Source organism: Aliiglaciecola sp. 3_MG-2023, from assembly GCF_030548205.1.
GTDB lineage: Bacteria > Pseudomonadota > Gammaproteobacteria > Enterobacterales > Alteromonadaceae > Aliiglaciecola.
Window position 1 is genome coordinate 173,015 of the sequence record NZ_JAUORV010000002.1, and the last position, 57,671, is coordinate 230,685.

The window sequence follows — 57,671 nt, forward strand, 5'->3', positions numbered from 1 at the left end:
AAAGACATATTAGGTCCTCCCCAATCACGAACCTCATCAAGACTTTTAAACCAGTCGCAAAGGTTGGCGACATCCCTTTCAGTTGCCGCGACTAAGCTTAACGGTAAAGTGTTCTTATCCATTTTTCTTCATTGATAAACGCCCAACTCCAATCTTTCCATTTTTCATCTAACCCAGCATCTATAACATCTTCAACGGGCAACCCATTTATTTTCAATTGTTTAACTTGCGCAGAAGTTTGTTTAATCATATCCACAAACTCTTGCAACTGCGCCTTATTGCCTAATGGACCGTGCCCTGGAATAATTTTAGTGTCGTCATTAATCATGCTAATAAGCTTCTCAACACCCGCAATATATCCCTTCACTGAGCCGCCGCTATCAATATCGATATAGGGAAAAAGACCATTAAAAAATAGGTCTCCGGTGTGCAAAATATTGGCTTTTTCAAACATAACCACACTATCGCCATCGGTGTGGGCATTGGATAAATGCATCACTTTGAGCGTGTCACCGTTAAAATGAAAGGTAACACCTTGGGAATAAGTGACGACTGGCAATTCAGAATGTTTATGTTCTTCTTTGTCTAGAAGTCTTATACGCACATTATCGTGAGCAAAAATGGTGGCATCTTTCACTTCTTTCATATACGCATTAGAACCAGTGTGATCCCCATGATAGTGAGTATTGATAACATATCTTAATTTGTCTTTAAGAATGGAATCTAGGGCTGCTGAGATTTTCTCTGCCATGGGCTCGTATTGGTCATCTATAATAAGCAGTCCGTCATCGCCTGCTGATACGCCAATATTTCCCCCCATCCCCGTAAGCATATAAACAGAACCGCCCAAATTTTCAGATTTCATGGTAACGTCCTCAGGACTATTTTGAGCATAGCCAGAGGTAGTGAAAAATCCAGTTAAGAGAAACATCAATAAAAGAACGTGTTTACGCATTTTTCTATCCTTTTTGTTTAGTCAGTTTTGAATATTAAGATACCAAGTTTTCGTTAGTATTTAACGACAATTGAACCCAATTTGCTTAGAAGTTTAGACTTCATGGATGTTAAACTAGTACTTTCTCAATTTGCTAATGACATAATTACTTAGAGTGGCGCTAGAATGAATAAATTGCAAAATAAGTTAACCTTTTTATCTATTGTTTTAGGTTTATTAGGAGCTTTGTATGTCAACTTTTATGTTCCAGCCACTTGGGTCGAATCAAGAATTCAATACCAAACCTACCAAACCGAGCAAGGGCAATGGGCGTACGTAAAGCAAGGTAGTGAACAAATTATTAACGCGGTTACCCCTTACGAGCAATCACCACTGGCACAACATAAACTAGATTTACTTACCACAGAGCCAGAGATGAAAGAACAGTGGGTGGTGATCTCGGAAGTGGGTCAAAACCCTATTTTACTTAGAGCATATTATCACTTTAAAGTGTGGTCTTTATTACCAGCATTCATTGCAATTGCCTTGTGTTTAATAAGTCGAGAACCTTTACTCGCCTTGTTTAGCGGAATAGTAGTAGGGGCATTTATGCTAGGTAAGTTTGATATAAGCCAAGACGTGTTGATACCGAATATGGCTACCACAGACGCTGCGTCCATCCTAATATTGTATTTATGGTTGCTGGGCGGTCTGATGGGAATTTGGTCCAAAACCGGGGCGGCTCAAGCATTTGCAGAAATGATGAGCCAGCGTTTTGTGACAGGTCCGCGCTCAGCGAAGCTAGTTACCTGGATGTTAGGAGTGTTATTTTTCCAAGGCGGCACCATGAGCACCGTATTAGTGGGTACAACCGTCAAACCCATGGCCGACAAAGCCAATGTAAGCCATGAAGAACTGAGTTACGTAGTTGACTCAACCGCTTCGCCTATCGCTGCGGTACTCGCTTTTAATGCTTGGCCAGCTTATATTCAGGCTTTCATATTTGTACCTGGCGTCGCCTTTTTAGCCACGGAAAGCGACCGAATTTCGTTCTTCTTTTCCAGTATCCCATTCAGTTTCTATGGTATTTTTGCGGTAATTGGTACCCTCCTTCTTAGTTTAGAGTTTACTGTATTCTCTGGAAAGCCAATTCGTAAAGCCATTTCTAGAGCTCGATTAACAGGCCAGCTAGATGCCCCTGACGCCTCCCCCATTAGTGCCAAAGAGCTGCAAGAAACGAGTGTTCCTGAAGGGTATAGCTCTCACTGGATAGAATTTGTTTTTCCGTTAATCAGCCTAATCGGAATTGCCGTGGTGACATTCATAATAACGGGGACGCCTCAGATTCATTGGGCATTTGGTGGAGCGCTATTAATCGCAGTGCTGATTGCCATAGTCAAAGGTATGCAAATTCGAGAAATGCTCAATGGCCTAGGCATAGGGTGGAAAGGGGTAGTTGTCGCTTCGGTCATTTTGATGTTGGCGATAACCATAGGCACTATCAGTAAACAACTTGGTGGCGGAATATATTTAGTGGACTTATTAGGCGAACAAATGCCTTTCTGGATCCTGCCGGTGGTTCTACAATTACTCACTATGCTCATTGCTTTTTCCACAGGAACCAGTTGGGGAACCTTTGCCATTGCTTTTCCCTTAGCCATGCCTTTGGTTTGGGACATTTCTCAAAATGAAATGTTAGCTAATCCGGAAGTGTTCATGATGATTTGCTTTGCTGCAGTGCTCAATGGCAGTGTCTATGGCGACCAATGTTCACCAATATCTGATACCACCATTCTTAGTTCGATGACAACGGGATGTGATTTAATGGATCATGTAAAAACGCAAATAGTGCCAGCCACATTCGCCGCCACAATCGCAGCGGTTTTATGGACGTTATGCGCACTGTTTATGAGTTAATCCTAGGCACCCAATCCAGTCTAAAGGTTGGGTGCGCTTCCATCGACTCACTTTACTCTTCCAAGAATCTAAAGCGCGGAACGGATTGTCCATCAATCACCACCTCTTCGGTAAACATCTTTAACGGCCTCACCCACAAGCCACCTTCACCATACAGAGGACGATATACTACTAATTCGGATTCATCTTCAGAATGTTTCGCCACTCCAATCACGTTGTAATCATTACCCTTATAATGACGATACTTTCCTGTTTTTAGCATACTTATCCTTCTTCGGTTAATTGAGATGTGCTTGCCGCTTTGATTCGCCAAACTTGCCACGACAGCAAAATTATCTGACAGCAAATAATAATAAAGCTAGTTAACATAAGTCCTTGCCAGCCCAATGCGAAAAGCAATGCTCCCGCCCCTAACGAAGCAAGTCCTTGGGCACTAAATACCGCAAATTCATTGACACTCTGAACTTGGAATTTTTGGTTAGCTGTATGCGATTGTGGCAACAATACTGTCCCACCTAAAAACAAGAAGTTCCAACCGATACCCAGTAAAATTAATGCGCTCCAATAATTGATCAAATGGCTATCGATGGAACCTGCGATGATAGTCAACAAATAGATGAACAAACCGGCCCAAATCACTCGATATACGCCAAGCTTAGCAATTAATACCCCACTAAATATTGATGGTAAATACATGGCTAATATATGACTTTGGATCACCCACTTCGCCTGCTCTAAACTATGATGGGTATTCACATGCATGTGCACAGGTGTGGCCGTCATAATAAAGCTCATTAACGCATAACCCACAACAGATGCAGAAACAGCGATGATAAATGAGGGTTTGCATAACACGTCGCTAATATCCACTTTTTGCCGTTGCGCCTTAGGGATAGGTTTGTGGGTCTCGGTAAATAAACAGAACAATCCAAAACAGAGCAAACAAAGCACGCCCATTAATACAAATGATCCAACATAAGCGATGGGCAAGAGTTGATTGCCGAAGGTAGCCAGTTCCGGACCTATGATGGCTGCAGCTAAGCCCCCAAGTAACACAGTTGATGCGGCTTTAGGCGCGAGTTCAAGAGCCACAGACTCCATGGCCGCAAAACGAATTTGCTGGAATCCGGAAATTGCGACCCCGAGTAAAAATGTAGCCAATAAAAACAGCTTGAAATGCGCAATGTAAATACTTAATGCAGCGAGCAAGCAAGCGAAACAGGCAAGCAGAGCAACAGTCAAGAAAACCAATTTACGACCCAGTTTGCCCATAGCTCGAGTAACGGGTAACACCCCAGCAGCGGTTCCAATAATCATCATAGCCACAGGCAGAGTGGCAAGTCCTTGGGAAGGAGCGAGCTTAGTGCCAACAAGGCCACCAACCATAATCATCATCGCCCCGGCACTCATGGCAAAGGCGAGTATTAAGGTCAAAATCCAGACATTACGAGGCAGGGAAAACAAGGAGGCAATTACCCAATAAAATAAAATAAGCTATTCAAAATAACATAGCTTGGCAAAAAACGGTTAAACAAAATTACTAAACAACTCTCCAACGAGATTTATTGGAGCACATTATCAAAAGGCAAATCCATTTGCTGAAATTTACTTTTTGCCGGTAACCCCACATGTAAGCCCACTAAACGAATACCCCGCTCTGTTTTGCGATCAAATGCTTCATCAAGTAACTCAACAAAGTAATTTTTATCCAGTTCAGCACACCTATGCTCTACGGTGGTTTGCTGAAAATCACTAAATTTCAGTTTCACACCCTGGGTTTGGATTTTGCAATCGCTTCTGGCGGATTCTAATCGTTCTTGCAGTTTTGGATAGAGAGTTTCCAATACTTGTAAACACTGTTCTTTGGTTTGAATATCTTCATGTAAGGTGCGCTCAACGCCAACAGACTTGCGCTCCCTAGAAAGGCTTAAGTCGCGATCATCGATACCATTGCTACGCTTCCAAATTATCGGGCCAAATTTGCCAAAACCCTTAATGAGTTGCTCTATGGGATAAGTGCGAACATCATTACAGGTATATAATCCTAAATTGTGTAACTTCTGCACTGTGACTTTGCCTACCCCGGGGATTTTCCCAAGTGGCAAGGTTTTAACAAAGTCATCAAGTGTCTCAGGAGTGATCACACAAATGCCATTGGGTTTGTTTTCATCGCTCGCAATTTTGGCTACAAACTTGACAGGCGCAACGCCAGCAGAGGCAGTTAGCCCTGTTTCATTTTCAATAGCGGCACGAATATCTTGTGCAATTAAAGTCGCACTGCCGGAGAATAGAGTTGAGTCAGATACATCTAAATAAGCTTCATCCAAAGACAGAGGTTCAATTTTGTCGGTATATCGTTGGAAAATAGCGCGTATCTGTTTTGATATTTTAGCATAAAGCTCCATTCGTCCCGGCACCATAACGAGATTAGGACAAAGTTTGAGGGCGTGAGCAGTGGCCATCGCCGAACGTATGCCAAATTTTCGCGCGGGATAATTACATGTGGAAATGACGCCACGCTTATCGGAACGGCCGCCGATAGCGATAGGAACATTTTTCAGCGCAGGATTGTCACGCATCTCTACCGCCGCATAAAAGCAATCCATATCGATATGAATAATTTTGCGCATTTTCTCGACCAAAACCAAAAACTGTTTTTTTATACAGTATTGGTAATTTCAGGTCAAGCTATTTGAAAGCAGGAAGCCCTGGGAGTAGTGATTTCATCTGAGCATAAATAGGTTTAGCAATTTTCTTAAAACCCGATTCAGTCGGATGAATTTCATTTAACCAATCGGTTTTATTACCCGGTCGCAAAATTCCCTGAGTATCCACAACCAGTAATTTATTTAAATGTTCAGGTCTACTGGCCAAAGCCTGAAGCCGGGTCTTGAGGGTCCCTAGAAGAATTTCAACTATAGGTAGATGTAGATCTAACGGGATGTTTTTTTCGATTAAATAAGGATAAATCCATGGTTTGGTTTTTATTAACCCCCAAAAAAATTCAGCGCCATCTTTACTCGGTTTAGCAATATCGTAAGTATGCGTGATAATAGTTGCATCGGGATTATATTCATCTCGCAAATCAATGAGTTGATCAAACGCTAATATGATTGCATCCATTTTACGATTAAAACGTTCCGCGTGAATACACTCTTGAGCAGTGAAGCCTTCTTGGTATTGATTTAATATCATAGGCATATCACGTTTACCGACAATATCATTCCCGCCTCCAGAGAAAAGAATCAGTTTCACGTACTTAGCAGTTTGCTCCATCACTGAGGCTAAATCGGCCTTCTGCTGACCAGACATCATATTAACCGCCTCGTCACCATTACTAGCCAACCGCAGCAAATTCACTTTATCCGTCCTAGAAACCACATTTTCAATGTGATGTATAACGTTTATATCACCACCAAATGCGACCCACTTCTTGGGATAGGCAAACCAGGAATCACCTTCGGTAATAATACCGATTCTATCAGGGTGCTTTTTACAGATATGTAAAAAGTCGGTACGTAGACTTGTAACACCGGTATGGGCAGCGATGCGGCGACGGCGTTCAATAGGAGTTTCATTTGGCATTTTTCTTTCCCTGCTTACCTTTTTATTAAGTGTAGTAAAGGTAATTTATTTTGCAGCAGTTTATGAAAAACTTTCGATCGCTAGTGTAATATTCAGCAAAAGCAGTTAAATAAGGGGGCAAATCAGTGGAAGGAACAAGGTTGCAAAAACAGTACAACCTTGTTGGCTTAAATCGGCAATAGAGACTATAGAATTTGGTTTTCTTTCCACTCAGCAAGTTTTTTCTGGCGCAGCTCTTCTTTTTCTAAACGTGCTTTTTTACGGTCGCAAGGCTCTGGACAGTCACAGGCTTTGGAAATACCTAAAGCACCTAATCCGCCACAACTACCAGCAATCGTTTTTTGTTGAAATATGTAACCTACAGCCATGGCTAGTACCACAACAAGAAAAAACACAAAGGCTAAAATAAACGTACTCACAATGTATCCTAGTTATTTCAATTTAATTTACTGCTCATTTGCAGCGTGAATATACTCGTCGAACTTACCTGTAGTATACGCTTTAAAGTCGCCATTTTCTCGTGTAATTAGCATCACATCTAAATTATGCTGTTCAGCAACTCGTAGCGCTTCTTCTTTACCTAACACATTTAGCGCCGTTGCCAGACCATCCGCAGTCATCGAAGAAGGATGCACCACTGTTACGGCAACTAAGTTATGTTGAATAGGGTAACCGGTTCGCGGATCAATTAAATGGGAGTAACGCATGCCATCTTGTTCGAAGTAATTACGATAATCTCCTGAACTGGCCACCGCATTATTACCAATAGTTAAAATAGTTTGCACAGCGCGCTCATTGTTAACTGGCTTTTCTACTGCTATGCGCCAGCCTTGGCCATTACTTTTTACCCCAGCTACGCGCATCTCACCGCCAATCTCCACAAGATAGTTACTATAGCCATAAGACTCCAATAACTCAGCAACTGCATCAACGCCATAGCCTTTTGCAATGGTTGATAAATCCACGTACAAGTCTGGTTGTAGTTTGATCAAACTATTACCTTGAATGACCAGCTTATTTAAGCCAACTTTGCTTTTAACCGTATCAATGGTTTGTTGAGAGGGAATCTTATCCGGTCTCGCTTCCGGCCCAAAGCCCCATAAATTGACCAATGGGCCTACGGTAACATCCAGCACCCCAAAACTCACCTCACCGAGCCGCTTCGCTTCCTTAACTACCTTGACGGTTGCTGGTGACAGCTCAAAAGGTTCAGACGTTAGTTGCTGATTGAAACGCGATAATTCAGAATTTGGATCGTAGGTAGACATCAACTTATTAATATCCACCAGTAAATTATCGATTTTTTGTTGTAACTCCTCTGGTGCCATCCGGCTTGCAGATAACACTTTCACGTTATAACTGGTGCCCATAGTAGCTCCAGACAAATGAATCTCTCCGGAGTTTTCAGGTGACTTCCAAACAAGGAATACGACCGCTACAACACACAACAGTAGACCAAGGGATTTTAATTTATTCATTTAAAACGCCATTTACATATTTTGATAGGTCATAAAAAAAAGGGGCATATCAATGCCCCTCTCTACAAATTTCCATTTAAAAATTAGCCACCGAAGTCATCTAACATGATGTTTTCGTCTTCAACGCCTAATTCTTTAAGCATATTGATGACCGCTGCATTCATCATAGGAGGACCACACATGTAGAACTCACAATCTTCAGGTGCAGGGTGATCTTTTAGGTAATTTTCAAGCAATACATTATGGATAAACCCGGTATCACCTTCCCAATTATCTTCTGGTTGTGGATCTGATAATGCTACGTGCCACTTAAAGTTTTCATTTTCTTTTTGTAGCATATCAAAATCTTCTACGTAGAACATTTCACGTAGTGAACGAGCACCATACCAGAAAGTAATTTTACGATCGGTTTTAAGACGGCGTAATTGGTCGAAAATGTGAGAACGCATAGGCGCCATTCCAGCTCCACCACCCACAAATACCATTTCAGCCTGAGTGTCTTTCGCGAAGAACTCACCAAATGGACCAGAAATAGTGGCTTTATCGCCTTCTTTCAAACTCCAAATGTACGAAGACATCTTACCTGCAGGTAAGCTTAGGTTGTTAGGTGGAGGCGTCGCGATACGCACATTCAACATAATGATCCCTTCTTCTTCAGGATAATTAGCCATTGAATAAGCACGGATAGTCTCTTCATCAACTTTAGACTCAATATCGAAGAAACCAAAACGTTCCCAGTCAGGCTTATACTCGTCAGGAATGTCGTAATCTTTATATTTAACATGGTGAGGTGGAGCTTCAATTTGAATATAACCACCGGCACGGAAAGGTACACTTTCACCATCTGGCACTGCTAACTTAAGTTCTTTGATGAAAGTTGCTTTGTTATCGTTAGAAATAACTTCACAATCCCATTTCTTAATACCAAAGACTTCTTCTGGCAATTCAATATCCATGTCTTGCTTAATCGCAACCTGACAAGATAGACGGCAACCTTCTTTCGCTTCGCGCTTACTTATATGATCAAGTTCAGTAGGCAGAATTTCACCACCGCCCGATTTGATGTCAACCCGGCACTGACCACAAGAGCCACCGCCACCACAGGCAGACGATACAAAAATACCTGAATCAGCCAAAGCGCCTAATAGTTTTCCGCCAGGTGAAGCCGTAATGGCTTTATCTGGGTCACCATTAATTGTAATAGTCACGTCGCCTGATGGAACAAGCTTAGACTTTGCGAACATGATGATAAGTACGAGTGCCAAAACAATGGCAATAAACATACCTACACCAAGGTAAATTTCATTTGGATTCATTTACAAATACTCCTTAGTGTCTTCGCTTAAAGGGCTACGCCAGTGAACGACTGGAAACCTAATGCCATAAGACCTGCAATCATAAACACAGAGCCTAATCCACGTATGCCTTCAGGCATATCAGCATATTTTAATTTTTCACGTACCGCTGCCAGTAGGGTAATAGCTATTGCCCAACCTGCACCACTACCAATACCGTAAACCACACTTTCAGTGAAGTTGTATTCACGTTGCACGGCGAAAGCTACACCACCAAAGATGGCACAGTTAACGGTAATTAACGGTAAAAAGATACCTAGCGCGTTGTATAACGCTGGGAAAAACTTATCCAAACTCATTTCTAGAATCTGAACTAATGCTGCAATAACACCGATAAAGGTTAAGAAGTTTAAGAAGCTCAAATCTGCATCAGGAAAACCTGCCCAAGCAAGTGCGCCAGGAGCAAGAATATTCACGTAAATAACTTGGTTAACGGGTACCGAAATACCGAGTACAACGATTACCGCAACACCAAGTCCCATAGCAGTTTTAACTTTTTTAGATACCGCTAAGAAAGTACACATACCTAAGAACAGGGACAATGCCATGTTTTCAATGAAGACAGACTTAACAAAAAGACTTAAATAATGTTCCATGTCTTACTCCTTAGGTTCGACTTGTTCAGGACGAATAGTTCGGATAAACCAAATCAAGCCACCAATCAAAATGAATGAACTGAAAGGTAAAATCAACAAACCGTTACCCTGATACCAACCATCGTTTTGAACCAATGGTAAAATCTCAAATCCGAGAATTGTACCGAAACCAAATAGTTCTTTAATGGTGCCAATAACGATGAGGACAAAAGAGTAACCCAAACCATTGCCGATACCGTCAAGGAAACTCATAAAAGGTGGACTCTTCATGGCATAAGCCTCTGCCCGACCCATTACGATACAGTTGGTAATAATCAAACCAACGAATACGGATAACTCTTTAGCTATGTCGTATGCGACCGCTTTTAGAATTTGGTCAACAACAATTACCAAAGAGGCAATGATCGTCATTTGAATAATAATACGTACGCTTGAAGGGATCTGCTTACGAATTAGAGAGATAAATAAGTTAGAAAACGCCGTTACAGAAGTTAGAGCTAATGCCATAACCAACGCGGTTTCTAATTTAGTTGTAATCGCAAGTGCAGAACAAACACCTAACACTTGCAATGCGATGGGGTTGTTGTCCAGAATGGGTCCGAACAGCACCTTTTTCATTTCTTTAGTTTCAGCCATTGTGCTTCGCCCTATGATTTCCAAGTCTGATTTTTAAGGTAAGGTCCAAAACCATTCTCACCCAACCAATATGTCAATGTATTCTGCACACCATTACTGGTTAAAGTTGCACCTGATAGTGCATCAACCGCATAATCGTTATTCGACCCTGCGTTCTTCTTAACCTGAATTGCTACATCACCATCTTTAAACAATTTCTTGCCATCCCATTTCGCTTTCCAGCTCGGGTTTTGCACTTCACCGCCAAGTCCAGGGGTTTCTTTTTGCTGATAATAAACCAACTCACGAACGGTATTACCATCAGCATCAATTGCTAGGAAACCGTACATCAAATCCCATAATCCTGAACCGTGAACAGGTAAAACGATACGAGAGACTTCATTGCCTTCATTTTTGATCAGGTAAACACTTGCAACACTCGAGCGACGTTGAAAACCAACGTTGCTGTTCTCGACCTTAACGCTGTACTTGTCTTCTTTAGCCGCTTTATACATATCGAAGTCTTCTTCAACTTCTACATACTCACCGGTTTCTAAATCAACAAAACGTTCGGTTACGAACTTGTTAAAGGTACAAGGTACGTCACACTCAGCAGTGGTTTCTAGACCAGCGGCTTGTAATATATTGCTGCGCTTATCATTAGCAGCATTGGTTTGTTGCATTTCACGCAAGCCTACTGCTGCACCAGAAACGACAACAGAGCAAACCAAACATACGGCAACAACAACACCGATAGTTCCGCCTAAGGTTTCTTTTTTCTTATCCGACACGAGCAACCCTCCGCTTGATATTACTTTGAGCCACGAAATAATCGAATAGTGGCGCCCATAAATTTGCAAATAATATGGCTAGCATAACCCCTTCAGGGAAAGCAGGGTTGAGAACACGAATCATCACCGTCATAAACCCAATTAAGAAACCATATGCCCATTTAGCTTTGTTTGTGAAAGAGGCTGATACGGGATCGGTTGCCATGAAGAACATACCAAATGCCAAGCCACCTGTTACCATATGCCAATACCACGGCATAGCAAACATTGGGTTAGTACTGCTGTCGACAAAGTTCAACAAGGAAGCAAAGAATGCAACACCTAACAGCACACCCAAAACAATACGCCAAGAAGCGATGCGCATATATATAATGAAGAGTCCGCCAAGCATAATCGCAAGGGTAGATACCTCACCCACTGAACCTGGGATGTTTCCAAAGAAGGAATTCCACCACAGTTCCATATTGGTATAGTCCATTTCACCAGAAGCTGCTTTACTCAACCAAGTCGCGCCAGAATAGCCATCTGCAGCCACCCATATTTGGTCACCTGAGATTTGCCCTGGATAGGCAAAGTATAAGAAAGCACGTCCAGACAACGCTGGGTTAAGGAAGTTACGACCCGTTCCACCAAATACTTCTTTTGCAATCACAACACCGAAGGTGATACCTAAAGCAACTTGCCATAACGGAATAGTTGCAGGTAAGGTTAATGCAAAGAGTACTGATGTAACGAAGAAACCTTCGTTTATTTCGTGCTTACGCACTGAAGCGAAGAGTACTTCCCAAAAACCACCTACAACAAAGACGGTAGCGTAAATAGGAAGGAAGAAACACGCGCCGTAAGACATCATGCCTAACCAGCCTGTGCCTTCAACACCAATTTGTCCACCTAGGGCGGTAAACAAGTTGGCCTGCCAAATGTCAGGCAAAGTGCCTGCGCCCATTATTAGAGCATCATGAGCTTGCGCACCTACATTATACATACCGTAAAACATAGCTGGAAACGTTGCCATCCACACCATGATCATGATGCGCTTAAGATCAATGCTGTCACGCACATGAGTGGATGCTTTATTTACTTTACCGGGTGTGTAAAAAATAGTTGCTGCAGCTTCGTAAAGCGCATAAAACTTTTCATATTTACCACCGGCTTCGAAATTCGGTTCTATTTTTTCTAAATAGGCTTTTAATCCCATGACTTAACCCTCTTTCTCAATGGTGGTGAGACAGTCACGTAGAATAGGTCCGTAGTTGTATTTACCCGGACAAACATACGTACACAACGCCAAATCTTCTTCGTCAAGTTCTAAGCAACCTAGTGTTTGTGCACTATCGGTATCGCCAGATATAATGTCACGAAGCAACAAAGTTGGTAAAATATCTAACGGCATAATGCGCTCATAGTTACCAATTGGCACCATAGAACGATCAGAACCGTTAGTAGACGTTGTCATATTAAATAGTTTTTTAGGTGACAAGTGTCCAAGATAAGCACGAGTAACAGAATGCATGTCACCGCCTGGCGCTAACCATCCTAAGAACTTTTTCTCATGACCTTCAGGTAATAATGAAATCTGGGTGTGATAACGCCCCAAGAAACCATGAACACCATGGGCATTTGTACCCATTAGCACTGAGCCTGAAATTACCCGAACATCATCGCCTTCAGCTTCACCTGCAGTTAATTGCGCAGTATCGGCACCAAGAATAGTGCTGAGCAAACGAGGATTCTTCGCAGCAGGGCCACCTAATGCGATAACACGCTGGTTATTTAACTCACCAGAGGTAAACAAGGCGCCGAACGCCATGACATCTTGATAGTTAATTGACCAAACTGTTTTATTCGCACCAACAGCATCTAAAAAGTGGATATGCGTGCCAGCTAAGCCTGCAGGATGAGGGCCTGCAAACTCTTCCACTTCAACCGTAGTTGAACCAGTAGGAATGTCAGCACCTGGAGCCTTACACACATAAACCGAACCTGTAGTAAGTTGCTTCAAAACAGCTAAACCGTTTTCAAAGTCAGCTTTACGCTGGGCAATCACCACTTGAGGATCGGCAGCCAATGGGTTGGTGTCCATAGCTGTGACAAAAATTGACTTTGGCTCACTACCCAGTGCAGGTACTTTGCTGTAAGGTCGTGTTTTTAAAGCAACCCACAAACCTGACTTAACCAAATTCTCTTCAACTTTTTCGCGAGGCATTGAACTCAATTGCCCTGCATCATATTTGTCGAAGGTTTCATGTTCATCGCCAGCTAGTTCAATAACCACAGATTGCAAAACACGTTTTGCCCCGCGATTAACTTCAACTACCTTGCCCGCTGCTGGCGCAGTAAAGAGAACACCAGGATTCTTTTTATCTTCAAAAAGAGCCTGACCTTTCTTAACTACATCGTCTACCTGAACAAACATGGTAGGACGCATGCCAACATATTCTTCCCCCAATACAGCCACGCGTGTGATGCTTGGGCCGTTTTGAATTGTTTGGTTAGGTGCCCCCTTAATAGGAAGGTCTAACCCTTGCTTGATTTTTATCATATGCAACCGCAGTCTTGTAAAAATAAAATTAAAGTGAAAGAAATATCAATTTTGAATTCTACTTAGTAAATGCGAAAAATGACGACATCCGCAGTTTCGCTTGAAAACTCAAAGGTGATCTTACTTATCTACTATTTTTGTCTTTTGTTGAGTGTGAATCCTTAACCAGGTGAACACAGAATCACTTCTGTATTGGTCCACACCTCGCAAGAGAATGATTGAGCAAATGAGTTAATTATGAACTATTTAAAGAAACTCATGTCAGTAAACTCCGGAATTTTAGCATTAATCCACCGGTTTACGCTACGCAATTTACGGTTAAATAAGAATTTTCCGTGTAATATTTAGGGTTTTTCTAAATATAGTGCATTTTATGAACAGCACTTAATTTTTTTAAGTATCCACCAAAAAGTTAAAAACCCTAACACGCAAAGGTAAATTAGGGTTCAAAGTCTAGTTTAAAAAAATCTAGTAAACGTTTACCATTTAACTAGTGGATCGATATCCTGCTCGTAATCCACACCATCAATGTCAAAACCAAACAGCTTTAAGAACTCGTGGTGATAGCCAGCATAATCACTCAATTCATGAAAATTTTCTTGGGTAACTTGATCCCACAAACCTTTAATCACAGCCTGAGTGGCTTCATTAGTTTCTTTTCCGTCCATGCGAAGTCGATTAGCTTCGTCAGTTTCAGGAGACTCGACTAACAACTTTTGCTGGAACAAACCGGTAATTTGTTCGATACAGCCTTCGTGGGTACCTTCCTGTTTCATCACTTTGTAAATTAATGATATGTACAAAGGCATCACAGGGATTGCTGAGCTTGCTTGGGTTACTAGCGCCTTCAAGGAAGAAACGTAAGCCGAAACATTTTTGTCGCTATGTTGCTTTATAATTTCACTTGCAGCGCGATCCAGGTCTTCTTTGGCTTTACCGATAGTAGCCTGACCATAGATTGGCCAAGTTAACTCTTTGCCAATATAGGTGTAAGCGGTAGTTTTGCAATTTTCTGCCAATAAATCAGCATCAGCTAACGCATTTAGCCAAAGCTCCCAATCTTCCCCCCCCATCACTTTGATAGTGTTGGCGATTTCGTCTTCATTCGCCGCTTCTAATTCCACTTCGTGGATCAGATCCTTATCGGTATCGTAGGTTTTGGTTTTATAATTTTGCCCCACAGGTTTAAGGGTAGACTTATACACTTCACCGGTTTCAGGATCGGTTCTGCGAGGAGATGCCAAACTATAAATAACTAAGTCAACCTTGCCCATATCAGCTTTAAGGGTTTCAATCACTTGTTGTTTGATTTCATTGGAGAACGCATCGCCATTAATGGTTTGAGCATAGACACCAGCGTCTTTAGCTTGTTGATGAAATGCGGCCGTATTATACCAGCCTGCGGTGCCGGTTTTTCTCTCCGTTGGTGGCTTTTCAAAACACACACCAAGGGTATTTGCCCCATAGCCGAAAGTGGACACGATACGAGATGCCAGACCGTAGCCTGTGGAACAACCTAAGACCAGAACATTCTTCGGCCCCTCGCCTAAATCTCCCTGACTTTTAACATATTCGATTTGTTCTTCAACACTCGCAGCACAACCAACGGGATGAGCGTTAGTGCAGATAAAGCCACGTACTTTAGGCTTAATTACCATAATCTATTTTCCTCAAAAATTTTCCGAACATTTCAAACAGCCGGTTAACTATCACAATCTATTCTCAAACGAGATTTTTAAAAGGCTCAAATATAGCTTTTACTCGATAATCTTCTATTGTAAGGGCCATTGCCACAACAACAAATCTGAACAGCTAATTTATTTTCATTCTTGTCGATTATTATAATATTCCATTTCGGAGATTTGATGATATTTAGAAACATCTTCTTGGAATTTTTGATATGAAGCGTAAATTTTAGCAAATGTTGGGTCCGCAGCAGACTGTTCTTGCATCACTTCAATGCTGGCGGCATGTAAAGCGGCAACCACATCCTTTGGCAAGGGGCGCATATCAACACCGTGAGTTTCCACTAGGGCTCCCACAGCATCATTATTGGCGGCGGTATATTCGTCCCACATATCTTGATTTACCGCTCTGGCAGCAACCTCAACTATCGCCTGCAAATCTTCAGGCAAGGATTCATAGGCCGTTTTATTGACGATAAATTCCAAACTCGCACCAGGCTCATGCCAACCCGTGTGATAGTAATACTTCGCCGCCTTGTATAGACCGAAAGATAAATCGTTGTAAGGGCCAACCCATTCGGTGGCGTCAATGGCACCAGATTGCAAAGCGGTAAACAACTCGCCCCCAGTCAAGGCAACGGGGATCCCACCAAGCTTTTTAAGGACTTCAGCCCCTAATCCTGGGATACGCATTTTAAGACCTTGTAAATCGTCAACGCTATTAATTTCTTTTTTAAACCACCCTGCACTTTGCACTCCGGTATTGCCACCAGCAAAAGGAATCAAATTAAAGGGGGCATAGAGTTCACGCCACATTTCTAAACCACCACCATAGTGCAACCAAGCATTGAACTCAGTGGCATTCATACCAAAGGGAATAGCCGTAAAAATTTGTGCTGCGGGCGCTTTACCTTTCCAATAATAAGAACCTGAATGACCCATTTCAGCTGCGCCACTAGAGACAGTGTCGAACACTTCAAACCCAGGAACCATTTGACCTGCGCCGAAGACTTTGATCTTTAACCGTCCGTTAGACATACGTTCGACGTTTTCCGCAAACGTCTCAGGGGCGCGGCCTAGCCCCGGAAAATTTTTCGGCCAGGAAGTCACTAATTTCCATTGATAGCTCTGCTGAGATGCAGTGGCACTAGAATCGGTTGATGTCTTACCGCCGCAGGAAGTAAGTACAATGATGCTAACAAACAAGGATATAAACGTTAAGGTTTTCATTTAATTAAATCCATTAGGGTCACAGTGTAGAAGGCAGCCACGTTACCAGATCCGGCCAAATAGCCAAGCCTATTAGTAAGAGCAATTGAATAATAATGAAGGGTATCACGCCTTTATATATTTGAGTGGTCTGAACATTTGCCGGTGCAACACCACGCAAATAAAACAACGCAAAGCCAAAGGGTGGCGTCAAAAATGACGTTTGCAGATTCACCGCAATCATTATCCCCAACCAGATTGGGTCTACCCCCATAGCCAGCAAAACAGGGGCAACTATGGGCACAACAACAAAGGTAATTTCAATAAAATCAAGAATGAAACCCAATAAAAAGATGACCACCATTACCACTAAAACAGCGCTAAAAGTACCGCCGGGAAGCTGTTCAAAAAAATGCTCAATCAGTTCTTCACCACCAAAGCCTCGAAATACCAAGGAAAATATAGAAGCGCCAATGAGAATTAAAAATATCATGGCAGTTACGCGGGTCGTACTTAACATGACTTCTCTTAATTTGTCCCAATCGACTTGCCTTTGCACCAATCCCAACACTAGGGCGCCAGCAGCGCCCACGCCTGCAGCCTCTGTGGGAGTAGCAAAGCCGCCTAAAATAGAGCCTAACACTACGAAGATAAGAATAAGTGGCGGTAACAAGGCCCCTGCTAAAGAAATGGAAGCCTGTGTTTCACGGTGCTCATCACCCATGGCTTTATCTATGTGTCGATTGGCAAATAACACCACATAAAGTAAGTACATTGCGACCAACATCATGCCTGGGACTAAAGCCCCAATAAACAAATCTCCCACAGATACAGACTCGGGTGAGAAAATTCCCATATTCAGTTGCGCTTGTTGAAACGCACTTGATAACACGTCACCTAACAAAACCAACGCAATGGAAGGAGGGATGATTTGTCCTAGGGTGCCAGTTGCACAAATAGCGCCAGTGGCGAATGAGGGCGAATACCCTTGTTTTAACATTGTTGGCAACGACAATAATCCCATGGTAACCACGGTTGCACCGACGATACCCGTACTTGCTGCTAACAACATGCCAACCAAAACCACCGAGATCGCCAAGCCAGATTTTAACCGACCGAAGACCTGCGCCATGGCAACCAGTAAATTTTCAGCCACTTTTGACTTTTCTAACATAACGCCCATAAAGACAAACAGTGGCACAGCTATCAAGGTTTGATTAGTCACTATACCGTAAAGTCGACTAGGTACAGCATGGAGATAGGCCGTATCGAAAACCCCAAACAACGCCCCGACCCCAGCAAAAATTAAAGCCGTACCCGCCAAAGTGTATGCCACCGGATAACCCAATAATAAGGTTAAACAAACAATTAAAAACATAACCAAAGAGAGGTATTCCATTACTTATCCTCACTAACCACGGTATTAGATTGATGTAACCAGACATGCATATTGCGGATCAGTTCTGAGACCCCTTGCAAAATCATCAGGGCAGCAAACAATAAAATGAAGGTTTTAAGCAAAAACACTGCGGGTAAGCCCCCTGCAGCCTGTGAGTCTTCCATAATAGCCCATGACGAAGCCACATAATCCCAACAGACAATAAAGATAAAAATGTTCACCGGTAGCATAAAAAATAAGGTGCCAAAGGTATCGATTTTTGCTTTTTTAGTGCCATCGAATTTACTGTAAAAGATGTCGACTCTAACGTGCTCATTAACACGAAGTGTGTGGGCACTACCCAACAAAAACACACAGGCATGTAGATACATCACCGATTCCTGCATCGCAATCCAGCCAATATCAAAGCCGTACCGTAGCACCACAATAAGCAGTGTAATGAGTGCCATAAACAACGTGAACCAGCTAACTAGTTTGCTTATATTATCGTTAAAAACGTCAATATTCCGCGAGAGTGCTGCGGCGTTAAACATTTCCATGCACCTATCTAATTATTCTATTTGTACGATATTACACGTTTTTTTAAGAAATAACGCTAGGGTGCAAGCGTAAAGATTGCTATATTTTGGCTATATATTAGATTCGGTTTTCCACTTTAATTAGACAAGGGGTAGTTTTGTTTCCTGTAGTCGAGTGGAAATAAAATGGGAATTTGGTGTGAATCCAAAACTGTACCCGCAACTGTAATTGGTGGCAATATTGCCAACCATAAGTCAGATACCAGCCTAATCTTAAATTATATTGTTTCTAGCGTGCGGGAATTCACGATTGGCTTGCGTAATCACTTCATTGCGACTTCCCTCCGATCAACAATGTTAAACACCAAATGTATAAATACGCTGTGTACCAGCATAAAAATAAAATAGTACGGTTAAATCAGTACTGATTCAGATGAATGGGAAAGTCCGTTACAGCCATGCTCAAACTACAGCACCTCAATTACAATATTGATGACACGCAGATACTCTCTGATATTCAATTTCAGGCAGATGAAGGAGCTATCATTGCCGTGGTTGGCCCCAATGGTGCGGGTAAAACGACATTGCTAAAGTTAATATCTGGCCAATATCCCTCAAAACAGCAGGTGTTTTGGCGCTCGACCCCTGTTGAAAGTTTCACGGCAAATAGCCGAGCGAAACAAATTGCTGTTGTAAATCAGTTCAATAATAGTGTCTTTAACCTCAACCTTGAACAAATAGTTAGTATGGGCTTACTTCCCCACCAGTCCATATTTTCTAAAGTATCACCTGAACATAACCAAAAGGTTTCAACGGCAATTGCGCAAGTTGGTTTGACTGAAAAGCGCCATCGATTATTTAGTTCTCTCTCTGGTGGGGAACAGCAGCGAGGGCAAATAGCCAGAGCCTTAGTGCAAGGAGCGGGATTATTCGTTTTAGATGAGCCAATAAATCATCTAGATGTGTTTTACGAGCATCAAATATTATCTTTATTACGCAAAATAGCGAAACAAAACAAGGTAACAATAATAATGAGCTTACATGATTTAAATCATGCTGCGGATTATTGCGATAAAGTTTGCTTACTTACCCAAGGACAGATGTTAGCCTTCGGGCCGCCAAAAGCGGTATTCACCGAAGATCGACTGCAACACGTTTTCAAAACCCCATGCCAGATTATCGAAAGGCCCACTAATAACAAAATAAGAATCGAGTTCTGCCCGCCTGAAATTGATGGCTTGGATAAAAACATCGAAATAGGTATAGCCGATGTCTAAGGGGAAATGGGCGGCACTGGTCTGCATTAGTTTTCTGAGTATATTTTGTGGATTATTTTTTGGTGCGGCAGAGTTAGATTTGCGCACCGTATTAGCTTGCATGGCGAACAACTGTGCAGGGAGTATTGACGAGGTTATTTTCTGGCAAGTTCGCTTACCTCGCGTTTTGGTGGGATTTTTAGTGGGAGCAGGATTAGCAGTAGCAGGGGCGACTTTGCAAAATGTCTATCGGAATCCATTAGCCGACCCATATTTGTTCGGGGTAGTATCTGGGGCGGGATTAGGTGCAAGCATTGCGACTTTACTATTTAACGGCAGCTTAGCTTCATTCTCTCCAGCTTTTGCATTCTTGGCACAAATCCCCTTTACCTATGCACTCCCCTTAGCAGCGTTTTTAGGGGCATTTTTAGCCGTTACTATTGTACAAATTTTATCTCGAAAGCTATTTGGAAATCGTACAGAGCACTTGCTGTTAGCAGGTGTAGCCGTGTCATTTATGTTAAGTGCGCTGAGTCATTTTTTATTGTTTATGGCAGAACCTTTTGCTGCTAATAAAGTGATTTTTTGGTTACTTGGAAGCTTAGCTAATTCACAAATGTGGTTCGTTTGGATCATGCTTCCAATGGTTTCTATCAGTGTCATACTGCTTTGGCTTTTTGGCCGTCATATGGATGCAATGTTATTAGGTGATGAAAATGCCCAAACTTTGGGGATAAAAGTTGATTCGTTGCGTTTACTGGTATTAGTCATTTGCGCGGCGCTAACATCGTGCATAGTCGCATATTGTGGTGGCATTGGCTTTGTGGGGTTGATGATCCCGCATATCGTCAGAGGTTGGTTTGGGGTGACAAGTAGAAATTTAATAGTGGGTTGTGTGTTAATTGGCGGTAGCTTTTTAATTTGGATTGATGTTGTTGCCAGGGTGATAGTCGAAAATCAAGAAATCCCCATTGGCATAATTACTTCAGCAATCGGCAGCCTATTTTTCTTATTTGCCCTACAAAAAAACCAAGGACGTTAATGATGCCTTTGCCTATTCTCAAAAATATGCTGGTCTATTGGCTGTGGGGATTTGCTGTTCTAGTATTCTCATGCGCCAATTGCGCAGCCGCACAGGCCACTGAAAAAGTAAAACAAACCGATAAACAAAAACTAAAAATCATCGCCTTAGCTCCCCATATTGTGGAACTGTTGTTTGATATCGGAGCCGGTGAACAAATCATCGCCACAGGTTCATACGCAGATTACCCGGAACAAGCCAAAACATTGCCACGTGTGGGTGATCATAGTCGATTACAAATCGAAAAAATTCTGCAGTTAAACCCCGACCTTGTAGTAGCCTGGAAAAGTGGAAATCCGTTGGAAGACCTAGCTCGATTGGAGCAATTTGGCATCCTAGTGGTTTATTCTGACCCAAAAAAGTTAGAGGATATTGCTCAAGAGTTGTTGTTATTCGGTGATCTCACCGGAAGGCACCCCCTTGCACAGCATCGCGCCGACACATACCTAGCCCAACTGACAAACTTACGGCACCAATTTGCCAATCAAACACCAGTTGACGTATTTTTCGAAATTTGGCCAGCGCCGCTGCAAACCATTGCCGGTAACGCATGGCCCCAACAGCATTTAGACATTTGTGGAGCAAAGAACATTTTTGCTGGGTTAGATAACGATTATCCGTCAGTGTCACTTGAGCAAGTCATTAGCAAATCACCTCAAGCCATTATTCAACCTAAATCGACTAAGCAGTTAGCCAGCAGGCTTTATGATTGGCAGAAATTTACGTTTTTACCCGCGGTTCAGCATAATCTTATTTTTCAACCTGACGCAGATAAATTATTTCGGATGACCACTCGAGTATTGAGCGAAGTGCAAACCTTGTGCGAGCAAATTCAACGAGCCAGACATGTGTATCAGTAGCAATAGTCGTTCACATATATGGCTAAAAACAAGTATTAGAGTGCCTCAAAAAAAGTGGCACTCTTTGCTGCAGTCAGTATTAGGATACGGCCTGCTTCATCCCACCTAAACAATTAGGAGAGTCTGGCGAGTTACCGTACAAGTTTTGCCACTCTTCCCCGGTGTAAGTATGTAATGCAAGGGCGTGGATCTGCTCAGCTAACTCTTCTTTGAGTACCGCATTGACCGCTCTATGACGATTGATTAAACGCTTACCCGCAAACTCTGGGGTGACAAGAACCACTTTAAAGTGAGTCTCGGACCCTTTGGGCACGTTATGCATAAAACTTTCGTTGATCACTTCTAAATGCGCCGGATTGAAATGCGATAGCAACTTCTTTTCAATATTATTTTGGATATTCATTGTGTGGTTCCTTTGTGTGTCCCATTATAAATTTAGCCTGTTCGGCGAAATTTAAAAAACTATTTTTTGCAATTTTTAACTAAGTGGTTGAGTCAGTTAGATATAATTTCCGGTAAAGGATAATGCTGTTTTTATAACGTCTTGTTTGGTTAAAATATTTGCCGAAAAGTGAGATTTATGCGTCCCCCTAGTGACTGGCTTCGCTTAGGCAGACTGTGCTGCCAAAATTTTTGGGTATTTCCTGCCATCATTAAGAGACTGCCATTTTGCAGTGGCAGTCTTACCTTTTGACCGGTATGTATATGTTTAAAATCAAAATCGCGAGTTTGGCCTAAGGTTAATGAAGCAATGATAGGTTGGTAACCTAGCTCAGGTTCGTTGTCGCCGTGCCAGCCCATACTGTCTTGGCCATTTCGGTACCAATTCGCTAAAACTGAATTGAATTTGGTTTTGCAAACTTGTTCTAAGGTAAGTTTCAATTGTGCTAACTCTTTGATCCAAGGATTAGGTTGCATGCTCAATCCTGAATATTGGTAGTTGGCCTCTTTATCCCCATACCAAGCCTGAAAACGTGGAATTTTTACTTTGCGACCGTAAACTTGAATTGAATCTTGCTGCCAAGCTAATTTGCTTTGTAATTTCTGATACAATTCAGTGGCGGTGCCTGAGTCCAAAAAATCTGCCTGATAATGCACATCTGCGTCTTGCATTGGCATTTGGCTTAGGCCTGTTTGGTGGGATGAAAATAAATCCTGTTGCATATAACTTACGTGAATCCTGCTAAAAATGAATACTAGCTTTAATTTTTTAGAAAAGTCTCTGGAATTATACCGCTATCCAAAGCGATTTACCCACCCGAGTTGGCAAGCATGGGATGCAGCAGATGAGTTACTGCTCACCCATATCCAACAAACCCAAGAAAATATACATCAAGCTCGCATAGTCATTCTTAACGACGATTTTGGCGCCTTGAGCTGTTGGTTAAATCAGGCCGATATTCACCATGTAAGTGATTCTCTCGTTTCTCAAAAGGCATGTAAACAAAATATCAAGCTTAATCAATTAGACAACTCTCAAATCACTTATATCGACAGTCTAACCCCTATGCCTCAAGCCCCAGACTGGGTGGTCATAAAAATCCCGAAAACCTTAGCTCTGTTGGAACACCAGTTAATTCAATTGCAAGGGGTGGTATCTGCGAAGACTAAAATAGTGGCGGGCGCTAAAGTGAAAATGATTCAAAAATCCACGTTAGCCCTATTTGAAAAATATCTCGGCACAACCCATACATCCTTAGCCAAGAAAAAGGCGCGGTTAATTTTTTGTGAACCAGACCTGCCACTGCAACAGCAACCATCTCCCTACCCAACGGTTTGGGAAATGCAACAAGAACCCTTTAGCATTAGCAATCATGCCAATGTATTTGCTCGCCAGCAAATTGATATAGGCGCACGCTTGTTAATCGATAACTTACCCGATTGTAGGGCAAAAACCGTGGTGGATTTAGGCTGTGGTAACGGTGTATTAGGCTTGTGTATTCTAAAACGTTATGAGGATGCTCAAGTTATTTTTATGGATGAATCCCACATGGCGGTGGCTTCTGCAAAACTGAATGTACAAAATAATTTACCCGATCAAATGGACCGCGCGCGTTTTATTGTCAGCAATTGTCTGGAAGAATTGGAAAACCATCAACAAATTGATAAGGTAATTTGTAATCCCCCATTCCACCAGCTGAATACCATTACCGATCATATAGCGACTCAGATGTTTGAAGATGCACATTTAAAATTAAAAAAAGGTGGGGAATTGCGGATAATCGGCAATCGACATTTAGAATACCCACAAAAGTTAAAACGCTTATTTGGTGGTTATAATGTGATTTCTAGTGACAAAAAATTTAGTATTTTATCTTCGTTGAAGTAGAGAGTATTTATCATGAAAAAGGCTTTATTCACCCTCACACTTATCTTTGTTACTTTTTTGTCCCATGGCAAACCTAAAGACGATGGTTCGCAAATTCAACCCGATAATTACTATCCAAGAGTCATGATGCATACCACCATGGGCGACTTTGTTGTTGAACTTGATAGATCGAGAGCCCCTATCACAGTGAATAACTTTTTACGCTATGTGGATAAGCGTAGCTTTGAAGGCACCCTATTCCATAGGGTAATCTCTGATTTTGTTGTGCAAGGGGGTGGCTACGATAAGGATTACAAAGATTTGTCTAAATTTCCTGACATTTATAACGAATCAGGAAATGGTTTAAAAAACCAAACTTATACCATCGCTATGGCTCGTTCAAATGGTCCCCATACGGCGAATCGTCAATTTTATTTCAACCTTAACGATAACGAGAGTTTAGACCCCGGCAGAAAATGGGGTTACGCTGTTTTCGGCTATGTAACAGAAGGCACAGATATTTTAGACGCCATATCTCAGGTAGAAACGCAATATGACGCCATTGTGGGCTGGGCGGATGTTCCTATAGAGCCAGTAATATTAAATAAAGTGACAATTTTACCGCCTCTATAATTTTGCTTGATTGGTGTAGGTAAAAAGTTTTGTATCTGCATCTTGATGTTGAATAACCTTAGTAAATTCAAACCCCAAGCGTTCGATTAAGTTAATTGATTGGGTATTATCTGGCGATATCATCGCGTGAACGGTTTGCAAACCTAGGCGTTTGCAATCGGCTGATAATACTCCGCCACAGGCTTCTAAGGTTAATCCTTTACGCCTAAATTCTGGCAAAATAGCATAACCAATATCGGGATAATCGAGGAAAGGCCTTTTTAACATTCCGCAGATACCCATAGGTCGGTTTTTACGGTTATCGCAAAATACATATAAACCGTAGCCATTTTCTCGGTAAGAAACAAAAGGACCTTTTTCAATGAATTCCCGCGCTTCGGCTTGATTTGAAATATTACGATCACCGATGTGTCGAATCCAATCAGGATCATTCACTAAGTCTAGAATAAAATAGGCTTCGGCTAAGGTCACCTTACGGATATTTAAACGCTCAGTTTGAGCAACGAGAGTTCCCTTACAATTCATGAATCTGATGCATCATTTAACTGCGAAAAAACACTACGGACTTTATTTTTACCTGCCTTTTTGGCTAGATATAATGCCTTATCCGCTTTTTCTAATAATGCCACAACACTCTCTCCTTCCATTGCTGTAAAACCAATACTAATTGAAATATCACAATCTAATTTTTGACTATTTATGTTTCGCACTTCATTGAGCATTCTTTCTGCAATTTGCAGAGCATTATTTTGATTGGTTTCAACCAGAATAACTAAAAACTCATCTCCCCCCATTCTACCGACATAATCCACATCACGAACGTGTTTTCTGATGCTACTTGAAATATCGATTAAGATCTGATCACCAAACACATGCCCAAAACCATCATTAATTTGCTTGAAGTTATCCACATCAACCATCAGTAGAGACAACGAATGGTCAAAACGTTCACTTCGGGCCATTTCTCGCTTTAATGCACTATCAATCGCTCTTCTATTGAGTAATTTAGTAAGATGATCCTGTTGGGAAAGTGTCTGTAATTGCTTATTGGTACTAGTTAAACTGTGAATCTTTTCAAAATTTTTCAATCTCGTTTTTTCAATCAAGTTAGCCACCGCAAAACAAACAATAACACTGCAAAAGCCGATACTAATATGCTGCCAACTATCTGTACTTTCTGGGAGCCAAAAAAGCCCAATAACTAACCCAAAAAATGCTGCCACAAGAAGGCTTAAGAAATACCCCAAGTAACCTTGGGATGCACAGCACAACAGCATCAAGGTAATCACAAAAGGCGCAATCCCTTCTCCATCAATGACACTCAGCAACGACCAAAATACACCTACTGATGCAATAAAAACTGAAAAAATAATTTCAATTGCGTTGCTGAAAGGCAATAACTTAGGAAAAGTTTGTAATTTACTTAATAAGAATGCAGTGGATAATGCGAATATAAACGACACTAAGTACAACAGAGTATAAGGGATATTCGCAGCAAACAGCACGCCTGCTCCCAGACGGAAGTGAGCTAGTAGTTGAATACCAAAAACGACGCAAGCCAAACTAGAGAAGTAAATGGCATACTGAATGTTTTTGGAGTTACTTTGTACCAAATATTCCGCTAGAAAAGCAGGTTTTGGTTTGGGAAAAAGTTGTGACATCAATCCACTCGTCAAATCGAAACCGAAGCACGCTTCCATTCACTGGAGTACAAACAAAATAATAGATGTTGGTGCGTCGATTAAAAGTCCTTCAATCTCAGTTTACCAAATATTAGAAGGCATACCATGTATTTTGTTGTCATTAATGATTAAATTTTAGTCTAGTTTATCAAACTAAGCGTTATCAATGGAAAAACTCATAACCTTTTCGATATTTTGAACCCCACAGGCTAACATTACTAACCTATCCACACCTAAAGCCACTCCTGAGCAGTCAGGCAAGCCATTCTCCATCGCCGCCATAAAATACTTGTCCAGAGCAATATTGCTTAGCCCATTTTGTTGGCGTACCTGACGATCCTTTTCAAACCGTGATAGTTGTTCGTTCACATCCCTTAGTTCATAATAACCATTCGCAAGCTCAAGCCCTTTATAATAAATCTCAAATCGCTCCGCCACTCGAGGATCTTGTTGTTTTATTCTGGCTAACGCTGCTTGGGATGCGGGGAAATCAATGAGTGCCACAGGTCTAGTGCGACCAATTTCAGGTTCTACAACTTGGCTACAAAGCAACTGCAAAAGCACATCTTTCACACTTTCATTGTCAGCGATATTGGCAAACCCCAAGTCTGATGCTTTGCGTTTTAACTCTTCTAAGGTGCACGCTAGGGGGTCGATATCACAATAGGTAAGAAAAGCTTGCTGATAAGATAATCGTTCAAGGGGTTCGGTTTTTAGTATCTTTTGTAAAAGTTCATCTACTTCATCTATTAGCTGAGATAGATTAAACCCCACTCTATACCACTCCAACATGGTAAATTCAGGATTATGCTGCTTACCGGCCTCTTCATTGCGAAAAGACTTACATAACTGAAAGATACTGCCACTTCCGGCACACAACAACCGTTTCATGGCAAACTCTGGAGACGTCTGCAGAAATAAATTATCAGGCTCGGGTTTTAATGGACTATTAAATTGTGTGCTAAACCCATGAAGATTAATATCGGTAACACTAGCGTGTGCTAACGCCGGTGTTTCCACTTCTAACACCTTACGTTGTGCAAAAAACTCACGTATCTGAGCATTAATCTGTGCTCGTTTTTGTAGGGTTTGGATCGTTGCGGTGGGTCGCCAGTTGACTGATGAATTCATACTTACCAGATAATTTTAGAGCCCAATAGAAATTGGGCCCAAGACTTAAAAACTTACTTTTGCGCCCGAGAAACGTATTCGCCGCTGCGAGTATCGACTCGAATCACTTCGCCAGTCTGCACGAACAAAGGAACCCGCACCACAGCGCCAGTTATCAACGTAGCTGGTTTACCACCTGTACCTGCAGTATCACCTTTTAAGCCGGGATCGGTTTCAGTGATCTCAAGTTCAACGAAATTTGGTGGAGTAACAACAATTGGGCTGCCATTCCAAAGAGTAATAGTGCAACTATCATTCTCTACCAGCCACTTCACACTTTCACCCACCGCTTTTTCATCTGCAGCAATTTGTTCGAAGGTTTCGTTGTTCATAAAGTGGTAGAATTCACCGTCGTTATATAAATAGGTTAATTCCGTATCCATCACGTCTGCACCTTCTACGCTATCACCGGATTTGAACGTTTTTTCTAATACTTTTCCGGAAATTAGCTTACGAATTTTAACGCGGTTAAAGGCCTGACCTTTACCTGGTTTTACATATTCGTTCTCAAGAACGTTGCAAGGTTCGCCGTCGAGCATTATCTTTAAGCCCGCTTTGAATTCATTTGTGCTGTAATTAGCCATAAAACCTCTAAATTAATCGATTGAGTACTCGTTTGGCGAAGATAATACCTAAAAAATCCATCTCTGTAGAGAGTAACTGGCAAAAAGAACTGGCAACTAGCTTTACTGATCCACAAAAACTACTGAAATATCTGAATATTCCAGTGGCCGAGCAGGTGAAAAATATTGAAGCTAGGTCACTATTTCCGATGCGTGTTCCGCAATATTTTGCGGATTTGATGCACAAAGGCGATCCGCAAGATCCGCTATTTAGACAAGTGTTCCCTCTATATGACGAATATCTTGAAGATCCAGCATACACGGTCGACCCATTGCAGGAACAAGAAACGCCTCAGCAAGGAATACTGCATAAATATCAAACGCGGGCGTTATTGATGGTCCGTGGGGGCTGTGCGGTGAATTGTCGATATTGTTTCCGCAGACATTTTCCCTACCAGCAAAATAGTTTAAATAAGCAAGGTTGGTTAGAAGCCCTAGAGTATATTGCGCAAGATCCAAATTTAAATGAGATAATATACTCTGGTGGTGATCCTCTGATGGCAAAGGATGATTTTTTAGCCTGGCTGACCAGCCAGATAGAACAGATCCCTCATATAACCCGGTTAAGGATGCATACTCGCTTGCCCGTTGTTATTCCCAACCGAATTGATAAGCATTTCCTCAAGTGGATTACTCAGTCTCGTTTAAAAATGATAATGGTACTGCATATTAATCATGCCAATGAAATAGACACGAAATTAATCACAAAGTTAAAGTTATTGCGGGAAAACCAGGTGACACTGCTCAATCAATCCGTCTTACTTGCCACGGTGAATGATTCAGCCGAAAACCAAATTGCCTTGAGTGAGCGTTTATTTGAAGCCGGTGTTATGCCTTATTACCTGCACATGTTAGATAAAGTAAAAGGAGCGACTCATTTTGATGTGAGTGAGAATCGCGCAAGGGAAATAATGGCAGAAATGATAAAGCGCTTGCCAGGTTTTCTAGTCCCAAAACTCGTACGAGAGATAGGCGGACAACCTGGCAAGACACCTTTAGACTTACATCTTCATCCTTAATTTAAGCGAATGTGTTTACATTCGATCCAATTGCAGGATTAGAAGAAACTTTTGGTACGTCAGCCGCTGATTCCAACAACTGAAGCGTCGCTTGACCTTGCGTCTCTTGATTTGATTTCGCGAGCTGCAAAGCTTTAGTTTCAAGTGACGCACCGGTAGTTCCAGATGCATTTACACCCTGAAGTTCCATACCAATTACCTCATTGCTTGTAGCAATTTAAAAAAACAGGCAGAATTACCCGTCTACGGTTATTATCGGCTCTCATCAAACATTCTTGAGTATTTTTTTTCACTTTATTGAGATCATTTTTCATGTCCCCACAATTGAACACGACACTTCGCCCTTTATTTGAGAAATTAACAGAAAATATGCAGCTTATTTATCGTAAAGCCATTGACGCAGATGAAGCCCTATCGAAGTTGCAACAATCAGGAAAAGGTAAGTTTAATCATATATTTGCACAGGACGCAGGGTTTAACGTTCAAAGTAAACGATTTATGCCATATGTGAAAGAACTCGCCGCTGAGGTAGCTGCCCTAGAGACAGCAGACCAAGAAAAATTTGAAAATGCTCTGCCTGCTATAGTTAAAAAAATGGAGTTATTGCTCAGTACGTTAGGTCAATTGAAAACCACTCTTTAAACACATCGCCAACTTTGAAGGACCCTAAATGAAAGTTGGCACAACCACCACAGCATATTGCAGGTTGTTTTTTGAGCAAAATACACCATAATAATAAGAGTGCTTTGGCTATTTAAGGGCTATTTCAAAGAGCAGGCTAAGGGCTATTTTAAAAGCAGGCTAAAGGCTATTTCAAAGAGCAGGGCATAGATGTGAGCTATGTTCTTAATTTGGAGGTGGAATCATGGAAATTACATTAAGTAACAGCTTAAATAATTTATCTAACGCTGTTTCAAATACTTCAAATACTCTAAATAATATAGAGCCCAGCCTGAATGCCTTTGGAATAGGAAATGCTAATAAGCCAGAGGTTGAACTGTCAGCGCAAGCTAGAATTTTGCAGCAGAATGAACAAACCCAGCGGGAACGTATTCAATCAGAACAAAGACCAAATACAGACACTGAGAATCAAACGGATAGTGTTGAAGCACTGGCAGGCAATGAATTTATTCGCGTTTCCAGTAGCCTTGGTTCTACTGCTAAGAATAATCTAACCACGGAAAAGGCAACAGAAGTTTACCGCTCTATTCAAGATCTATTATAAGTCTTTTATTGCGGTTTATTACTGCCGCTTTTTTCGTTATTCAGGGTTTGATAGAGAGGTAATCGTGCTAAATGTTGATTAATTTGCGCAACAACTAGCTTGTACTCATCAGTTTCAACATGTCCATATTGCTGAACAAAATCTCGTTTGCTCAAACCTTCAGGTAAGCTATCAATGACTGGGAAAAATAAATCTTCACTTTGAACTTGTGATAAGACATCTTGGAAAGCGTCGGCGTAAATCGGGTCAATCGCCATAGAAGCGAATTTAATTCCGGCCAGATCAGCGGCTAAATCAGCGAAGCTAAAACCTGATCCCCCTTCAGCCCTATCCATCAACTCCTTAAATTCGCCCACAGCATTGCTTATCCCCTGTTGGGTTAAAATTTTGATTGCTGCGGAAATAACAAAATGTTGAGTTAAATCACTGCGCCCTCTTAAAAGGGGCCGATAATAAGGCATAACCACTTTGTTTTGATATGGTTGCACGTCACCAATAAAATTCGCCATGCGGTGATGACCTACATAAATCGCTAGGGCTAGTAAAGCCGATTCATTTTCTAGTACCGCTGACGACTTAGCCGTTCTAACCTTTACTTTTTTGAATAAGGGATTGATGTAATCTGCTAATGGTAACCCTGCTGGATGTTGAGAAAAACTCAATCCGTCTAAATACGTCAAATAATAGCTAACTCTTTGTTTAAGTTCCTCATCACCGCTGCCTGACAGACCGTTTTTAATTTCATTTAAACTAACCAAAAACTCATGAATAGGAATTAGCCTTACGTTTAACTCATCAGCAGAAACAGTCACTTCAGAGACTTGATTTAACGCCAAGTCTCCCAAATCACTTTTGGTCCAGCGGTTGATAATATACGTCATCATCGAAATAGCCCAGTCCCCTGAAATGGGTAAATCACCTAAATGTACATTAGCCACTTTAATGCCCTGAGCAGGGACTAACTCACCTTCGAAATTAACATAAGCTGTTAGCCAGTTGATGGGAATTTTATAGCTAAATTTAACGCCTAGCTTTTGTTTACTTGTGTCTATTTGCCCTGAGAACTCCGGAACAGCGCGTTGTAAAAAGCCTACAATACTGTTCATTTGCGCTTTGGAAATAACAATGGTTTGGGGAATGTAGCGCTTACGAGTGACTTGTCGTGCTTGAGAAAGCAGTAAATTTATGGTGTCTGCATCATCCACTTGTACAGATGCGTTGGCAACGACAATGGGCTTTGATTCAACAATTAACACCGTTAAAATAATTAAGCATGCAACTAAAGTTAGCAATAATACTTTGCATAATTTAATGACTTTAGACATAAGGGGAAGTCCAAACACCTTGCAACACCGAGCTGATAAAATTCATCCTTGTTTTAAATATTGCGTTACTTAAACCTCAGCCATGTTGCCTTTAGACTCCAACCATACCTTACGATCCGACGCGCGCTTTTTGGAAAGCAGCATGTCCATTAGCTCCATCATTTGCCCAGCATCACCTTCGGTAAGTTGAACGAGACGGCGAGTATTGGGGTCCATGGTAGTCTCTCGCAGTTGCATGGGGTTCATTTCACCCAACCCTTTGAATCGTTGCACATTCACCTTGCCACGTTTCTTTTCGGCTTCAATACGATCTAAAATTCCTTGTTTTTCGCCTTCATCGAGGGCGTAGTAAACTTCTTTTCCCACGTCAATTCTAAATAACGGTGGCATAGCTACATACACGTGACCGCGATTAACCAGTGTTCTAAAGTGGCGCACAAATAATGCACACAGCAAAGTGGCAATATGCAGGCCGTCGGAGTCGGCATCGGCTAAAATACAAATTTTACCGTAACGTAACCCAGTTAAATCATCTGAGTCAGGATCTATACCCAATGCAACCGAAATATCGTGTATTTCCTGAGATGCCAACACTTGTGAAGAATCCACTTCCCAACTGTTTAGTATTTTACCCCGCAGGGGCATGATAGCTTGAAAAACACGGTCTCGCGCCTGTTTGGCCGACCCGCCAGCAGAATCCCCTTCCACTAAAAACAATTCTGAGCGTTCGATATCCTGATTAGTACAATCGGTTAATTTACCGGGTAACGCAGGCCCTTGCGTGACCTTTTTACGAGCGACCTTTTTACTTTGGCGTAAACGACGTTGGGCATTGTTAATACACATGTCGGCCAACAATTCCGCCACATCAGTGTGCTGATTCAACCACAAACTGAAGGCATCTTTAACCACGCCAGATACGAACGCAGCAGCTTGTCGAGATGACAAACGCTCTTTAGTTTGCCCTGCAAATTGCGGATCTTGCATTTTAGTCGACAAGATATAAGCACATCTGTCCCAAATATCTTCTGGCGATAATTTAACACCGCGAGGCAAAAGATTTCGGTACTCACAAAACTCTCGCATGGATTCAAGTAAACCTTGTCGAAGTCCATTAACGTGAGTTCCCCCTTGAGCTGTGGGGATCAAATTCACATAACTTTCGGTGACAAGCTCGCCACCTTCAGGCAACCACATTACCGCCCAATCTGCGGCCTCATGATTACCGGCTAACTTGCCAACAAATGGCGCATCTTCGGGCAACGAAATGTAATTACTAACTGACTGATACAAATAATCTCTTAAGCCATCCTCATAGTGCCACTCTTGGCTTTCTTTGCTGATTTTATTATCGAACTTAATTCTGAGGCCGGGACATAAAACCGCTTTCGCCCGCAAAATATGCAATAATTTGGTTACCGAGAATTTAGCTGAATCGAAATACACAGGATCAGGCCAAAACCTGAGACCGGTTCCGGTGTTGCGTTTACCGCAGCTATCAACAATGCTTAGGTCTTCAACCTTATCACCGTTCTCAAACGCCATACTGTAAACATTACCGTCACGTCGAATCAGTACCTCAACCCGTGTAGACAAAGCGTTCACCACAGATATACCCACACCGTGTAAACCACCAGAGAACTGATAGTTTTTGTTGGAGAATTTACCACCAGCATGCAATTTGGTCATGATCAATTCGACCCCAGAAATGCCTTCTTCTGGGTGAATATCCACCGGCATTCCGCGTCCGTCATCAACCACTTCTAAGGATTGGTCTTCATACAAGATAACTTTGATATTACTGGCGAATCCAGCCAAGGCTTCATCGACACTATTATCGATAACTTCCTGGCTTAGATGATTAGGGCGAGTGGTATCGGTATACATCCCAGGACGACGTTTTACCGGATCTAATCCGTTAAGGACTTCAATTGCATCAGAATTATATTGGTTTGACATGCTTTTTATTCGATTTTTGTTGCCAAAAGGAGGTGCTTGGTAACACCCATAATAGCATTGATGTTATCAACTCAAGATGCGCTGAGCAATCAACATATTGGGTTTTCTCAACTCATTCCCTCATGACATTTTTTAAACCCTTTGCTAACCTGAAGGCTATCGCCATGGAAAACAGCTTACGACAGCAAAAATTTAAAAATATCGGGTAGATGATCAGCGTAGTTTTGAAAACTATGATCCCCCCCTTGTTCAATAGTCAGTCGACTGTTCGCATACTTTTGCTCAGCTTGGCGATAATCCAGAGTTTCATCATCGGTTTGCAATAGCGCCCAGTAGGCTTGGGGATCAGACAGTTCTGGGGTATTTAAATCAAGAAGTTGTTGAATATGGGTCCCTTGTAAAGTGAACTCTTGATTGGTATAGGGATTGACATGAGTGCCTAAAAACCCTTCCAATAATTCGAAAGGACGAACAGCAGGATTAATCAATACCGCTTTTCCCCCAAACTTCTCGACCAAATAAGTCGACATAAACCCGCCCATAGAACTACCAATAAAACGTAGATTTTTTCCTTCATATTTGCCTGCCAGGCTTTCTAGCATTTGCGCCGCATCTAAAGGGTAATTTGGTACTTGTGGTACTTCCACTGTCAAATCTGGATGGTATTCCCCCACATAAGCAATAGTTTGTTGTGCCTTGACAGATTGCGGAGAACTCATAAAACCGTGAATATAAATTAATACGTTTTCCATTTAATCTAGTTGTTCCTGTTGCAAGCGAATAGTGGTGCAATTAAAAGTACCATCATTGTGTAATTGATAGAGCTTAAACCCCGGCATTTCATTACTTACGGAAAAATCGGCTTGATTAGCAAATTGCCAGCATGTTGACGGGCATGAGTGAAAACAACACTGGCGTATCATTTGATGAGTGTCATGATGAATATGCCCATAAATCACCAATTTTACTTGCGGTAATTGCGTTATTTGTTCAACAAAATTGTGCCCATTAAGCCACTGGTGTTTATCCATCCAACCACCACATGGTATGGGGTGATGATGGCAAGCAATTAAATGAAAGCCCTCTGAAGCGTGTTGCAAATTATTTTTTAAGTTTTGCAAATTTTCAACCGAAACCTGTCCTAGGGTTCCTTCATGTCGGGTATCGATACCATGAATTAACCAGCTATCTTGTTGCCAAGGTCGGCTTTTAGCTAAATCAAAATGTGTTAGCAACTCGTCGAATAAATCAGATTGGTCGTGGTTACCAGCCACCACCTTGAATTTGTTCAACAAATTAAATTGCTCCAACAATTCAAAAAAATGCTGATAACTTTGTGCGCTATCGTCACCTGAAATGTCGCCAGTCACTAAGACGCCGTCGGGATTGAGCCGCGCAACCTTGCAAAGCAGTAATTGTAGGGTTTGGTAGGGATTAATATTATTGTAGCCAGTTTTGTTCTTATCTTTGAACAAATGACAATCACTTAATTGTACTATTTTAGCCATGCTAATTTACGCTAAGTCTCAGATGAGCCTATTGACTCAGCATGACGTAAACAAAACGATAACCACTCTGCAAGGAAACGGTTGGTCATTTCTTTCTCATTGGGCTGATGCATATTCGTATTGGGGTAGGCGTAACTGGGTTTTAACGAACCAATATGCTGCGCACTGAGAACCTCAGCAACATTGGCATCGTGATAAAGTCGAATTTGCATTACTGGACGCAAAAAAGCCGGTACGCCATCGGCTAACTGTGCCAATTCAAGGGTGCTGGTATAACGACTACTATCAATGATTTTAACTCGGTAGTACAAACCATCGTTAATTTCAAACGTATAACTTAAGGTCACAGTGTCACAATCGGGCAATAAACGCAGTAAACGGGCATAATTAGCCTCACATACCGCCAACAGTGACGGTAAGTTTGGAACATATTTGCGCTGTCTACTAAGTGTTGTCATGCCAAATGTCACGTACTTTTTGTTCGTTAATAAGAAACCATTGTAACGCGATAAGCGTGGCAGCGTTATCGATTTTACCCTCGTTTAGCCAATCAATTGCTTCTAACTTAGTTGCACGACGCACCAAGATGTCTTCACTCTCATGCTCCAAGCCATGCACGCCTTGCGCAGTGGAAGCATCCACTTCTCCAATGTAAATATGGATGCGTTCAGTGGTTCCACCAGGACTTGAAAGGTAGCTCAATGCTTTATGCAAACGCTTAATCGTCACGCCAGCCTCTTCGAACGCTTCGCGACGACATACCTCTTCGATAGATTCACCTTGTTCTATCATACCTGCAACTATCTCAATCAACCAGGGTGATTGGCTTGTAGCAAAAGCTCCTATGCGAAACTGTTCGATGAAAACGAATTCATCCACTTTGGGATCGAATAACAAAACTGCGACAGCATGACCACGCTCCAATACCTCACGTTTAACCAATTGACTCCATCCACCAGCAAATAATCGATGGGTAAATTGATAATCGATAAGCTTGAAAAAACCATTGTACAAGGATTTAGTTTGACTAATTTTCAAATCGTCTTTGCCGAAGGTTGGAAAAGGTTTCAATTTTTAAACTCCATATTTCATATAGATCTGCTAATTTATCCGCTCAGTTACCTTGATAAACCTTTAATCTCATTGCTTAATAGCAAGTTACTTTGAGCTTAAACACTTTTATCTTAAAGATTGAGGTAAAATACGTGAAATAAACTATTGAAGTGCAACATCAGTGCAAAAACCTAGTTAAATAATACCGAACATAGGTTCTACCACACATATTCTGTTACACTTCACAGGATACTGTTACCACTTATCGTTTTCGGTTAACGCTTGATTTACTTACACTTTGAATCGAAATAAAAATAATCGAATAAACAAACATCATGCAATACACTACGGAACAAAAATAGGAAAGCAAATGAAAAAATCAATTCTGTCTCTGCTTATTGGCTTTAGCGTGGCCACTCAAGCCTATGCAGATGATCTTTATCAGGTGTATCAACGCGCACTGGAACAAGATCCCACGATCAATCAAGCGAAAGCAGATCGCGACGCAGCCTTTGAAGGCATTTCAATCAGTCGGGCGAATTTATTGCCTCAAGTTTCTGGTGTGATTAGCTACAGTAAAAGCTCTCAAGAATCCATTACTTTTGCCAACGCAGATACTGCTCCTATCGTAATTGATAATGAAACCACTAATTTAGGGTGGGACATTAGTCTTTCGTTATCTGTTTATGACCACCAAAACTGGGTTGGTCTAAATCGTGCCGAAAAAATCGCTCAACAATTCGATACTAGTTTCGCATTAGCCAAACAAGAGCTAATTGTTAGAACAACCATTGCTTACTTGGCAGTGCTGCGGGCTAAAGATGGCTTAGAATTTGTGCAAGCAGAAAAACGCGCTATCGAACGCCAGTTAGAACAAACTAAGCAACGTTTTGAAGTGGGATTAACCGCCATTACAGATGTTCACGAAGCTCAGGCTAATTTCGACAACACCGTTGCGCAAGAGATTGTCGCTGAGAACTTAGTTGAACTTAGATTAGAAGAATTGCGTGAAATTACCGGTAAATATCACGACAACTTGTCCGTGCTCAACACCGAGAGCTTTTCAGCCTCCCGCCCAATACCAGAACGGGTTGATGGCTGGTTATCAATTGCGGAAGAAAAAAACCTAGATTTAATGGTCAGTAAGTTAGCAACAGAGATAGCCAAAGAAGATATTAAAAATGCTCGCGCAGGACATTACCCAACATTAGATCTTACCGCCTCAATTGGCAGTGACGATACTGAGGTTGGTGACCTTTCCTTACCTAAGCGAGATAATGATTCAATTGGTTTGAGTTTAACTGTACCTATTTATTCTGGCGGTAGCGTCAGCTCGCTAACAGCTCAGGCAAAATATAATTACATCTCAGCCAGTGAAAGCCTAGAGCTGATTCATCGCTCAACGGTTCGTTCTATTCGCAGTTCATATAATGATGTAGTGGCAGCAACATCCACTATTCGTGCATTCGAACAAGCTGTCATTTCCGCCCAAAGTGCACTGCAAGCCACAGAAGCTGGATTTGATGTGGGTACGCGTACAATAGTTGATGTCTTAGACAGCACTCGTAATCTGTTTGATGCTCGCCGTAATCTTGCAGGCGCGCGTTATGATTTTATCTCTGCTGTCATGACTTTAAAACGTTCTGCGGGTAATTTGACTGAACAAGACTTAATAGATATCAATCAAGGACTAAGACCAGCATCTTAATCCTCTGAATGCTCAAAAAATCCGTTACCGGCGTTGTCGGTAGCGGATTTTTTATGGTTTCTTAAACCCACTCTTTGATATCATTAAAGCGCGTTATTTAACTCTTTGTTTGGAATTCAATTGACATGAATGCCTCTGCCATAAAAGCCAAATTTATAAAAATTCGTTCTAACAAAATATTCGAGCTTGTAGTGATTTCAGTCATTATTTTTTCTGCGTTATTAGTTGGCGCGAAAACCTATGAAATGTCACCTACCCTCATTTCTGTTACTACCTTTCTTGATTGGTTTATCACCTTTTTCTTTTTCACTGAAATAACCATACGATTTTTTGCAGAACCGCGAAAAAGAGATTTCTTTAAAAGTTTATGGAACCTATTTGACACCTTAATCGTACTGGTCAGTATTATACCTGCAGACAATACTGATATGGCTATCATCGCGCGTTTAGTGAGAGTATTTAGGGTACTCAGAATGGTTTCGATTATTCCTGAATTAAGGTTGTTATTAACCTCTTTGGTAAAAGCCATGCCTCAATTAGGCTACGTAATGTTACTCATGTTTATTATATTTTATATATACGGAGCGATTGGCAGCACCTTGTTTGAGGAAATTAACCCTGTGTTATGGGGTGACATCACCATTTCAATGTTAACCCTATTTAGAGTCATGACCTTTGAAGATTGGACTGACGTGATGTATGAAACGATGGAAGTTTACCCCCTTAGTTGGATTTTTTATCTAACATTCATATTCTTAAGTGCCTTCGCTTTTTTAAATATGGTTATAGGCATTGTCGTTAATGTCATGGAGCAGGAAAATGAAAAAGCACGCAGTGAGAAAATGTTAGAGCGGGGCGAGCCAACAATTGCAGACTTGTCTAAACAGTTGAGTGATATCCATCAACAGATTCATAAGTTGAATCAAACCCATCAATGTAAAAATACTGAAATACAATAGCGCCAACAAACCTGCCAATCTGCTAATACTTCCCGCCAAAGTGCAACTAGCGGATTGGTCAGGTAAAATTTCAAAATAGAAGCGTCATCTCTCCTGCATATTCCCTTATGCGCTCTTCACCGTGTAAAGATTTATGTTCACCGATTTAGAAATATATTCATCGCAAATGAGAGTAAATTGGTGTTAATTGCACTATAAAGATAGAGCGTCAAAAAATAATTGACGTTGAGGCGTTCTAAAAGGAATCAAACGTCAAAAGTATAGCTAATCATAACAATCAGGTAAATTAAATAACCAAAAAAGCGCCAAAAGTTGTATTATTCAATTTCTAAAAGCTGGCATTGTTTTCGCTTATAAGAGTTTAGATAACGAAAAACACAGAATAGCTAACAAAGATAATAGTAGTGAGCGAATTTAATTTCAGCACTACTAAAATCACAAATGGAATAAAATTATGCGTATTAAAAGAGTCTCAGAACCATTCAAGCACTTGGCTGGAAAGTCTTTTAAGTTAGTTTGTATAGATTTGAATAGGGAAAGTTCAAACCAAAAATCCACAGTTCCAGTGAATAATGTGGTTAATTTTCCTATTTCAAAGAAATGTAAGAATTTCAAAAAAGACTAGAAATATTTTCTGAATTATTTTGTAAATTTAAAAAGGGAGCAATTGCTCCCTTTTTAAAAAACCGCGAGTTCCAACATTCCAGCTAAAACCTTGTTGCGTTAAATTCCATATTGATTCTTCAGATTTTTAACTCGCTCAATATTGCTTTCAGCAGTAAACGTGCGTTCACTCAGTTTTCTTCTACCTAAAGTATTGTTGCCACTTGCAAATAACACTTCTACATAATTAAGATAAATCTCATTATTTTTCATGGAATCATTGATGACTCGATCATAATATTTTAAGGATTCATCATACTTTTCTTGCTTCATTAAGGCCTGCGCTAAAGTATCAACAGCATCAGGGTTATCTGGATATTGTTCTACCGCTTGTTTAGCGTACTTTTCAGCTTCTTTCAAACGGCCATTTTGTGCATACAGATAAGCTAGGTTGTTTAACACCACAAAATTATTTGGATTTAGCTCTAAGGTTTTCTCATACGTCGCTATGGCGGTTGCTTCATCGCCACTTATTTGCCGCTCAGCAATCATCATCTTCACAGCAATATCATCGGGGTATTTTTCCGCATGTTGTTGTAAAAATGTTAGGGCTTGGCTTTTCTGCTCAAGACGTTCTAAATTTATTGCTAATAAAACCGCATTTCGGCTATTAGGAACCGCACTATAAACCGCTTCAGAATTTTCAAGAGCCTCAGCATATTCATTGTTAGACATTTGAATCCGAGCTTTGAATCCTTTCGCAACAGGAAGCTGTTGAGTTGCTTCAGGTAACTCAGATAGCGCTTTTTGAGCTTCGTCAAACTGCCTAGACATCACTAAAAAGTGGGTTCTTAATACTTCAACACTTAAATCATCGCGAGCCTCAAGAAAACGACTACTTAGCTCTGCACCTTCCGTAAATGCGCCTTTGGCATCAAGCAACAACATTTTACCTAAGTTGGCAGCTTTACTATTTGGATATACCTCAATCCATTTATCATAATGTTGATTTGCATCGGCAATACCACCAATTCCTAACAATGCTTTGCCTTTTAAATTCCAGTAAGCTGCGGGGGTTTCTTTATCTGCAGTAACGCCCTCTAAAGTTGCTAAAACCTCGTTCCATTTTTGCTCGGTTAAATACATACGAGCGACAAGTAATTTCAGCCCGATATTTTGCGGAGCATTTTGCAAAGCAGTTAAGGCAGGTTCCATGCCTTTCGCATTTTCTTTCAATTGCAAATGAGACAGGTAATATGATGCTAACGCAGGCACAAAATCTGGCTTCTTCGCCAAAATGTCCAATAACTTTTGATGACCTTCATCTCTATTACCTTTAGCAATATCTAAATTAGCAATAGCTAACTGTATTAAACCGTTTTCCGGGTCTAAGACTTCAGCCTTTTTGTACATCGCTAGGGCCGTGTCATAGTCTTTTTGCTTAGTGGCTAACTCTCCGGCTAACATATAACCTTTAAAATCATCCGGGTTAGATGCAATCCACTCTTCAGCTAGTGTATTCGCTTTATCGAACTGTCCAGTCATTAAGTAAGCATTTGCCAATGTGGCTTTGGTCACATCCATATCTGGACTTTGTTCAAGTGCATTTTCTAAATCTATGATGCCACTGACGTCGTTTAGAGAAAGCCTTAACACCCCTAGTCGAGTTAAATCTTCTGCCGAGCGGCTTATTTCAGCTGAGCGCGCTACGACTTCTTTGGCTTCATTCAGATTGCCCGCACGAATTAATTCGTATCCAGCTTTGCTAAACAACTTAGCATCTTCCTCAGTCACTTCACTGAACATTTCTATCACATTGCTAGCGTCTTCAGATAAACCAAGCTCCAATTGGCTTGCAGCTAGCATTTTTAATGCTGGGTGATTGGGTGGTAAAGAACTGGCAATGTAAGATAAATGGGTGTTCGCAGCTTCAAAATCTTTAAGCATGTAAGCCGCATAACCTGCAATCAATCTCAGGACCGGGTCACCACGGCCACTTTGAATTGCTTTTTCAGCGTATTTTTGCGCATTTTCATGCTCATTCTTCGCTGCACTAACAACACTTTTTAACTGATTTAGTAGCGCGTTCTCTTGGTTAATTGCTAGCAACTGGTCGATATAAGGTTCCGCTTCGGTTACTTTGCCGTTATCGACTAACAGTTTAGCCAAAACAAAAACAATTTGTGTATCTTCAGGAAATTGCTCTAAATAATTCACATAAACTTCAGCAGCTTTATCAGCCTGTTGAGTGCGCAGATACAATTGACCTTGCAATTTAAGTACATCAGCATTGTCGGAATATTTTTGTGCAAGTGCTTCTGTTTTACTTACCGCCTTATCAACGTTTTGCTCTAACACTAAACCAAAAACTTCCACTAATCCGGTGTACACAGTATCTGCATTAATCGTACTTAGCTGTTCCAATAACAATTTCGCTTCCGCTTCTTTGCCAAGCTGAGCCAGCGATTGCAACTTGAAAAAGCCCACTTCCATTTCTTGCTCTGGCGTCATTCCCGCTTCGGAGTGATCAATTTCACTCAATTCTGCATAGGCCCCAGAATTTTGATAAGCCTGAGATAATAAGGGGATAACATCTGACGCGGGTTGACCATATTCTAGCGCACGGTTTAACTCTTTTTCTGCACTCTCATATTGTTTTTGTTTTAAGTACACTTTACCCAATTCAAACCGGGCTGCAGGATTTCTAGGATCAGCTTGAACTGCACTTTTCAGTTCAATAACTGCGGAGTTCAACTTATTTTGTGCAATGAATTCTTGTGCTGAGGTTAAATGTTCTTCGCTTGTCTTCTGGGTACATCCGAGAATGAGGCTAACGCTAATTGCTATTAGTAATGTTCTCATATTGTCAACTCTTCCTTAATGTCAAATTAGCTCTAATTGGCTATATCCTACAAGGCTAATTATTTTTTTTACAGCGGGTTTTAGTTTAAAAAACTATAGACTAACACCGATTTTATTAAATTTAAGCCTCTAATGTTAAACCATCGTTAATAGTCAGTTAAAAAACAAAAAATTATCGCCTGAAATGAGACCTTTGTTGGCTTAAAATAAGGTTATCTAATATACTACGACTTTAATCAATACCGGCCTTTAGGCACTTTTCAAGATTGCCTGTTTAGCTGTAATTAGCTGATGTCAGTTAATTACTTATCCGGTAACCAGGGATCATGAATGACCAGTACGACAGATATAACCTTTAAAGAACTTAATCTACCTGAAGCGCTCTTGCAAGCAATTGAAAAAGTTGGCTATGAAAAACCTTCTCCGATTCAAGCTGAGAGTATACCGTTAATATTACAAGGCCATGACTTATTAGGCCAAGCGCAAACGGGAACCGGCAAAACCGGCGCATTTGCACTACCTATGTTGGCGAATTTAGACATTGAGGCTGATTTCACCCAACTTCTAGTTCTTGCACCTACTCGAGAATTAGCGATTCAAGTAGCAGAAGCGTTTCAAGTGTACGCGAGCTTTTCGAAAAAAATTCGCGTTTTACCGATTTACGGTGGCCAATCTTATGACAACCAAATTCGCCAGTTAAAACGTGGTGTACAAGTGGTTGTTGGTACACCTGGACGTGTTATTGACCATATCAAGCGCGGTACTCTTAAACTCGACAAGTTGCGCTTTTTGGTATTAGATGAAGCCGACGAAATGTTACGAATGGGTTTCATTGACGATGTAGAATGGATATTAAGCCATGCACCTGATACACGCCAAACCGCGTTATTTTCAGCCACTATGCCTGCGCCAATTAAAAAAATCGCGGAACGCTATTTAAACAATCCTAAACATGTAAAAATTGCTTCTAAAGTGAGCACAGCCAGTACTATAAAACAGCGTTTTTGTCAGGTTGCAGGGCATCACAAGTTAGAAGCATTAACGCGTATTATGGAAGTGGAAGAGTTTGATGGTGTCATCATCTTCGTACGTACCAAAACAGCGACGGTGGAATTGGCCGACAAACTTTCCGCTCGTGGATATGATGTTGAACCTTTGAACGGTGACATTGCGCAAAACGCCAGGGAAAGAACCGTTGATCGTCTGAAACAAGGCAAAATTGATATTCTAGTAGCCACTGACGTAGTCGCTCGTGGACTTGATGTTGAACGCGTAAGCCATGTTATTAACTATGATGTTCCATACGATACTGAGTCTTATGTTCACAGAATTGGACGAACCGGTCGTGCAGGACGCCAAGGTGATGCGATTCTATTTATTTCACATCGTGAAAAGCGCATGTTGTTCTCAATTGAAAAAGCAACGAAGCAAAGTATCGAGCAAATGCCGATCCCTTCGATTTCGGAAATCAATCAAACTCGCTTGTCACGTTTTAAAACCAGTGTCATTGAAGCCATTCAAGATGACTCAATCGAGAGTTTAATTCCTATTGTTGAGTCCATTCAAAAAGAAACCGAAGCGGCCCCAGAAAAAATTATGGCGGCCTTGGCTAAAATTGCCCAAGGTGATGAGCCATTAATTCTTAAGGAAGGGGATCGTCCTGATCTAAACGCTAAACCTGCTTATAACGAGAGAGAGCGTGCACCTCGCGGTGGTAGAGATCGCGGTTCTAGAGAAGAGCGTGGTGGCCGAGGTCGTAATCGCAGTAGTAAGCCAGATGAAGGTATGCAGCGTTATAGAATCGATGTAGGCCACTCTCACGGTGCTAAGCCTGGCAACATCGTTGGGGCAATAGCCAATGAAGCGAATATTAGCAGTAAGAATATTGGTGCCATCGAAATCTTCGATAACTTTAGTACCGTTGACTTACCTAAGGGCATGCCAGCCAACACATTTGGGGTACTTGAAAAAACCCGTGTAGCCGGACAACGATTGGCTATTCGCGAGTGGAGTGATGAGCCACCAAAGCGTAAATCACGTAAATTCGATAAACGATAAAATACTAAACCCGCTCACAAGGCGGGTTTTTTGATTTAAAATCTAAATAACCAAAAGAACTATCAATTCGCTTTTAATACTTTTGCTATATATAGAATTTCACGCAGAATCTACTTTTTAACGATTAATACAGGCAGCCAATATGCGTTATTTCCCCATTTTTATTGATACTCAAGGGTTAAATTGCCTCGTGGTAGGCGGTGGAGAAGTGGCTGCCCGTAAAATAGAATTATTGCTTAAAAGTAAAGCCGAGATAACAGTAGTGGCACCTTGGATGTGCAACACGGTTGAACAGTTTGCAGAGGAAGGGGTAATTACCACTATACCCAGAGAATTTCATCAAAGTGATATAGAACAACGCGACCTGATCTTTGTTGCTACAGATGACAGTGACGTGAATCAGCAGGTTCATAAACTTGCCAGTGCGGCCAATATTTTGGTGAACGTAGTTGATAATACACCTCTGTGTAAGTTTATAACCCCGTCTATCATCGACCGTTCACCAATCGTAATTGCGATGAGCAGTGGTGGTGTCGCACCGGTATTATTGCGCTACTTAAGACAAAAATTAGAGTCTTTTATTCCCCAAAAAATCGCACTCTTGGGTGAGTTTTCGGAAAAGTTTAGAGATCAGGTTAAGCGGCGTTTATCCTCTGTTACTGCTCGAAGGTTTTTCTGGGAAGATATTTTAGATGGCCCAGTGGCTGAACAAGTGTTAAACACGAATCCGCAAACAGCAGAAGCTATGTTTGCCGAATCATTGGCGAACCATGAGCAAAACAAAAAGCACGGTGAAGTGTATTTAGTAGGTGCAGGACCTGGTGATCCGGACCTGCTCACTTTCAAAGCCCTACGTTTAATGCAAAAAGCTGATGTCGTGGTTTACGATAGGCTAGTATCCAAAGAAGTCTTAGAGTTGGTTCGCCGAGATGCTGAAAAGATCTATGTGGGAAAAGCAAAAAGCCAACATACTTTACCTCAGCAAGATATTAACGTGTTGCTAGCAGATCTAGCAACAGAGGGCAAAAGAGTCGTCAGGCTCAAAGGTGGCGATCCTTTTATCTTTGGTCGGGGTGGAGAAGAAATAGAAACCCTTGTCGATCGGAATGTAGCCTTTCAGGTAGTACCAGGGATTACCGCAGCGACCGGAGCAGCAAGTTATGCAGGGATTCCTTTAACCCATAGAGAGCATGCCCAATCGGTGGTTTTTGCTACAGGTCATTTAAAAGACAATACCATTGATCTAGATTGGCCTGCGTTAGTGCAAAAGAATCAAACTATCGTCTTTTATATGGGGATAACTGGACTGGCCATCATTCGTGATAAGCTTATTGAGCACGGCATGCCTAAAGATATGCCCATCGCCATGGTACAGTCCGCCACTACAGATAAACAGAAGGTTGTCACCGGTACTCTAGTTACGATTCAAGAAGTTGCTGAAGCAGCAGATATAAAGCCACCATCTTTAATCATAATAGGCACTGTTGTTACTCTGCGGGACAAATTAAACTGGTTTGCAACGGAACAAAGCACTCACTAGCCATAAAATACAGAAAGGGCAAATTTAACCTCAACTCTGATATTCGCTACTATGCTTAAGGTAAACAGAGGGTGAATGCCAATGAAATCACTATCGATTAATCTGTGCATATTAATGATCACGGGGCTCGTAGCCCCTATACATGCGAAACAATTGCAATTTGAGAAATCGTCAGACGAAACGAGTTACCGCTTCGCCTACCAGTGGGTAGACCAAGGTAATCAAAACAAATCCTTAACTTTTTCAATAGATAAAACCGTCGCCCAAAATCAGTATAAAAATCAAACGGTATTCAAACCAGAAATTGCACAACGTTACGTTTACGTTGAACTCATGAAACAAGCACAAAAAATCGATCCAAAAGAAGCCCGCGTTAGCATTCAACAGCGCGGGGAACAATTAGAGGTAAGCGTTGCTAGTCGGCATCTGGAGATGCTAGACAAGTGGAAATCTCTCATGTCGGAAAAACAGCAAAGTGCTTTTGATGACTATCTGCATGAACATCATTATACCCGATTTACTAACCATGTTGGCCAAGAGGGAGTGATTCCAGATCATATCCGCTACATTCAAGAGAGCCGCAGCATAGTGTTGCCCGCCGCTCAAGCTATATATGAACAACTAGAAAAAGGCAGTGATACCCGTGGCTATGTGAATCTGCTACTGAGTTGGATTCAAACAATCCCGTACAATGAACTAACTAATCGTGTGGATTCTAATGGTGCCGGCTTCTTCACACCTGTTGAGGTTCTCACAAATAATAAAGGAGATTGCGATAGCAAAGCGACCTTAACAGCGTCTTTAATGCGTTCACTGCTGCCAGATCTAAGCATGGCAATGGTGTATTTACCCAATCACGCACTACTAGCGGTTAATTTAGGGGAGCGCCCAAATGAAGAGTCCATCAATATTCGCGGCGCTCAGCACGTTTTAATTGAGCCAACCGGTCCAGCAGTGATCAACATAGGCGAAATATCGGATGAAACAGCCAGGCATGTAACAAACGGCAATTACACAGTCGTTATGATTCCTTAGCTAGTTATCACCCGAGAATAAAACGCAAAATTGCCGAATCTACAATTGGTTCAGGCAATAGTGATGAGTAATTCACTTGATGGTCAACTCAGCCTAGAACACGACAATCAATAACCACGGGTTGATGCATTTGGTCTTCTAGGATCAGATGAACCAAATAGCAAACCATCTTTGATTAAAATAGACTGAGTACTTCCCATAGTATAAGTTTCCTTTACGTTTTGCCCCTTTGCTTGCAAGAGCTTTATGGTATCTTTGTTAAAGCCTGGTTCAACTTCCAATAAGTCGGGGATCCATTGATGATGTATTCGACGTTGATTGGTTGCTTCAGCAATATTCATATCATGGTCAATCACATTAGAGATCATCTGACTGACTACGTTAATTATTCTGCTACCACCAGGACTACCTAACACTAAAAATGGCTTATTATCTTTGAGCACAATCACCGGTGACTGAGAACTAACGGGGCGTTTCCCTGCCTCCAGTTTATTGGCTTTACTTGCAATAAAACCCTTAACATCTTCAATCCCAGCGCGGACAGAAAATGTATGGATTTGGTTATTTAGTAGTATTCCCGTACCTTCAATCACTTTTCCAATACCGAAAGAATAACCAAGAGTATAGGTGTTGGAAACCGCATTACCATGCTTGTCGACAATTGAAAAATGAGTAGTAGAAGGGCCTTCATCGACCAAGCGCTCACCTTTAAGTTGCAGCGCGTTTATTGAAGAATCCATTGATATCTTAGCTGCCAATCCCTTAGTCCGCTCTTTGTCTATTAACCAGTTTACTGGCACATTGTAAAAATCTGGGTCAGCGATGTAAGTTCCTCGATCAGCAAATGACAGCTTCATTGCTTCAGTCATTACATGTAAGCTCTGACTACCTCTGCCCCATTGTTTAATAGGGAAACGTTCCAAAATATTCAACATTTCAATAATGGTAGCACCGCCTGAACTTGGTGGAGGCATTCCTATAAAATGATAACCATGATAGCTACCCTTCAATGGCTGTTTAATTTTCACCTGGTAGTTAGCCAAATCTTGTTTCTCGATATGTCCGCCATGTTTCTGCATATCCTTCACAATTTTCTTAGCAATTTCACCATGGTAAAAAGCATCCGCTCCCTGGGTGGCAATTTGTCGTAAAGACCACGCCAAATCCGGTTGTTTGAGGATATCCCCTTTACGATACCCACTGCCATCAGCTTTATAAAAAGAGGCAGCGGTATTGCTGTTTTCCGTTAGCCAATCTTTTTTCATATCTAGAATTTGCGCTAAATCGTAGTTAACAATAAAACCTTGTTGCGCTAATTCTATTGCTGGCTGCAATAACTGCTGCCAAGTTAGCAAGCCACTGCCAAATACTTGCCATGATTTATACATACCAGCGACTGTACCCGGCACTCCTGCTGCGTGCCAAGATGTTGCGGACGATTTATCTTTCTTTCCCTCCTTTGTTAGGAAATGCTTAGCAGTAACCCCCGTAGGTGCGGTTTCACGGTAATCAATGGCGTAATTTTCACCTGCGTCGGCAGAATGAAAAAGCATAAATCCCCCCCCTCCTAAATTGCCAGCCCTTGGCAAGGTGACTGACAATGCAAATGCAACAGCAACGGAAGCGTCAATTGCATTACCGCCCCGTTTTAAAATATCGAGACCGACTTGGGTTGCAATTCGATTTTGTGTAGATACCATTCCTTGCTGTCCGACTACAGGGTGGAATACATCTTGGTATCTGGCGATACCTAACTCAGAAATGTTGTAAGGCTGTTCGATAGGCTCGGCGATTAGGCCAAAAGACGTGGTTAACAAAATACTCATTATAATGGTTTTAATACACATGAAATCCTCCCTTCAACGGCCTAAGCCGGAGCTTAGACCTAATTGACCTGTTCAAATAATCAAATTAAAAACTATAATTTGCGCTTGTATAGAAATACCTGCCTCTACTTGAATGTAATGAACCATCATAGCCGAAAGCTGTATCAGCCAGAGGCGGCTCTTTGTCGGCTAGATTATTCACTCCAAGGGTAAACCGTAACCCGTCATACCCGAGAAAGTCGTTTCGCGTAACAGATAGGTTTACTCTGGTTTGAGAAGGCATATTATAAAAAATTGTATTTGAATCGACGACTTTACTGACGCTTGTATTCAGTACATCACCAACGTACTTAACGAATACGCCTGCGCCCCATAAATCATCTGTCGATTTCCATTTTAATGACGCTGTTGCTTGCCATTCAGGAATGCTACTGGTACCGACAATGTCGCCTACGTCAGAGCCCAGCACATCTTCTGAAGCGCCAGCATTAACAATAGTGAGTGCATCTCCACCAGCAGCTTGGTCAAACTTGAGTGTTCGTGCTCCATTTAGCATGGCTTCGAACCTACCTGAGGTTGTATTTAGTACATAATTAGCGCTGATATCGTACCCTGTGATAGTGCGAGTATTGAGATTTTCATAGCGACGGTTTATTTGCACAATTTCGCCTAGAGGATTATCTTCATCAACTTCTCCTCGAATGACATCTGGATTCGAAGATCCATTTGCTCGAGCAATAAGATCTAAGCGGGAAATATTTTCATCACTCAAAACCCCCACAGTGTCGGTGGTTTCCACTTCCCACCAGTCATACGTTAAGGTTAGTCCGTCTAACGGTTGTAATGTGAATCCTAAACTAATATTTTCACTTTTTTCGGGCTTCAACTCTGTGTTACCAGCAGTACTCAAGTTGTAGTTCCCATTTCCAGGACCACCATCAGATAAGGTGGTGGTATTCACTACAACCTCCCCATTTTCATCAAGTGAATTTTCAGCGAAATCATCCACACTTGTAGTAAGAGTCGCACCAGGTGAATTCAGTTGTATTAAATTTGGTGCTCTAAATCCTTTAGATGCAGCGGCCCTTACTTGGAAAGACTCTACTGGAAACCACGACAAAGCAAGTTTTGGTCGAGTTATATTACCAATATCACTGAAATCCTCATAACGAACAGCTAATTGCATATCTAAATTGTAAACACCCGGTAAGTCGGCTAATAAAGGCAGTGCAAGTTCACCAAAAGCTGAAAATACTTTTCGTTCACCTGAAACATCTAGCCTTATGCTACTTCCTTGCAAACTACTGCCGTTTACTGGATTTGCGTTTCCTTCAACAAAAGGAGTAGAACCGTCAAAATTATCACTATTGTCTTCAACTAACTCCTCTTTTCGCCATTCGAAACCAAATGCAATGCCTGCATCGCCGCCAGGCAATTCAAATATGAAGGGATTGGAAGCTTTAAAGTCAACTAATGTCAACTTTGTTGTTGCACTACGCTGAGCGGTCGTAAGAAATGGGTCGATACTCGACTGAGGGTTTGGTGACAAATCAATAATACTAGCAGGGTCGTTTGGATTCACACCAGTAAATGGATTGTATGCATCTGGTGTATCCAAACTTAATTGCGCTAACAACAAAGGAGAACTAATACGATTACTCATATTATCATCTGTTTTAGCTTCACTGTATAATAGCCCGCTATCCCAGTCCCAATTATTGTAAGTGCCCCTGAGTCCATTTAGAAATCGAAAACTGGTGCTTTTAACCTCAATTTGACGTGGGCCGACATCAGTAGGGCGAATAATCAGGTTATATGCCAAGCCTTCCTCTGGAACAATACCAGTATCTAATCCGGCTATTCGATTTGGATTAACACGTCCATCAGCAAAGGTAACAGGTCCGAAGGGATTCCAATAACTATCAGCAGGCACATCGAAAGTACCATTACTTAAAATTGCAGACTGCTCCCATTGACGTTCAGTCTTTGAACTGTAGTAAGTGGACTCATTGTAAAACTCAAGCTCTTCAGTAAGTTGGTGAGAAAAATTCACATACAGATTCAGACGATCAATATCTGGGACTAAAGTACGTTCTTCATTACGGTTAGGGCGTAACGCTCTGTCGTGACTACCAGCGGCTTCTAGACAAACATCACCTAAAACTCCCGCTCCGCTTGCCAAAGCCCCACCACCACAAGAAGTTGCATCAACCTGATTACCCGAGTCGGACAAGTAATTGACTGGACGTATAATGTAGTCGTCGATGCTACTGTCGAGGCCAATGAAATGCAGATCTGCCCAAGGCTCTAAGCTAGAACGATTATCGAAATCTGTATCATCAGCAAACTCTTCAGGTGCTCTTGAGCGAAGATCTTGATTACTCGAAAAATCATTTTCTGACGCCATAACTCCTTTTTTCTTGTCATAGTTAGCACTAATCATTAAAAAACTTTTGCCGTCGTTGAACTCAATCCCTTTGTTGCCAGATATTGTAAAATCATTTCGATTAGTACCTTGCTCTGCACCAAAACGCACATTTAAGTTAGCGCCTTCAAAGTCGGTTTTAGTTACGTAGTTAACTACACCTGCTACCGCATCTGCTCCGTATAGTGCACCTGCACCATCGCGCAGCACTTCTACACGAGCAAGACCTGATACAGGCAGTGTATTCGAGTTCACAGAGGTGACTGGAACGCCAAAATTGGTTTGGGTAATAGGGTGATTAACCATTCGTCGTCCATTCAAAAGCACTAATGTATTACCTTCCCCAATGCTTCTTAAATTAACCGAGCCGATATCACCGCGAGCCGCATTTGTACCAGTATCGCCGCCTCGGGTTCCAGTAAATCCAACCGCGCCAATTTGCGGAATGGAACGTAAAAGCTCATCACCAGTCAGCGCACCTGTTGTCGCAATATCTTCAGCGTTAAGCTCTGTAATTGGCAATACACTTGTCATTGTGCTGCCTTTAATATTTGAGCCTACGACAGAGATTCGTTCTACATCTTTAGACTGTTCTTCTTGTGCAAAAGCATAAGAACTAGCGATTAAGTAACCGCTAAACGCGATAACCATGGACTCCGATATTTTTCTTAGTTTAAACATATGTGTTTCCCACTTGTCGGTTTTTAGTCAAGACATAGTTGATACTTGTCTCTATTTATTGTTCTTTTAACCTAAAGTGCTGTGCGTTCAATAACCAATAAGATTGCTTTTACTGCCTATAACTCTCGGCTATAGGTAGAGTAAATTAGCTTTTATTAACTGAAGTGTTAGCAATACTAAATACGAAAAATACGAGTCGCTTCAAAGACCTTAACGCAATCATATATAGGGAAATCAACCAAACTAACGCAACGTGGGTAGATAGATGTTAACCAAACGTTATAGGAGCAATTAATTTAAGAATTTTATCGCTCTGTATTGTTGTTAGATAGTTACTAAAAACAAGAAGGAATTTATGACCGAGACTAACGCCATGAATACAAACGAGCAAAAAGATGAAACCAAAACCCCCGAACCTAAGGTTTTAGATATAGACACAGAGAAAACGAAACGAGTTAAATTAGAAGAACCACAAGAAGCTGAAACTGCGTTTTTTGTTTTAGGTTACAATTAACAGTGGTAATGACCTTATGTTCAAGGCACTAAATAAAGCTTCGAGATTAGATTATCGAAGCTTTATTTATTGAAATTAAATTAACTAATGGGGTTTACTTAAAAACTTACCTGCTAATTTATCTTGATACTTTCCGTTTTTAATGACCATAGAGCCATTTACCCAGACAGTCTCAATACCACTTGATAGTTGATTCCAAACAGAAAAGTCTGCATTTGCCCCATACGTCTTGGGGTCCCAAATAATGATATCTGCCGCATAGTTTTGCTTTAACAACCCTCTATCCTTTAACCCTAAGATCTCTGCTGTGCGACTTGAACTACCAAGGATAAATTGTTCTACAGACAGCACCCCATTGGCCATTACATAGGTTTCAAACTTTTTAGGAAAACTCGCATATTTTCTCGGATGTCCATTGGTACCATCAGAAGAAGTGACAACCCAAGGTTTCGTCATAAAACGTGTTAAGTCCTGCTCAGACATATTAAAAGATGCAACTCTAATTGCACCTCTTTGGACTAACTGCATTGCCGCTTTTGCCGGACTCATTTGTAATTCTAAAGCTAGCTGTTCTAATGTTTTTCCGACTATTTCCTTTTCTTTAAACGCAGTAACTAACAAAGCGTCAGGCCCTCCACGACGGCGAATATTTTCGGTGATCTCAGAAATTAACTGAGCTTCCAGTTTCGGGTCATTTAGTCTTTGGTAAAAAGCTTGCTGAGAATCTGCCATTACCCATTTTGGCATAATAGCATTGTGCAGTTTAGTGCCTGATGCAAGCCAAGGATATTGATCTGCACTGATGCTTGCTCCTTTTTTCTGGGCTTGCTCTATAATATCAATAGCCTGCTCACTGAGTCCCCAGGCATCAACTCCCAGTGCTTTGATGTGAGCTAAATGCAGATGAATATCTGCTTTGTTAGTTATATCTATGGCTTCTTGCAAGGCGGCAATGAAACCGATATCAAAAGTAGACTCGTCTCTTAGATGGGTATCATAGATACCGCCATATTGTTTAGCCACTTTGGCCAATTCAACAACTTCTTGAGTTGCCGCGTAACTGCCAGGAACATAATACAATCCGCTGGACAAGCCAATAGCTCCCTCCTCCATCGCCCGTTGAACCAGAGATTGCATTTTCTGGATTTCTGCTGCAGTTGCATGACGATTTTCTTTTCCTAAGACAGCCTGACGCACCGCATTGTGGCCCACAAACATAGCCACATTAGTCCCTATACCATTTTGCTCTAGCTTAGCCGCCATTTCAGATATTTTATACACACCACCACCGTCATTACCGTTAACGACAGTAGTGACACCTTGGGTAAGATAATTTACGTTACTGTTTTTGTCCTTACTAAGTAATTCTTGAATAGTATGTGTGTGCGGATCGATAAATCCGGGACTGACTATTTTACCGCTTGCATCAATGATATTAGCAGCCTTAACCTTGTCACTTTCGTCCGAAGGCAATATTGCACATATCTTTGTATCACAAATTGCAACATCAACGCTCTGTAAGCCAGAACCGTCACCTAAAAATACTTTACCGTTTTGAATTAGATAGTCTGCTTTTAATATTTCTGTATCAACAGACTGACAACCTGTAAGCACAATTAACACTAGAATAGCACTGGTCAATACCTTGCATAATTTAGTCACCTTTTAACTCCTTATTATTTTCCAACATGGTTTCCATCAACGAGTTTGCAGCTACTTGCGCTAGCTCATCAATGAAGTTTCTATTGGTGTTGTCACCCATTTCATAGGTAATCGCGTGAGATTGATAAAAATCCGCAAAATATTGTTTGAAAACACCTTTTCCGGGGTTATTACCGGGTTGCTGTATAACCCTAAAGTCATCAACTTTTGCATCGAGTGAATTCAACCAATTCTCCACCAAGAAAGGCTGATTTACCCCATAATTACTTGGCATAGTGTAAAACACATCTTTTCTCGTAGAATGGAAGTCAACCGCCATAGACAAGGTCGCGCCTGCTTGTATTAATTCTTGAAGATAAGCATGCACGCTCTGCACTTCAGGCTGTTCAAAGGTCTTCCAGTCTCTATTTAAATCGACTCCATTGGCATTATGTCGCCAGTTCCCCATAGCAACGCCATCAGGGTTTATATTTGGCACAATCAAGATATTGTATTTTGCACGAAATCGTTTCGCTAAAGTTGTGTCAGCTAATACTGTTTCAACGAAGGGAAAAAGCGCTAAGGCACCGGTTACCTCGGGTGGGTGCATACGCCCGAGAAGAACTAGCCATTTATCAGTTCCACTCGTTTTAGATTCTATTTTATATAGGGGTCTGCCTTGTACAGACCGCCCTAAAATTTGGTAATGAATATTTTTGGTATCGTTTAAATTGCTAGCCCAATCAATATATGTTTGATTATCAACAATTTCTTGCCCAGAAATATAACGAGGCGAAACATTTGCCTCGACCATAAATGAACGAACTTTTCCCTCATCATGAAATTCCACAGACGACCATGTACTTAGGTCTGAACTTAACTTAGGTAGGTAGCGATGTTTATATCCATCGACTTCCATAAAGATTTGAACTTTTGTTGGCTGCTGTGCCACGATTTTAAATGCATACCAAGGGCTAGAATTAATTGGTACATTTTCGGGTTTAAGTTTTATTCTAAACCCTTTATCACCAATGCGTTCGCACCAATCAAGACGTGCAGTTGGAAAATCATCTAAAAGCTTCACATGGCCTATATGGCAGGCTTTAGCTTTGCTTTCCTCTGGATTCGCTGCGTTATCAATAGCCGAAAGAGTTTGGCTATACAGTAAATTTGAAAATAACAGTAAAAAATAAATAAGTACTAACTTAGGCATTCGGTTATCTCTAATGTTGGGAATTCCACCTGGGTATTTGACTTAACTAGAATGAATAGATCACCTACCCATATCAATTGACGGATTGTAGCCAACTCATAACCTAAGGCTATACCTCGTGTTATTAATTGTAACTTACCCCAATAGAGTTAAATGCTAATTTAAATTTCGCATCTTTTGTTTACTGTTTATGTGATGCACTCAATTCCTTACCTAGATCTATGTGAGGACGATGTACATCACACTTTTAAGGTTTGTGATTAGATATGAATTTTAACGCTAGCGTAGTAGAAACTTTACTAGTTGCTCTGGTAATTTTGTTTTTAGGTTACTTTTGCAATAATAAAATTAGTTTTTTAAAAAACAACAATATTCCTGAGCCCGTCGTGGGTGGCATTATCTTTTCGGTATTATCCGGGTTTGCCTATTATTTATTTGATTTCCACTTTCAATTCGATATGAGCTTCAAAAGCCCGCTGATGACCGTATTTTTCACTACTGTAGGCTTAGGAGCGAGTTTTAGTTTACTTTTGAAAGGCGGTCCAAAAGTCGTGTTATTTCTCGGCATAGCCTCAGTTTATTTAATCGTTCAAAATGCTGTAGGTGTTTCATTTGCCTATGCTTCTGGTCTAGAACCTTTAATGGGATTAATTGGTGGTTCAGTTACGCTCTCTGGTGGGCATGGTAATGGAGCAACCTATGCGGATTTATTTATACAACAATACAATATGCCAAGTAGTGTTTTTGAACTTGCAATGGCCTCAGCAACAATAGGTTTATTGTTAGGTGGCTTAGTGGGTGGGCCAGTAAGTAAAAAATTAATTAAAAAACATAATCTTAAGGCTGACGAATTCCACGAAAATCTTGATGACACTATTACCTTTAGTCCTGAGGATCATGACTTAGTGACACCCAAAAAGATGATGGAAACCCTATTCTTTATTTTGTTATGTATGGCAATTGGCCATGTTGCTCACTTAAAACTGGCAGATGCAGGGATAATTTTGCCTGCATTTTTACTGCCCCTACTGTTTGCTGTATCTGTCACTAATATATGTGAATTTTCCAAACTGTATAACATCAGTAAAGCCTGTATTGACCTGTGGGGAACAATGGCCCTTTCAATTTTTCTAGCTATGGCGCTTATGTCTCTTAGAATATGGGAATTAACGGCATTGGCAGGACCAATGCTATTTATCATTTTAATCCAGGTAATCGTACTCATGCTATTTGCTTATTTTGTTACTTTCAGAGTAATGGGTAAAAATTACGACGCTGCAATCATGGCAGGTGGGCACTGTGGATTTGGATTGGGAGCCACTCCCACTGCAGTCGCGAATATGGAAGCATTAGTTTCTAGACATGGTCCTTCACCTCAAGCTTTCCTAGTTGTCCCTTTGGTAGGCGCATTTTTTATTGATATTACCAATGCGCTTGTCATTCAGTTATACCTAACGTTCATTACCTAAAGACCTTTACTAACGGTTTATTTTGCTTTGAAAGGGGGTCAGAATGAGAACGAGTACACTTCATTGCCACGTTAAAGAGGTAAACATACATTGAGACTACGTCACATAGAAGTATTTCATGCAATTTACACGACAGGATCAGTGACCAACGCAGCTAAAATTTTGCATGTGTCGCAACCCTCGGTAAGTAAGGTCTTAACCCATGCGGAAATGCAACTTGGGTTCAAATTATTTGAGCGAATAAAAGGACGTCTCTATCCAACCAACGAAGCTGACATGTTATTTGATGAAGTTGAAAAAATATATCAACAAATGCGAACGGTTAACAATACCGCAAAAAACATAAAAAATTCGGGTTATGGCAGTATTCGAATGGGTATCACCCCAGCACTAGGCTTTGACGCAATTCCAGAAGCAATCGTTAGTTTTCTACAAGATTTCCCCAATGTAAATTTCGAAGTTAAAACTGTCCACAATGATGAAGTCATGCAAGCCCTAGTCGAACATAAATGCGACTTCGCACTATTGTATTCGCCTAGGAAAATGGCCAGCGTGGCAGCGCTAAAATGTGCAGACTCGGAACTTGTGATTATGTATCCCATAACCTGGTTCGATGAACCTTTTGAATCTTTAACCCTGGCTCAACTAGCTGGCAGAGAATTCATTGACATATCCGATAGTGGTCCTTTAGGTGACTTACTTTGGAGCAGAATTATGGAAGAAAAAATACAATTTTCTTCTCATATGAAAGTGCAAACCTACTTTATTGCGGCGCGAATGGTAACCAAAGGCCTAGGCTTTTGTGTTGTTG

53 protein-coding genes and 1 riboswitch (2 of these 54 running past the window's edge) are annotated in these 57,671 nt (G+C 41.3%); of the genes, 17 read left to right on the top strand and 36 right to left on the bottom strand.

What is annotated here, in order from left to right:
- On the bottom strand, positions 1-122 hold the beginning of the coding sequence (locus Q4574_RS02765; protein WP_303471170.1) for a GNAT family N-acetyltransferase. 364 nt of this gene lie to the left of the window's left edge; the window shows 122 of its 486 coding nt (coding positions 1-122); its start codon is at positions 120-122; its stop codon lies off the left edge, out of view.
- Entirely contained in the window at positions 98-955 is an 858-nt protein-coding gene (locus Q4574_RS02770; protein ID WP_303471172.1) for an MBL fold metallo-hydrolase, read from the bottom strand. Before Q4574_RS02770 ends, Q4574_RS02765 begins: the two co-directional genes overlap by 25 nt.
- Before the next feature lie 165 nt (positions 956-1,120).
- On the opposite strand from Q4574_RS02770, the gene Q4574_RS02775 reads away from it, so the two are divergent.
- Positions 1,121-2,851, top strand: a complete 1,731-nt coding sequence (locus Q4574_RS02775; RefSeq protein ID WP_303471175.1) for a Na+/H+ antiporter NhaC family protein — start codon at positions 1,121-1,123, stop codon at positions 2,849-2,851.
- Between the two features lie 52 nt (positions 2,852-2,903).
- On the opposite strand, the gene Q4574_RS02780 is transcribed toward Q4574_RS02775, so the two are convergent.
- The 16 genes from Q4574_RS02780 to Q4574_RS02855 all read right to left on the bottom strand — a co-directional run bounded on the left by Q4574_RS02780 (position 2,904) and on the right by Q4574_RS02855 (position 18,639).
- A complete protein-coding gene (locus Q4574_RS02780; RefSeq protein ID WP_303471177.1) occupies positions 2,904-3,113 on the bottom strand; it encodes a DUF1653 domain-containing protein in 210 nt (69 codons plus the stop codon).
- 2 nt (positions 3,114-3,115) lie between these two features.
- On the bottom strand, positions 3,116-4,315 hold the full coding sequence (locus Q4574_RS02785; protein ID WP_303471178.1) for an MFS transporter: 1,200 nt from the start codon (positions 4,313-4,315) through the stop codon (positions 3,116-3,118).
- Between the two features lie 98 nt (positions 4,316-4,413).
- Complete coding sequence (gene dinB, locus Q4574_RS02790) at positions 4,414-5,481, bottom strand: DNA polymerase IV (RefSeq protein WP_303471181.1); 1,068 nt, start codon at positions 5,479-5,481, stop codon at positions 4,414-4,416.
- Positions 5,482-5,539: 58 nt separating this feature from the next.
- Positions 5,540-6,436 (bottom strand): hypothetical protein, encoded by an 897-nt coding sequence (locus Q4574_RS02795; RefSeq protein WP_303471184.1) that lies wholly within the window; start codon positions 6,434-6,436, stop codon positions 5,540-5,542.
- Positions 6,437-6,621: 185 nt separating this feature from the next.
- Entirely contained in the window at positions 6,622-6,855 is a 234-nt protein-coding gene (gene nqrM / locus Q4574_RS02800) for a (Na+)-NQR maturation NqrM (RefSeq protein ID WP_303471186.1), read from the bottom strand.
- Between the two features lie 27 nt (positions 6,856-6,882).
- Positions 6,883-7,914 (bottom strand): FAD:protein FMN transferase, encoded by a 1,032-nt coding sequence (locus Q4574_RS02805; protein ID WP_303471189.1) that lies wholly within the window; start codon positions 7,912-7,914, stop codon positions 6,883-6,885.
- Positions 7,915-7,997: 83 nt separating this feature from the next.
- Complete coding sequence (gene nqrF, locus Q4574_RS02810) at positions 7,998-9,230, bottom strand: NADH:ubiquinone reductase (Na(+)-transporting) subunit F (RefSeq protein ID WP_303471192.1); 1,233 nt, start codon at positions 9,228-9,230, stop codon at positions 7,998-8,000.
- A gap of 26 nt (positions 9,231-9,256) precedes the next feature.
- A complete protein-coding gene (gene nqrE / locus Q4574_RS02815; RefSeq protein ID WP_216048953.1) occupies positions 9,257-9,865 on the bottom strand; it encodes an NADH:ubiquinone reductase (Na(+)-transporting) subunit E in 609 nt (202 codons plus the stop codon).
- 3 nt (positions 9,866-9,868) lie between these two features.
- Positions 9,869-10,501 carry an NADH:ubiquinone reductase (Na(+)-transporting) subunit D gene (locus Q4574_RS02820; RefSeq protein WP_303471196.1) on the bottom strand — a complete coding sequence of 211 codons (633 nt, stop codon included), beginning with the start codon at positions 10,499-10,501 and terminating at the stop codon, positions 9,869-9,871.
- 11 nt (positions 10,502-10,512) lie between these two features.
- Positions 10,513-11,271: a Na(+)-translocating NADH-quinone reductase subunit C gene (locus Q4574_RS02825; protein ID WP_303471198.1), complete on the bottom strand. Its 759-nt coding sequence runs from the start codon at positions 11,269-11,271 to the stop codon at positions 10,513-10,515.
- Positions 11,261-12,469 carry an NADH:ubiquinone reductase (Na(+)-transporting) subunit B gene (locus Q4574_RS02830; RefSeq protein WP_303471200.1) on the bottom strand — a complete coding sequence of 403 codons (1,209 nt, stop codon included), beginning with the start codon at positions 12,467-12,469 and terminating at the stop codon, positions 11,261-11,263. The genes Q4574_RS02825 and Q4574_RS02830 overlap by 11 nt, the downstream gene beginning before the upstream one ends.
- 3 nt (positions 12,470-12,472) lie before the next feature.
- Positions 12,473-13,813, bottom strand: coding sequence for a Na(+)-translocating NADH-quinone reductase subunit A (locus Q4574_RS02835; protein ID WP_303471202.1), 1,341 nt, complete (start codon positions 13,811-13,813; stop codon positions 12,473-12,475).
- Between the two features lie 479 nt (positions 13,814-14,292).
- The gene (fabV, locus tag Q4574_RS02840; RefSeq protein ID WP_303471204.1) at positions 14,293-15,471 is read right to left on the bottom strand and encodes an enoyl-ACP reductase FabV; all 1,179 of its coding nucleotides are present in this window, start codon (positions 15,469-15,471) and stop codon (positions 14,293-14,295) included.
- A 165-nt stretch (positions 15,472-15,636) separates the two neighbouring features.
- Entirely contained in the window at positions 15,637-16,728 is a 1,092-nt protein-coding gene (locus tag Q4574_RS02845; RefSeq protein ID WP_303471207.1) for a TRAP transporter substrate-binding protein, read from the bottom strand.
- A 19-nt stretch (positions 16,729-16,747) separates the two neighbouring features.
- Complete coding sequence (locus Q4574_RS02850; protein WP_303471209.1) at positions 16,748-18,106, bottom strand: TRAP transporter large permease subunit; 1,359 nt, start codon at positions 18,104-18,106, stop codon at positions 16,748-16,750.
- A complete protein-coding gene (locus Q4574_RS02855) occupies positions 18,106-18,639 on the bottom strand; it encodes a TRAP transporter small permease subunit (protein WP_303471212.1) in 534 nt (177 codons plus the stop codon). The genes Q4574_RS02850 and Q4574_RS02855 overlap by 1 nt, the downstream gene beginning before the upstream one ends.
- Before the next feature lie 126 nt (positions 18,640-18,765).
- Positions 18,766-18,910: riboswitch (cobalamin riboswitch) on the top strand.
- 151 nt (positions 18,911-19,061) lie between these two features.
- Between Q4574_RS02855 and Q4574_RS02860 the strand changes: the two genes are divergently transcribed.
- From Q4574_RS02860 to Q4574_RS02870, 3 genes are read left to right on the top strand one after another with little or no spacing between them, the layout of a single operon-like run.
- A complete protein-coding gene (locus Q4574_RS02860) occupies positions 19,062-19,901 on the top strand; it encodes an ABC transporter ATP-binding protein (RefSeq protein ID WP_303471214.1) in 840 nt (279 codons plus the stop codon).
- On the top strand, positions 19,894-20,922 hold the full coding sequence (locus tag Q4574_RS02865; RefSeq protein WP_303471215.1) for an iron ABC transporter permease: 1,029 nt from the start codon (positions 19,894-19,896) through the stop codon (positions 20,920-20,922). Before Q4574_RS02860 ends, Q4574_RS02865 begins: the two co-directional genes overlap by 8 nt.
- Positions 20,923-20,924: 2 nt before the next feature.
- Positions 20,925-21,821, top strand: a complete 897-nt coding sequence (locus tag Q4574_RS02870) for a cobalamin-binding protein (RefSeq protein ID WP_303471218.1) — start codon at positions 20,925-20,927, stop codon at positions 21,819-21,821.
- 79 nt (positions 21,822-21,900) lie between these two features.
- Here Q4574_RS02870 and Q4574_RS02875 read toward each other — a convergent pair whose 3' ends face one another.
- Both Q4574_RS02875 and Q4574_RS02880 read right to left on the bottom strand, forming a co-directional pair.
- On the bottom strand, positions 21,901-22,224 hold the full coding sequence (locus Q4574_RS02875; protein ID WP_303471221.1) for a BolA family transcriptional regulator: 324 nt from the start codon (positions 22,222-22,224) through the stop codon (positions 21,901-21,903).
- Positions 22,225-22,373: 149 nt separating this feature from the next.
- A complete protein-coding gene (locus Q4574_RS02880) occupies positions 22,374-22,985 on the bottom strand; it encodes an alpha-ketoglutarate-dependent dioxygenase AlkB (RefSeq protein ID WP_303471224.1) in 612 nt (203 codons plus the stop codon).
- 25 nt (positions 22,986-23,010) lie between these two features.
- Here Q4574_RS02880 and Q4574_RS02885 point away from each other — a divergent pair, with 25 nt between their 5' ends.
- Positions 23,011-24,150, top strand: a complete 1,140-nt coding sequence (locus tag Q4574_RS02885) for a methyltransferase (protein WP_303471227.1) — start codon at positions 23,011-23,013, stop codon at positions 24,148-24,150.
- A 12-nt stretch (positions 24,151-24,162) separates the two neighbouring features.
- Positions 24,163-24,762: a peptidylprolyl isomerase gene (locus tag Q4574_RS02890; protein WP_303471230.1), complete on the top strand. Its 600-nt coding sequence runs from the start codon at positions 24,163-24,165 to the stop codon at positions 24,760-24,762.
- Here Q4574_RS02890 and Q4574_RS02895 read toward each other — a convergent pair.
- The 4 genes from Q4574_RS02895 to efp all read right to left on the bottom strand — a co-directional run bounded on the left by Q4574_RS02895 (position 24,757) and on the right by efp (position 28,198).
- Positions 24,757-25,287, bottom strand: a complete 531-nt coding sequence (locus tag Q4574_RS02895; RefSeq protein WP_303471232.1) for a GNAT family N-acetyltransferase — start codon at positions 25,285-25,287, stop codon at positions 24,757-24,759. The genes Q4574_RS02890 and Q4574_RS02895 overlap by 6 nt on opposite strands.
- Complete coding sequence (locus tag Q4574_RS02900) at positions 25,284-26,423, bottom strand: GGDEF domain-containing protein (protein ID WP_303471234.1); 1,140 nt, start codon at positions 26,421-26,423, stop codon at positions 25,284-25,286. The genes Q4574_RS02895 and Q4574_RS02900 overlap by 4 nt, the downstream gene beginning before the upstream one ends.
- 174 nt (positions 26,424-26,597) lie before the next feature.
- Positions 26,598-27,575, bottom strand: coding sequence for an elongation factor P--(R)-beta-lysine ligase (gene epmA / locus Q4574_RS02905; protein ID WP_303471237.1), 978 nt, complete (start codon positions 27,573-27,575; stop codon positions 26,598-26,600).
- Between the two features lie 53 nt (positions 27,576-27,628).
- Positions 27,629-28,198: an elongation factor P gene (gene efp / locus Q4574_RS02910; RefSeq protein WP_303471241.1), complete on the bottom strand. Its 570-nt coding sequence runs from the start codon at positions 28,196-28,198 to the stop codon at positions 27,629-27,631.
- A 32-nt stretch (positions 28,199-28,230) separates the two neighbouring features.
- Here efp and epmB point away from each other — a divergent pair, with 32 nt between their 5' ends.
- The gene (epmB, locus tag Q4574_RS02915; protein WP_303471244.1) at positions 28,231-29,256 is read left to right on the top strand and encodes an EF-P beta-lysylation protein EpmB; all 1,026 of its coding nucleotides are present in this window, start codon (positions 28,231-28,233) and stop codon (positions 29,254-29,256) included.
- Between the two features lies 1 nt (position 29,257).
- Here epmB and Q4574_RS02920 read toward each other — a convergent pair whose 3' ends face one another.
- Positions 29,258-29,446, bottom strand: coding sequence for a hypothetical protein (locus tag Q4574_RS02920; protein WP_303471247.1), 189 nt, complete (start codon positions 29,444-29,446; stop codon positions 29,258-29,260).
- Positions 29,447-29,568: 122 nt separating this feature from the next.
- Here Q4574_RS02920 and Q4574_RS02925 point away from each other — a divergent pair, with 122 nt between their 5' ends.
- Both Q4574_RS02925 and Q4574_RS02930 read left to right on the top strand, forming a co-directional pair.
- Positions 29,569-29,898 (top strand): hypothetical protein, encoded by a 330-nt coding sequence (locus Q4574_RS02925; RefSeq protein ID WP_303471249.1) that lies wholly within the window; start codon positions 29,569-29,571, stop codon positions 29,896-29,898.
- A gap of 223 nt (positions 29,899-30,121) precedes the next feature.
- The gene (locus Q4574_RS02930; protein WP_303471252.1) at positions 30,122-30,481 is read left to right on the top strand and encodes a hypothetical protein; all 360 of its coding nucleotides are present in this window, start codon (positions 30,122-30,124) and stop codon (positions 30,479-30,481) included.
- 5 nt (positions 30,482-30,486) lie between these two features.
- Here Q4574_RS02930 and Q4574_RS02935 read toward each other — a convergent pair whose 3' ends face one another.
- The 6 genes from Q4574_RS02935 to nudF all read right to left on the bottom strand — a co-directional run bounded on the left by Q4574_RS02935 (position 30,487) and on the right by nudF (position 36,344).
- On the bottom strand, positions 30,487-31,806 hold the full coding sequence (locus Q4574_RS02935; protein WP_303471254.1) for a hypothetical protein: 1,320 nt from the start codon (positions 31,804-31,806) through the stop codon (positions 30,487-30,489).
- Positions 31,807-31,875: 69 nt separating this feature from the next.
- Positions 31,876-33,765, bottom strand: a complete 1,890-nt coding sequence (gene parE, locus Q4574_RS02940) for a DNA topoisomerase IV subunit B (protein ID WP_303471256.1) — start codon at positions 33,763-33,765, stop codon at positions 31,876-31,878.
- 176 nt (positions 33,766-33,941) lie between these two features.
- The gene (locus Q4574_RS02945) at positions 33,942-34,517 is read right to left on the bottom strand and encodes a YqiA/YcfP family alpha/beta fold hydrolase (protein WP_303471259.1); all 576 of its coding nucleotides are present in this window, start codon (positions 34,515-34,517) and stop codon (positions 33,942-33,944) included.
- Complete coding sequence (locus tag Q4574_RS02950; protein WP_303471262.1) at positions 34,518-35,273, bottom strand: metallophosphoesterase; 756 nt, start codon at positions 35,271-35,273, stop codon at positions 34,518-34,520.
- A gap of 11 nt (positions 35,274-35,284) precedes the next feature.
- Positions 35,285-35,731 (bottom strand): DUF1249 domain-containing protein, encoded by a 447-nt coding sequence (locus Q4574_RS02955; protein ID WP_303471265.1) that lies wholly within the window; start codon positions 35,729-35,731, stop codon positions 35,285-35,287.
- A complete protein-coding gene (nudF, locus tag Q4574_RS02960) occupies positions 35,718-36,344 on the bottom strand; it encodes an ADP-ribose diphosphatase (RefSeq protein WP_303471268.1) in 627 nt (208 codons plus the stop codon). The genes Q4574_RS02955 and nudF overlap by 14 nt, the downstream gene beginning before the upstream one ends.
- Before the next feature lie 352 nt (positions 36,345-36,696).
- On the opposite strand from nudF, the gene tolC reads away from it, so the two are divergent.
- The gene (tolC, locus tag Q4574_RS02965) at positions 36,697-38,034 is read left to right on the top strand and encodes an outer membrane channel protein TolC (RefSeq protein WP_303471270.1); all 1,338 of its coding nucleotides are present in this window, start codon (positions 36,697-36,699) and stop codon (positions 38,032-38,034) included.
- Between the two features lie 125 nt (positions 38,035-38,159).
- Positions 38,160-38,993: an ion transporter gene (locus Q4574_RS02970; RefSeq protein WP_303471272.1), complete on the top strand. Its 834-nt coding sequence runs from the start codon at positions 38,160-38,162 to the stop codon at positions 38,991-38,993.
- A gap of 723 nt (positions 38,994-39,716) precedes the next feature.
- On the opposite strand, the gene prsT is transcribed toward Q4574_RS02970, so the two are convergent.
- Entirely contained in the window at positions 39,717-42,458 is a 2,742-nt protein-coding gene (prsT, locus tag Q4574_RS02975) for an XrtA/PEP-CTERM system TPR-repeat protein PrsT (protein WP_303471273.1), read from the bottom strand.
- A gap of 330 nt (positions 42,459-42,788) precedes the next feature.
- On the opposite strand from prsT, the gene Q4574_RS02980 reads away from it, so the two are divergent.
- From Q4574_RS02980 to Q4574_RS02990, 3 genes are all read left to right on the top strand, one after another.
- Entirely contained in the window at positions 42,789-44,516 is a 1,728-nt protein-coding gene (locus Q4574_RS02980; protein WP_303471276.1) for a DEAD/DEAH box helicase, read from the top strand.
- A 142-nt stretch (positions 44,517-44,658) separates the two neighbouring features.
- On the top strand, positions 44,659-46,056 hold the full coding sequence (gene cysG, locus Q4574_RS02985) for a siroheme synthase CysG (protein ID WP_303471278.1): 1,398 nt from the start codon (positions 44,659-44,661) through the stop codon (positions 46,054-46,056).
- 81 nt (positions 46,057-46,137) lie between these two features.
- Positions 46,138-47,091: a hypothetical protein gene (locus Q4574_RS02990; RefSeq protein WP_303471279.1), complete on the top strand. Its 954-nt coding sequence runs from the start codon at positions 46,138-46,140 to the stop codon at positions 47,089-47,091.
- Between the two features lie 107 nt (positions 47,092-47,198).
- Here the strand turns inward: Q4574_RS02990 and ggt are convergent, their stop codons facing one another.
- Complete coding sequence (gene ggt, locus Q4574_RS02995; protein ID WP_303471283.1) at positions 47,199-48,938, bottom strand: gamma-glutamyltransferase; 1,740 nt, start codon at positions 48,936-48,938, stop codon at positions 47,199-47,201.
- Positions 48,939-49,002: 64 nt separating this feature from the next.
- Positions 49,003-52,023 carry a TonB-dependent receptor gene (locus Q4574_RS03000; protein WP_303471313.1) on the bottom strand — a complete coding sequence of 1,007 codons (3,021 nt, stop codon included), beginning with the start codon at positions 52,021-52,023 and terminating at the stop codon, positions 49,003-49,005.
- Positions 52,024-52,378: 355 nt separating this feature from the next.
- On the opposite strand from Q4574_RS03000, the gene Q4574_RS03005 reads away from it, so the two are divergent.
- Positions 52,379-52,537 carry a hypothetical protein gene (locus tag Q4574_RS03005; RefSeq protein ID WP_303471314.1) on the top strand — a complete coding sequence of 53 codons (159 nt, stop codon included), beginning with the start codon at positions 52,379-52,381 and terminating at the stop codon, positions 52,535-52,537.
- A gap of 84 nt (positions 52,538-52,621) precedes the next feature.
- Here Q4574_RS03005 and Q4574_RS03010 read toward each other — a convergent pair whose 3' ends face one another.
- Positions 52,622-54,199 carry an amidohydrolase family protein gene (locus Q4574_RS03010; protein ID WP_303471316.1) on the bottom strand — a complete coding sequence of 526 codons (1,578 nt, stop codon included), beginning with the start codon at positions 54,197-54,199 and terminating at the stop codon, positions 52,622-52,624.
- The gene (locus Q4574_RS03015; protein ID WP_303471319.1) at positions 54,192-55,391 is read right to left on the bottom strand and encodes a M14 family metallopeptidase; all 1,200 of its coding nucleotides are present in this window, start codon (positions 55,389-55,391) and stop codon (positions 54,192-54,194) included. Before Q4574_RS03015 ends, Q4574_RS03010 begins: the two co-directional genes overlap by 8 nt.
- A gap of 266 nt (positions 55,392-55,657) precedes the next feature.
- Here Q4574_RS03015 and gltS point away from each other — a divergent pair, with 266 nt between their 5' ends.
- A complete protein-coding gene (gene gltS / locus Q4574_RS03020; RefSeq protein WP_303471321.1) occupies positions 55,658-56,860 on the top strand; it encodes a sodium/glutamate symporter in 1,203 nt (400 codons plus the stop codon).
- Between the two features lie 90 nt (positions 56,861-56,950).
- Positions 56,951-57,671, top strand: the 5' portion of a protein-coding gene (locus tag Q4574_RS03025) for a LysR family transcriptional regulator (protein WP_303471322.1). The gene runs 164 nt beyond the window's last position; the window shows 721 of its 885 coding nt (coding positions 1-721); it begins with the start codon at positions 56,951-56,953; its stop codon lies off the right edge, out of view.

Coding starts and splice junctions, on each gene's coding strand:
- Q4574_RS02770 (WP_303471172.1), bottom strand. CDS start 955: ATGCGTAAACACGTTCTTTTATTGATGTTTCTCTTAACTGGATTTTTC.
- Q4574_RS02775 (WP_303471175.1), top strand. CDS start 1,121: ATGAATAAATTGCAAAATAAGTTAACCTTTTTATCTATTGTTTTAGGT.
- Q4574_RS02780 (WP_303471177.1), bottom strand. CDS start 3,113: ATGCTAAAAACAGGAAAGTATCGTCATTATAAGGGTAATGATTACAAC.
- dinB (WP_303471181.1), bottom strand. CDS start 5,481: ATGCGCAAAATTATTCATATCGATATGGATTGCTTTTATGCGGCGGTA.
- Q4574_RS02795 (WP_303471184.1), bottom strand. CDS start 6,436: ATGCCAAATGAAACTCCTATTGAACGCCGTCGCCGCATCGCTGCCCAT.
- Q4574_RS02805 (WP_303471189.1), bottom strand. CDS start 7,914: ATGAATAAATTAAAATCCCTTGGTCTACTGTTGTGTGTTGTAGCGGTC.
- nqrF (WP_303471192.1), bottom strand. CDS start 9,230: ATGAATCCAAATGAAATTTACCTTGGTGTAGGTATGTTTATTGCCATT.
- nqrE (WP_216048953.1), bottom strand. CDS start 9,865: ATGGAACATTATTTAAGTCTTTTTGTTAAGTCTGTCTTCATTGAAAAC.
- Q4574_RS02820 (WP_303471196.1), bottom strand. CDS start 10,501: ATGGCTGAAACTAAAGAAATGAAAAAGGTGCTGTTCGGACCCATTCTG.
- Q4574_RS02830 (WP_303471200.1), bottom strand. CDS start 12,469: ATGGGATTAAAAGCCTATTTAGAAAAAATAGAACCGAATTTCGAAGCC.
- Q4574_RS02835 (WP_303471202.1), bottom strand. CDS start 13,813: ATGATAAAAATCAAGCAAGGGTTAGACCTTCCTATTAAGGGGGCACCT.
- fabV (WP_303471204.1), bottom strand. CDS start 15,471: ATGGTAATTAAGCCTAAAGTACGTGGCTTTATCTGCACTAACGCTCAT.
- Q4574_RS02845 (WP_303471207.1), bottom strand. CDS start 16,728: ATGAAAACCTTAACGTTTATATCCTTGTTTGTTAGCATCATTGTACTT.
- Q4574_RS02850 (WP_303471209.1), bottom strand. CDS start 18,106: ATGGAATACCTCTCTTTGGTTATGTTTTTAATTGTTTGTTTAACCTTA.
- Q4574_RS02855 (WP_303471212.1), bottom strand. CDS start 18,639: ATGTTTAACGCCGCAGCACTCTCGCGGAATATTGACGTTTTTAACGAT.
- Q4574_RS02860 (WP_303471214.1), top strand. CDS start 19,062: ATGGGAAAGTCCGTTACAGCCATGCTCAAACTACAGCACCTCAATTAC.
- Q4574_RS02865 (WP_303471215.1), top strand. CDS start 19,894: ATGTCTAAGGGGAAATGGGCGGCACTGGTCTGCATTAGTTTTCTGAGT.
- Q4574_RS02870 (WP_303471218.1), top strand. CDS start 20,925: ATGCCTTTGCCTATTCTCAAAAATATGCTGGTCTATTGGCTGTGGGGA.
- Q4574_RS02875 (WP_303471221.1), bottom strand. CDS start 22,224: ATGAATATCCAAAATAATATTGAAAAGAAGTTGCTATCGCATTTCAAT.
- Q4574_RS02880 (WP_303471224.1), bottom strand. CDS start 22,985: ATGCAACAGGATTTATTTTCATCCCACCAAACAGGCCTAAGCCAAATG.
- Q4574_RS02885 (WP_303471227.1), top strand. CDS start 23,011: ATGAATACTAGCTTTAATTTTTTAGAAAAGTCTCTGGAATTATACCGC.
- Q4574_RS02890 (WP_303471230.1), top strand. CDS start 24,163: ATGAAAAAGGCTTTATTCACCCTCACACTTATCTTTGTTACTTTTTTG.
- Q4574_RS02895 (WP_303471232.1), bottom strand. CDS start 25,287: ATGAATTGTAAGGGAACTCTCGTTGCTCAAACTGAGCGTTTAAATATC.
- Q4574_RS02900 (WP_303471234.1), bottom strand. CDS start 26,423: ATGTCACAACTTTTTCCCAAACCAAAACCTGCTTTTCTAGCGGAATAT.
- epmA (WP_303471237.1), bottom strand. CDS start 27,575: ATGAATTCATCAGTCAACTGGCGACCCACCGCAACGATCCAAACCCTA.
- efp (WP_303471241.1), bottom strand. CDS start 28,198: ATGGCTAATTACAGCACAAATGAATTCAAAGCGGGCTTAAAGATAATG.
- Q4574_RS02920 (WP_303471247.1), bottom strand. CDS start 29,446: ATGGAACTTCAGGGTGTAAATGCATCTGGAACTACCGGTGCGTCACTT.
- Q4574_RS02925 (WP_303471249.1), top strand. CDS start 29,569: ATGTCCCCACAATTGAACACGACACTTCGCCCTTTATTTGAGAAATTA.
- Q4574_RS02930 (WP_303471252.1), top strand. CDS start 30,122: ATGGAAATTACATTAAGTAACAGCTTAAATAATTTATCTAACGCTGTT.
- Q4574_RS02935 (WP_303471254.1), bottom strand. CDS start 31,806: ATGTCTAAAGTCATTAAATTATGCAAAGTATTATTGCTAACTTTAGTT.
- parE (WP_303471256.1), bottom strand. CDS start 33,765: ATGTCAAACCAATATAATTCTGATGCAATTGAAGTCCTTAACGGATTA.
- Q4574_RS02945 (WP_303471259.1), bottom strand. CDS start 34,517: ATGGAAAACGTATTAATTTATATTCACGGTTTTATGAGTTCTCCGCAA.
- Q4574_RS02950 (WP_303471262.1), bottom strand. CDS start 35,273: ATGGCTAAAATAGTACAATTAAGTGATTGTCATTTGTTCAAAGATAAG.
- Q4574_RS02955 (WP_303471265.1), bottom strand. CDS start 35,731: ATGACAACACTTAGTAGACAGCGCAAATATGTTCCAAACTTACCGTCA.
- tolC (WP_303471270.1), top strand. CDS start 36,697: ATGAAAAAATCAATTCTGTCTCTGCTTATTGGCTTTAGCGTGGCCACT.
- Q4574_RS02970 (WP_303471272.1), top strand. CDS start 38,160: ATGAATGCCTCTGCCATAAAAGCCAAATTTATAAAAATTCGTTCTAAC.
- prsT (WP_303471273.1), bottom strand. CDS start 42,458: ATGAGAACATTACTAATAGCAATTAGCGTTAGCCTCATTCTCGGATGT.
- Q4574_RS02980 (WP_303471276.1), top strand. CDS start 42,789: ATGACCAGTACGACAGATATAACCTTTAAAGAACTTAATCTACCTGAA.
- cysG (WP_303471278.1), top strand. CDS start 44,659: ATGCGTTATTTCCCCATTTTTATTGATACTCAAGGGTTAAATTGCCTC.
- Q4574_RS02990 (WP_303471279.1), top strand. CDS start 46,138: ATGAAATCACTATCGATTAATCTGTGCATATTAATGATCACGGGGCTC.
- ggt (WP_303471283.1), bottom strand. CDS start 48,938: ATGTGTATTAAAACCATTATAATGAGTATTTTGTTAACCACGTCTTTT.
- Q4574_RS03000 (WP_303471313.1), bottom strand. CDS start 52,023: ATGTTTAAACTAAGAAAAATATCGGAGTCCATGGTTATCGCGTTTAGC.
- Q4574_RS03005 (WP_303471314.1), top strand. CDS start 52,379: ATGACCGAGACTAACGCCATGAATACAAACGAGCAAAAAGATGAAACC.
- Q4574_RS03015 (WP_303471319.1), bottom strand. CDS start 55,391: ATGCCTAAGTTAGTACTTATTTATTTTTTACTGTTATTTTCAAATTTA.
- gltS (WP_303471321.1), top strand. CDS start 55,658: ATGAATTTTAACGCTAGCGTAGTAGAAACTTTACTAGTTGCTCTGGTA.